This is a genomic window from Rathayibacter sp. AY1A4, assembly GCF_002930955.1.
In the GTDB taxonomy this organism is placed as follows: domain Bacteria; phylum Actinomycetota; class Actinomycetes; order Actinomycetales; family Microbacteriaceae; genus Rathayibacter.
The window spans coordinates 1-56038 of the sequence record NZ_PSTN01000005.1 but is presented as its reverse complement, the minus strand read 5'-3'; the positions used below and the strand labels follow the sequence as shown (position 1 = coordinate 56038).

Below are 56038 nucleotides of genomic sequence, written 5' to 3'. Positions count from 1 at the left end.
CGGGGACGAGGCCCGGGCCGATCCCGACGATCAGCTCGTCGACGATGCGGATGCTCGCCGTGATCGGGACGGCGCCCGAGACCGGGTCCATGGTGATCACGGCGGCGTCGGAGAGGAAGAGGGGCATGGCGGTTCCGTTCGTGGTGCGGGGTGGGACGGGGCGGGCCGGCTCGCGAGGGGGCCGGCCCGCGGAGGGGCTCGGGCTCAGCCGCGGACGGGCTCGGGCTCCGCGGCGACCGGCGCGGCCGACTCCCGGCGCTCGACCCAGGCGGGAGCGTCCCGGCCGAGCAGGAGGTAGGCGATGCCGGCCGAGACTCCGCCCGCGAGCCACGAGACGTCGACGCCGCCGAGGGCGGTCGCGGCCGAACCCTGCAGGGCGGGCACCGAGCCGTTCATGAACAGCCAGGTCAGGGTCGCGCCGATCGCGAAGGAGAGCAGCGCCCGCCAGCGGACGTCCGGCAGCAGCGGCGAGCCGACCGGGGCGAACAGGTGCCCGAAGGAGCGGACGCGCGGCTCGAACACGGTGTAGTGCACCAGCACGATCGCACCCCACGGGGCGACCCAGCCGACGAGGCCGACCAGCCACGCGTCGAGCGTGGTGGCGAGGTCGTACTGGAAGACGAAGAACACCGCGGCCGCGAAGGCCAGCACGCCGACGATGAGGCTGAGCGCGCGGCGCCCGAGCCTGATGTCGAGGGCCTGGGTCGCCATGCCGAACGAGTAGATGTTCAGGACGTTGGTCGCGATCGGACCGTGCACCACCAGGAGCAGCACGGGGATCGCGAGGGCACCGAAGTTCTCGACGATCAGCTCCCCGGGATCCACGGAGCCGTTCTTCGTCGCGAGGGTCGCGCCGAGGACGCCGAGCCAGACCACCGGGATGAACTGGCCGAGGACGCTGGCGAGGTAGAGCCCCCGCTTCGAGGAGCGGGGTCCGACGAAGCGGGAGTAGTCGCCGGCGTAGGCGAGCCAGGTGAGGCCCCAGCCGATGCCGATGGCGGTCATCACGATGGACATGGCCGCGATGCGGTCGCCTCCGGTGAGCGCGCCCTCCGCGGGGCCGGCGTAGGACCAGTCGATGTCGAGGAAGAACCAGGCGACGACCGACATGATCGCCAGCACCAGGAGGGTCGGCGGCACGGTCCAGCGCTCGAAGGCGGCGATCGCGCGGTAGCCGAGGAAGGAGATCGCGACCTGCACCGCCATGATCACCGCCGCCACCGCGATCTTCCAGCCGACGTTCGCCTGCTCCGGGTCGACGACGCCGACGGAGCCGAGGAGCGCGATGACGAGGTCGAGGACGATCCAGGTGTTGATGGCGCACCAGCCGATCACGACCACGGCCTGGATCGCGGCCGGGACGTAGTTGCCGCGCCGGCCGAAGATCGCCCGTCCCACGAGCATCCCGGTCGCCCCCGTCCGCTGGCCGAGGAGGACGAAGAAGCCGAACACCGCCATCCCGACCACGTTGCCGAGCACGAGGACGGTGACGGTGTCCGCCAGGCCGAGGCCCATGTTCACGCCGAGGGCGCCGAGCACCCAGTTGATGGGGGCGATGTTGGCGCCGGCCCAGATCCAGAACTGCCCGTCGAGCCGGGCGGTGCGTCGGGAGTCGGGCAGGGGACTCAGCGCGTCCTCGGCGTCGGCGGTGCCGTGCAGGGTGTCGGTGCTCATGGCGGATCCTCTCGGGGAGGGGGATGAAGGGGAGGGCGGGGCGCCCGGTGAGGCTCCACTCTCGTGCGGACCCGTTTCGGGCGGCGCGTCCGCGTGTAAATTCGCCGTGACGCGAGAGGACGTTCTGTATGGCCTACCTGCTGTCGGACGCGATGCGGGATCCGCGCCTCGCCGCCATGCTCCCGGTGGTGGCCGCCGGGCACGCGGCCGCCGAGCGCGCCGTGATCCGCTGGGCCCACACGAGCGAGCAGCTCGACATCGCCCCCCTCCTCCTCGGGGGCGAGCTGCTCCTGATGGAGGGCGCGCTCCTCTCGACCGACCAGGACCCGGCGGAGTGCCGCGAGTACGTGCGGTCTCTGGTCGACGCGGGAGTCGGCGCCCTCGCTCTCGAGCTCTCGCCGCGCCTGCCCGCGGTGCCGCCGCCGATCGTCGCGGCGGCCGACGAGCTCGGCCTCCCCGTGCTCGCCCTGCCCCGGCGCGTCCCCTTCGTGCAGGTCTGCGAGAGCATCAACACCCACCTCACCGAGCAGAAGTTCCGGAGCATCCGACTGGCGGACAGAGTGTCCGGTCTTCTGGCCGACGCGGCCTCCGGGGACGCCGGCGTCGACGAGCTCCTGCAGGTCGTCGCCTCCGCGACGGGCGCCTCCGCCTCGCTCGTCTCGCTCACGGGCGACGAGATCGCCCGCGCCTCGCCCGGGCCGGGCGTCGACACGGAGCCGACGGCCGGGACGTTCTCGAACGTGCTGCACGCGGGCGACTCCCTCCTGGGCACCCTGCATCTGCGAGCCCACGCCGACGCCGACCTCCACGCCGTCGCCGTCGCGCTCGACCGGGCGCCGGACGTCCTCGCGATCGCCGTGCTCCGGCACCGCCCGCCGTCGGTCACCGAGCGGCTGACCGCCCAGCTCTTCGCGATCGCGTCTGTCGAGCGCGCGGACCCGGCGGCCGACCTCCAGATCGACGCCTTCCTCGGCCGCCTCGGCGCCGGATCCCGGGAGCGCTACCTCGGCGTCCGGGCCGACACCGGTCACGACGACCGGCGGCTCCGCGCTCTGCTCCGCCTCCTGACGGGCGCGGGAGCGGATCCCGGTCCGGTGCTCTGCGTGGTCGGCTCCGAGCTGCTGGCGCTGCTGCCGTTCGCCACCGCCGCCGCGATGGAGGAGGGCCGGACGGAGCTCCTGCGCCTCGGCGCCGCCCTCGACTCGGACGCTCTGCTCTGCGTCGGAAGCGGGCTCGGCGGGCAGGAGCGGGTGCCCCGGGAGCTGGCGGAGGTGCGCGGCGCGCGCGAGTGGGCGCCCGCAGGCGGAGTCGTCGACTCGCGCCAGTACCGCCTGGAGCGGTTCGCGAGCTCCCTGCAGGACGATCCGGAGGCGGACGACCTCGTCGAGGAGGTGCTCGGGCCCCTGCGCGCCCAGCGCGGCGAGCTGCTCGCCACCCTCGAGGCCTTCGCGTCGCTGTGGGGGAGCAAGACGGCGACGGCGGCCGCGCTCGGCATCGGCCGGCAGACCCTCTACGACCGGCTCGCGCGGATCGAGGAGCTGATCGGCCCGCTCGACTCGTCGCCGGCCCGCGCCCGGGCCGTCATGACCGCCGTCTTCCTGCACCGGGCGCGCGCGGCGCTCCCGGCGGGCTCGCCTCCGGTCGGGCGGACGTTCCCGCCTCCCGCCGAACGCTGACGCGACCGGACGGGATCGAACGGCTCAGGCGGGCAGCAGCTCCGCGACGAGCGCCTGCACGCGGGCCCTGATGTCGTCGCGGATCGAGCGGACCTCCTCGAGCGGTCGGCCCTTCGGGTCGGCGAGGTCCCAGTCCTCGTAGCGCTTGCCGGGGAAGACGGGGCAGACGTCGCCGCAGCCCATCGTGATCACGACGTCGGAGGCCTGGACCTGCTCGGTGGTCATCAGCTGCGGGACGGCCTGCGAGATGTCGATGCCCTCCTCCGCCATCGCCTCGATCGCGATCGGGTTGATGCTGTCGCCGGGCTCGGAGCCGCCGGAGCGGACCTCGACGGCGCCGCCGGAGAGGGCGCGGAGGTAGCCGGCGGCCATCTGCGAGCGGCCGGCGTTGTGGATGCAGACGAAGAGGACGGTGGGGGCGGCCATCGGGGCTCCTGGTGTCGAGGGGCGGTGCTCGGAGGAGCACGGGGCGAGGATAGCGCGCCCGGGCGAACGGCTCGCGCGCCTGCGGAGCCGGAGGAGACTCCGACGGCCGGGTCGGGAATATACCCCCCGGGGGTATGTTGCACTCCCCTGGACCGAACCGGAGGAGACACCATGACCGACCACGCCCACCACCACCCGACCACCTGGCGCGCCGCCGCCCTCGCGACCCTGCACTGCCTGACCGGCTGCGCGATCGGCGAGGTCCTCGGCATGGTGATCGGCTCCGCCCTGGGGCTGCCCGCCCTGGCGACGGTCGCCCTCTCGATCGTCCTCGCGTTCGTGTTCGGCTACGCGCTCACGCTGCGGGGAGTGCTCCGCTCCGGAGTGACGTGGCGCGCCGCCGTCGGCATCGCGCTGGCGGCCGACACCGTCTCGATCGCCGTGATGGAGGTCGTCGACAACACGGTGGTGCTCGCGATCCCCGGAGCGATGGACGCGGGCCTCTCGTCCGGCCTCTTCTGGGGCTCGCTCGCCGGCGCCCTGGCCCTGGCCTTCGTCGTCACGACCCCGGTGAACCGCCTGCTCATCTCCCGCGGCCGCGGCCACGCGGTCGTCCACGGCCTGCACGGCTGAGCCGCGCGGGTCTCGACAGGGCGCCTGCGGCGGCTGCTCGACCAGCAGGAGGCGCCTGCTGATCGGGCAGCGGGCGCCGCGAGATCCCGCCGGGCGTCAGCCCTGCAGGCGGCGGTAGTGGCGGTTGCGGACCGAGAGGATCGCGCCTCCGATCACCGCCGCGAGGAACGAGCCGGCCAGGACGCCGACCTTCACGTGGTCGTCGGACTCGCTGCCCGCGCCGAACGAGAGCTCGCCGACCAGCAGCGACACCGTGAATCCGATGCCGGCCACGAACGCCATGCCGATCACGTCCACCCAGCGCAGCGACGGATCCAGGCCGATGCCGCGGAACCGGGTCAGGAGGAAAGTGCTCCCGGCGATGCCGAGCGGCTTGCCGAGCACGAGGCCTGCGATGATGCCCACGGCGATCGAGTCCTGGAACGAGTCGACCAGACCCGCGACTCCGCCGACCGTCACTCCGGCCGAGAAGAACGCGAAGACCGGCACCGCGACCGCGGTCGAGAGGACGCTCCAGCGATCGGCGAAGTGCGCGGCGAGGCCGTCGTAGACCGGGCGCCCCTCCGCGTCCGACCCCACCCGCACCCGGGCGCGCTTCGTCGCGACGACCGGCACGGTGAAGCCGAGCAGCACGCCCGCGACCGTCGCGTGGATGCCCGAGGCGTGCACGAGCGCCCACGTCGCCACTCCGAGCGGGATCAGCACCCACCAGGCGCGCACGCCGCGCTGCACGCAGACCGCGAAGACCGCCAGCGGCACCAGCGCGAGCAGGAGCATCAGCACGTCGATGCCGGCGGTGTAGAAGACGGCGATGATCGTGATCGCGATGAGGTCGTCCACCACGGCGAGCGTGAGGAGGAACGTCCGCAGCGCCGGCGGGAGGAAGCGGCCGACCACGGCGATCACCGCGACGGCGAAGGCGATGTCGGTGGCGGCGGGGATCGCCCAGCCGTCCAGCGCGGCTCCTCCGCGGGGCAGGTTCACCGCGGTGAAGATCAGGGCGGGGACGGCCACGCCGCCGACGGCCGCGACGATCGGCACGAGCGCCGTCTTGGGGTCGCGGAGCTTGCCGGCGACGAACTCCTCCTTGAGCTCGAGCCCGACGACGAAGAAGAAGATCGCGAGCAGGCCGTCGGCCGCCCACGACCCGACGCTCAGCTCGAGGTGCAGGGCCTCGGGGCCGAAGCGGAAGTCGCGGACCGCGGTGTAGAGCGCGGACGCGGGGCTGTTGGCGACGATCAGGGCGAGGAGGGTCGCGGTGAGCAGGAACGCTCCGCCGACCGTGTCCTTCTGGAGGGTCTGGCGGAGTCCCCGCCAGATCGAGTGGGGGGCCTGATCGGCGGGCAGGGGCTGGTGCGGCATGAGGGGTTCCGTCCGGAGGGGTGGGTGAGCGCGGGAACGCGGCCGCGGGCTCCGGAGGAGGGGCGGTCGCGGGTCAGCCGCGCGGCGGCGGGCAGCCGGCGATCTCGCCGTGCGCGTTCGTCCCCCACGAGCTGAGCCATCCGTTCGTGCCCGAGGCGCGCTTGGTCAGCAGCAGCCGGGTCGGGTACGCCGCGGCAGCGCGCGCGCGGGCGCGGCTCAGCGGAGGGAGGGTCAGGGGCACCGGACCAGGGTACCGGTGGCACCCGCGAGGGGGCCGGGTGTGCACGAGCGCTCGGAGGAGGAGCCGTCTCTCCCGCTGCCGAGCCTCACCGCCCCGTCCGCTCAGGGGACCTCGTGCCCCGGGCCCGGCTGCCCGCCGAGCAGCGGGCGCAGCGCGGTCGCGACGGCGTCGGCGCGCTCCTCGCCGCCGAACCACGCGTTGCCGGCCCGCACGAGCGGGTAGGCGGCCGCGAGGAGGTCGCGCCCCGCCGGGGTCAGGGCGATCCGGGAGTGACGGCCGCGGCCGCGCTCGGCGCCCCGGTCGAGCAGGCCCCGCTCCGCCAGCCCGGCGACCAGGGCGGTCATGCTCTGCGGGCGGACGCCGACGGCGCGGGCGAGGTCGGCCTGCGTCAGCCCGTCGGCCGCCGAGAGCTGCGCCAGCACGCCGAACTCGACCGGGCTGAGCCCGACCGGCGCGAGCGCGTCGCCGACCCGCCTCGCCAGGTCGCGGGCGGCGCGGATGACCGTCCAGGCGGCGATCGCGTCGACGTCGTCGCGGGTCAGGGAGAACTCCGAGGACATGGACCGAGCGTAGCGGCGTAGTCTTCGAGTATCAGTTAGTTGATACCTAGGAGGAATCATGAGCGACGTGATCGCGATCACCGGAGTCACCGGTGACGTCGGCGGCAAGACCTTCGAGCGGCTCGTGGCGGCCGGCGCGCCCGTCCGCGCGATCGTCCGCCGGCCCGAGCAGGCGGCGGCCCTCGCGGCCCGCGGCCTCGACGCGCGGATCGCCGACCTCGGCGACGGGGCCGCACTGACCGCCGCCCTCCGGGGCGCCGACCAGCTCTTCCTGGTCACCGCCGCCACCCCGCGCCAGGCCGAGCACGGCGCCACCGCCGTCCGCGCCGCCCAGGAGGCGGGCGTCCGCGCGCTCGTGCAGCTCTCCGGCGGCGATGCGGCCGAGCACTCGCCGCTCCCCTGGGGCCGCGCGATCTGGCGGACCGACGAGCGGGTGCGCGCCTCCGGGCTGCCCGCGACGATCCTCCACGCCTCGGGCTTCCTGACGAACCTCGAGCCCTCGGCGCCCGCGATCTCGCGCGGTCTGCTCCCGCAGACGATGGGGCGCGGCGTCATCCCGTGGATCGACACCGCCGACATCGCCCGGGTCGCCGCGCACGTCCTCGAGGCGGGAGGGCACACCGGCGCCGAGCCCGTCCTCACCGGACCGGCCCTGCTCGACGGGCCCGGCGCCGCCCGCGAGCTGACCGCGGGCCTGGGGCGGCGCGTCCGCTACCTGCACCTGCCCAGCCGCGTGTTCGCCGGAGTCCTGCGCCTCACCGGCATGTCCGCGTGGCAGGCGGAGGGGCTCCGCCGGCAGTTCGGAGTCGTCGCCCGCCGCGGCCTGGACGGCGTCGACGTGCTCACCGACGAGGTCGAGCGGATCACGGGGACGCCGGCCCGCTCGACGGCCGACTGGGCGCGGTCCCGCCGCTCCGTGCTCCTCGGACGGGAGCAGCCGCGACCCCTGCACGCTCCACCCGGCACCGGTACCCCTACCCGTGGATCCGCCGCAGGCGCATCGTAGGGCTGTGAAGCAGATCCAGTACGCCGGCGCGACCTTCCAGGTGGGGGACGCGGTCGCCGACGCACTCGTCTCCTACGCCTCCGGGCTCGCCGCCCACGGCCGCACCGACAGTGTCGAGCTCCCCGTGCTCGGCGGCGACGGCCACGCGACGGTCGTGACGCTGCTGCTCAACTCCGCGACGAGCCTCTTCGTCTCCGGCGCCGCAGGCCTCCTGCCCGGGCTCGACGAGAAGGCCGTCGCCGCCGACCTCCGCCAGCGGACGCAGTGGCTGGACGCGGTCCCGGCGGTCACCGCCGTGGAGCCGAGCGCTCCGGAGGACCTGATCTGGCTCGAGTTCCCGGAGGTCGCGGCCCTGATGGACCCCGAGACCGGCGCCCGCTCCCCCGCGACGCTCCACCTCGTCGAGCACTCGCCGCGGCGCGACTCCCTCGTCTTCACCGTCGTCTACGTCAGCACCCTCGACCGCGACCTGGGCTCGGGGGAGATCCGCCGGCTGCTCGAGACGAGCCGCCGCAACAACGTCGAGCACGGCGTCTCGGGGATGCTCGTCTTCCGCGGCCGCCGCGTGATGCAGCTGCTCGAGGGCGAGGAGTCCGACGTGCGCTCGCTCTACGCGCGGATCCTCGCCGACCCGCGGCACGAGGGCGTGGTCACCGTCTGGACCAGCGTGCACGAGCAGCGCCGCTTCCCGGACTGGTCGATGGGCTTCGACGAGCTCGACCTGCCCGTCGAGCGGCCCGCCTCCTGGCCCGAGCCGGACCTCCCCGAGCAGTCGATCGACGCCGTGGCGGACGACTACCTCCGCCGCCGGTCGGAGGCGCTGCGGAGCGCGCTGGTGAGCAGCGACCCCCTCGTCGCGAGCCTCGCCGTCATCCTGCACGGGCACCGCCCCGAGCGCGTCCTCGAGGGCGGCGCCGGAGTGCGGCTGCGCTGCGCCGAGTGCCGCGCCTTCGACGCCCACGACGGGTACGACTCCTACCCCTGCGCGACCGCGAGGACCGCGATCCAGGCGCTCGAGGCGGCCTGACGCGAGCCGGGCGGCCGTGCGGGATCACCGTCCCGGGGCACTCCGAGCGCACCCCCCTTCCGCGGGTCTGCGCAAGCCCGTCCGCTCGCCCCGGCGCGCCCCTAGGGTGAGGCCATGACCGATCCCGGCGCGGCCCGCCACGACGTCCTCATCATCGGCGGCGGCAACGCCGGACTCTCGACCGCGGGGCGGCTGCGGCGCTCCGGAGTGGACGACGTCGCGGTGATCGAGCCCCGGTCGACCCACGTCTACCAGCCGATGCTCTCCCACGTCGCGGGCGGCACAGCACCCGCCTCCGCGGCGACCCGGCCCCAGGGCTCGGTGACGCCGAAGGGGGTCGTCTGGATCCAGGACCGCGTCGAGACGATCGACCCGGTCGCGCACACGGTCACCCTCCTCTCCGGCCGCACCGTCGGCTACGGGCAGCTCGTCGTCTGCCCCGGGATCCAGAAGGACTGGGCCGCGGTCCCCGGGCTCCAGGAGGCGATGGACTCGCCGTTCGGAGTGTCCAACTACGAGTACGAGTACGCCCGCAAGGCGTCGCAGGTGCTCCGCGATGTCCGCTCCGGCACCGTCGTCTTCACGCAGCCCGGCGGCCCCGGCACCTGCTCCGGCGCCTCGCAGAAGCCGATGTACCTCGCCTGCGACTACTGGCGCGCGACCGGCGTCCTCGACCGCATCCGCGTCGTGCTCGTCGTGCCGACCCCCACCCTGTTCGGGATGCCGCTGATCGACTCCGAGCTCGAGCGGAAGGTGGCGGAGTACGGGATCGAGGTCCGCTACGGCCGCGAGCTGGTCGAGGTCGACGCGGCCGAGCGGCGGGTCGTCCTCGCCGTCGACGAGCGCGCGACCGCCCTCCCCGGCCCCGACCGCGTGCGGCGCTCGACCGACGGCCCGCGCGAGACGCTGTCGTACGACGTGCTGCACGCCGTGCCCCCGCAGTCGGCCCCCGACTGGCTGGCCGGCACCGGACTGGCCGCCGAGGGCGACGAGGGCGGCTTCGTCGAGGTCGACCCACTGACCCTGCGGCACCCGCGGTTCCCCGACGTGTGGGCGCTCGGCGACGCGGCGGCCACGGTCAACTCGAAGTCCGGAGGAGCACTGCGCCAGCAGACCACCACGCTCGCGAAGAACCTCGTCGCCGCGCAGAAGGGGCGCCCGCTCCCCCGCGTCTACAACGGCTACTCCGTCTGCCCCTTCGTGGTCTCGCGGTCGAGCGTCGTGTTCGCCGAGTTCGACGACCGCTACCGCCCGAAGCCGACCGTCCCCTTCTGGACGGGCCTGGCGAAGGAGCGGCGCCTCACCTACCTCGCCGACCGCCGCGTCCTGCCGTGGGTGTACTGGAACCTGATCCTGCAGGGACGGGCCTGAGCGTCCTCTTCCGGACATGTCCGGAAGAGGCGCTTGCCGCTGCCGGAGGCGCTCCCGAGACTGAGGGGTCGGCACCACCGTCCGACGTGCCCCCTCGTCTCCTGGAGGACCCGATGCGGCCCAGCCCGACTCCCGACCGCTCCGGCACCGCGCGATGACGACCGCGCAGGACTGGGGGCCCTCGACCGACGCGGACTCCGCCGGCGGTCCGCCCGCGTCGCGGAGGCAGCGCGTGCGCGCCTGGATGCGCGGCGGCTCCTTCGGGCCGACCGGCCTCACCCGGCGCGGCTGCCTCCTGGTGCTGGCGTCGGTGCTCGTGGTGGCGGTGCCGGTCGTCGCGCTGACGCTCGCGCATGTCGATCCGCACGCGTCGCTCAAGGTCTGGATCCTGGCGATCACGCTGATCGCGCTGGTCGGAGCGCTGCTCCGGGTCGTCGCCGACGCCGGTCCGGACCCGCAGGCCGACCTCGACCGCGCGGGCAAGGCGGTCGGAGCAGTGGCCGCGGCCTACACGGCGCTGGCCGTGATCATCGACTGGGGGATGCTGCACCTCTGAGGCGCGGTCAGCGGGCCTCGTCGCGCGGGTCGTCCGTGCCGTCGGGAGCGCTGCCGATCACGTCCGGTGTGCCGCCGGTGCCGCCCTGCGCGCTCCCGGTCCCGCCCTGCGCCGCTCGCTCGTCCTCGCGCCGGCTGAGCCAGCCCGGGCCCTCGCGCCGCAGCCGCTCCGCCTCCGGACTCGGGACGGGCGGCGCCGCCGGCCGCCGCAGGAGCCGCACCTGCCGGACCGCGCCGAGCACCACTCCGGCGCCGAACAGCGGCAGGCCGAGCAGGAGCACCAGCCACAGCGGCGCGTGCCGGCGTCCGCCGCCAACGACCGCGCCGAGATCCCAGCCCGCGTCCGCCGCCAGCCAGAGCATCCCCGCCACGAAGACGGCGCTCACCAGCGAGAGCGCCCAGGGCTGCGCGAGGAGGAGCGCCTGCGCGCGCTCCGTGCGGAAACCCTTCGCCATGCGCCGATCCTAGGCGGGCGTCAGCCGGCGAGGATCCGGTCGACCAGCCCCTGCGCGTCGCCCTCCGCGGGAACGATCTGCACGGTGTCGCCCTCGATCGGCTGCATCACGGAGAGCGCAGACTCGACCCGGTCGCCCACGCGGAGGAGGAGCCGGGCGTCGGCCCCCTCGTCGATGGCCGCCTGCGAGCCGCGGCGCAGGAGGGCGGCGCCCGCCTCGTCGAACCGGACGTCGACGACCCCCGTGCTCGGATCCGCCTCGACCGCGGCGACGCCCCCGCGGGTGAAGTCCTCGGGATCGACGAGGACGTCCTGCCCGCCGACCGGGACGCACTGCGGATCGGAGCCGGCCTCGCAGAGCGCCGAGACGGCGACCCCCAGGCCGCCGACCGGCTCCGGAGTGGCGGACGGGGACGCCGCGGGCGACGACCCTGCGGAGCAGCCGGTCAGGGCGAGCAGGAGGAGCGCGGCGGCTCCGGGGGCGGTGCGGCGGATCACGGGGTCTCCTCGGGTCGCGTCGGAGCGCGCCACGATACCGAGGCTCCGGCGCTGCGGCCACTCGGCGGCACGGCTCGGGCGGAGCGGCTGCGGCGGTCGCCGGAGGGCCGGAGGAACCGGCCTGATTCTCGGGCTGGTCGCTCGGCGCCGGACCCCGCCCGATCCCTCCGCACGGGGCCGGTCCGGAGCCCGGCCTGCCGGAGCCCGCCCCTCAGAGCCGGACGACCAGCTTCACCGCCGACACACCCTCGTGCAGCCGGTCGAGGGCGGGCTGCAGCGCGGCGAGCCCCTCCCCCACCACCTCGGGCGCCGGGGCGCAGACGTGACGGCCCTCGGCGAGCGCCGCCGGCAGGTGGTCGCGCCACAGCATCGGCCCCACCTCGTTCGTCATCAGCGAGCCGCCCCAGACGAAGCGGGCGCGGATGCCGCGTCGACGGGCCGCGATCTGCAGCGCCGCGGTGCCGCCGACCAGGCGCAGCATCGTCCGCACGAAGGCGGCGCTGACACCGCGCCGACGCGGGAGCGAGCCGAACGAGACGGAGGGGCTGGCCAGGGCGACGCGTCGCGCTCCGGTGGCCGCGGCCACCGCCACCGACGGAGCACCGGAGCCCGTCCCGATCGCGAGCACCCCCGCGACCTCGTGGCCCGCGAGCGCCGCCACCAGGTCGGCGACGACGGTGGGGCTGCGGTAGTCGAGCACGATCTCGGCGCCCAGCTCGCGCATCCGCTCGTGGTTGCGGGGGGACGCGGTCGTCGCCACGCGGTGCCCGGAGGCGACGGCGAGCTGGATCGCGTTGCTCCCCACGCTCGTCGTCCCGCCCCAGACCACGACCGTCCTGCCCGTCGGCCGGACCGGGACGCTCGGGTGCGGCAGGGCGAGGTGGTCCCGCTGGAACAGCGCCGTCGCCGCCGTCGAGACCGCGAGCGGCAGCACCGCCGCCTCCTCGAAGCCCAGCCGGTCGGGGATCGGCGCCGCCAGGTCCTCGCGCACGACCGTGTACTCCTGGAAGGCGCCCTCGTCGCGGTTCCGCCGCCCGCGCTCCATCCCGACCGCGTACGCGACGACCCGGTCGCCGACGGCGAAGCGCGTGACTCCAGGGCCGACCGCCTCGACCACTCCGGCCACGTCCTCCCCGAGCACCGCCGGGTACGGCACCCACCGGAACATCAGATCGCCCGTCCACTGCTTCATCTCGTCGACCGGATTCACGGCCAGGGCGCGGTTGCGCAGCAGGACCTCCCCCGGACCGGGGACGGGCATCGGAGCGGGGCGGACGACGAGGCCGGCCCGCGGGGCGGTCAGCAGGGCGGCGGCGTTCTCGGGCACGGGCGGCTCCAGTCGGAAGTGATGGCAGGACGTGTCGTCACACTACTCCTGATGACACGTCGTGTCGTCAGCTATCCTGGGCGGATGTCACGCTGGGCCCCCGACGCCGCCCTCCGCCTCGAGCAGGCGGCGATGGAGCTCTTCGCCGAGCACGGCTACGCGGGCACCACCGTCCCCGCGATCGCGGAGCGCGCCGGGCTCACCACCCGCACCTTCTTCCGCCACTTCGCCGACAAGCGCGACGTCCTCTTCCTCCGCGAGCGCGAGTTCCCCGAGATCGTCGGCCGCCTGCTCGCCGGCGCCCCCGCCGGCCTCGCGCCGATGGACCTCGTGATGCACGGCCTCGAGGCGGCCGCCTCGGGCGACCTCCAGACCTGGCGCGCTCCGATCGCCGCCCGCCATGCCGTCGTGCGCTCCGAGCCGCAGCTGCGCGAGCGCGAGCTCCTGAAGTCGGCCGCCCTCGCCGAGAGCATGCGCGCCGCCCTCGTCGACGCCGGAGTCGCGCCGGAGGACGCGGCCCTCGCCGCCCTCGCGGCCTCCGCCCTCTTCGACCTCGCCCTGGAGCGCTGGCTCGCCGCACCCGACGGGTCCCTCCTGGTCGACGTCCTCCGCGCCAAGCGCGCACGCCTCGGCGCGCTGCTCGCGCGCTGACCCGCACGACGCTGTCGAGGCGTCACGAACGGTCGTCCTCCGCGGCGGGAGGCGGCCGTTCGCGACGCCTCGGACCGGCGAGCGGGGGACGATCCGCTCAGAGCGCCCAGGGGAAGGCGGGGGCGTTCGAGCGGGCGCCCTGCGCGGCCTTCGAGCGGCCGGGCTCGCCGAGCTCGGCGAGCAGCGCCTCCGACTCGCCGACGAGGACCGCGAGCGCGCCGGGCGTGAACCAGTCGGGGCGCAGGGCGAACAGGAGGTCCTCGGTCGCCGTGTTGCCGCTGGCGCCCGGTGCGAAGGGGCAGCCGCCGAGGCCGCCGAGCGCGCCGTCGACCACCGCGGCCCCGGCCTGCACGGCGGCGATCGCGTTCGCGACGCCCGAGCCCCAGGTGTCGTGCCCGTGGAACACGATCTCGCGAGGCGGGGTCTCCGCCGCCACGCGCGAGACGAGCGACGCCACCTGGCCGGCGTGCGCCTGCCCGAGCGTGTCGCAGACGACCACGTCGGCCGCTCCCTCCGCTCGCGGGTCGCGCGCGATCGCGAGCACGCGCTCCGGGTCGACCGGGCCCTCGAACGGGCAGGTGAAGGAGGTGGCGATGCACAGCTGGATCCGCCCGCCGACGCTCTCGGCGAGCGCGACCGCCTCCGGCATCGCGGCCATGCTCGCCTCGGTCGGCCTGCCGACGTTGGCGAGGTTGTGCGAGTCGGACGCCGAGAAGCAGTACTGGAAGCGGCGCGCCCCCGCGGCGGCCGCACGCTCGACGTGGCGCGGAGTCGCGACCCACACCCAGCACCGCTCCAGCTCCTCGGGAGTGAGCGCGGCGATCACGTCGAGGGTGTCGGCCATCGGAGGGACGAGGTCGCTGCGCGCGAGCGAGCCGATCTCGAGCTCGGGCACTCCCGCGGCGAGCAGCGTGCGCGCGAGGTCGACCTTGCGCTCGGTCGTCAGGAGCTTGCCGGTGAGCTGCAGGCCGTCGCGGAGGGTGACGTCGCGCAGGCGCGCGGAGGCGAGCGCGGTCACCGGCCGGCCTCCTCGGCAGCGGCGGCGGAGGGAGCAGCAGCAGCGGCCGGAGCTGCAGCAGCAGCCCCGCCGGCGGAGGGAGCAGCGGGACCGGTGCGCCGGAGCATCCCCAGCACCTCCTCGGTGTCCTGGCCCAGGTCGGGCGCGAGCGAGCGGATGGGGAGGGAGCGGCCGCCGAGCACCGGCACGATCCCCGGGAAGCCCACGCCGCGCAGGGTGCCGCCGGCGTCCTCGACGTCGAAGACCTGGATCATGTCGCGCGCCGCGTACTGCTCGCTCGCGCTGATGTCGGCGGCCGTGTAGATCGGGCCGGAGGGGACGCCCTCGTCGTCGAGGACCGCGAGCGCCTCGGCGGCGGTGCGGCGCGCCGTCCACACGCCGATCGCCGCGTCCAGCTCGTCGCGCCGGGCCCAGCGCTGCTCGTTCGAGGCGAGCGCCGGGTCCTCGCCCAGGTCGGCGCGGCCGATCACCGCCATCAGCCGCTGGAAGATCGCGTCCGCGTTCCCCGCGATCACGATGCTCGCCCCGTCGGCGCAGGTGTAGGCGTTGGTCGGGGCGATGCCCTCCATCCGCCCGCCGACGCGCTCCCGGACGATGCCGTGCGCCTGGAAATCGGGGATCAGCGACTCCGTCATCGAGAACATCGCCTCGTGCAGCGCCACGTCGACGACCCGCTCCGCCAGCGGTGCCGGATCCAGCCCCGCGGAGCGGCGGGTCTCGCGCTGGAACAGCGCCATCATCACTCCGTAGCCCGCGTACAGCCCGGCGATCGAGTCGCCGATCGAGACGCCCACGCGCACGGGCGGCCGGTCCGGGTCGCCGACCAGCTCGCGGAACCCGCCCATCGCCTCCGCGACCGCCGCGAACCCGGGCCGGGCCGACAGCGGGCCGGTCTGCCCGAAGGCGGAGATGCGGCCGATCACGATGCCGGGCCGGGCCTCGTCGAGCACGGCCGGCCCGATCCCCCAGCGCTCGAGCGTGCCCGGCCGGAAGTTCTCGAGCACCACGTCGCACTCGGCGACCAGGCGGCGGACGGCGTCCCGCCCCTCGTCCGTGCGCAGGTCGAGCGCGATCGAGCGCTTGTTGCGGTTGATCGTGTGGAAGAGGAGCGAGGTCTCGGACCCCTCGTGCAGCCGCCAGCGGCGCAGCTCGTCCCCCGTGCCGGGCCGCTCCACCTTGATCACCTCGGCGCCGAAGTCGGCGAGCAGCCGGCCCGCGGTGGGCGCCGCGATGAAGTTGCCGAGCTCGAGGACGCGGACGCCCGCGAGCGGGAGGGGTGCGGTCATGGCACGGCCTTTCGCTCCCGTCGAGGCTAGCGCGGAGGACGGCGCCACCCCCTGCCCTCACGCGGACGCCCGACCTACACTTGCCGGACATCATGCGCAGACACACCCTCACTCCGCGACCGGACTGGCGAGCCCGCTGCGACGAGATCGGCTTCAGCTTCTACGACCTCCCCTCCGAGGGCGGCCGCCCCTACTGGAACGAGTCCGCGGCCTACTCCTTCGAGCCCGCCGAGATCGACCTGCTCGAGCGCACGACCTCGGAGCTCTTCGACCTCTGCATGGAGGCGTGCGAGCTCGTGGTGCGGAAGGGCCGCTTCGCCGAGTTCGGCATCCCGCCCCGCTTCCACGACCTGGTGCGCACCTCGTGGGATGAGGACGACCCCACGGTCTACGGCCGCTTCGATCTCGCCTACGACGGCGCGGGCGCGGTGAGGCTACTCGAGTTCAACGCCGACACCCCGACCTCGCTGGTCGAGACGGCCGCGGCCCAGTGGCAGTGGCTCGTCGAGACGAAGGGTCCCGACGCCGACCAGTTCAACAGCCTGCACGAGCAGCTCGTCGAGCAGTGGCGCCACCTCCGCCTCGAGCGCTGGAGCCTCGACGAGGGCGCCCGGCTGCACCTCGCGTCGCTGCACGACTCCGGAGACGGCGAGCTGATCGTCGAGGACGCCGACACCGTCGCCTACATGGCCGAGACCGCGGCGCAGGCCGGCTTCGACCCCAAGCTGATCTTCGTCGAGGACATCCGCTACGAGCTCGACGGCGCCGGCTTCCTCGACGGCGACGGCGAGCCGATCCGCCACGTCTTCAAGCTGTACCCGTGGGAGTGGATGCTCGGCGAGCAGTTCGGCGGCCTCCTCCTCGACCGGCGCGAGCGCACCCGCTGGGTCGAGCCGGCGTGGAAGCTCCTGCTCAGCAACAAGCAGCTGCTGGTGGTGCTGTGGGAGATGTTCCGCGGCCACCCGAACCTGCTGCCCGCCTCCGTGCATCCGCTGCCCGGCACCGCGCAGGTGCGCAAGCCGCGCCTGGGCCGGGAGGGCGCTAACGTGACGGTCCTCGACGCCGACGGCTCGGTCGTCGCCGAGAACGGCGGGAGCTACGGCGCCGAGGGCTTCATCCACCAGGAGCGCGCCGAGCTGGCCCGGGTCGACGGGAAGACCGTCGTCATCGGCAGCTGGATCGTCGGCGAGACCCCGGCCGGCATCGACGTGCGCGAGACGAGCGGCCTGATCACCGGCGACCTGGCGGAGTTCGTCCCCCACTACATCGAGGGCGGACGGAGCGACGGGGTCGCGACGGCCGCGGACGGCGCGTCGGCCGCCTCCCGCCCCGGGCACGGCGCCACCCCCGCCTACGGCGCTCCCGCGCCCGGCACCCCCGCGCCCGAGTACGGCGCCCCCGAGCACGACCGGCCGCAGGACACCCGCGCGGCCCGCCCGCAGGACGAGGAGACCCGATGACGGACGACGACCGCACCCCCGGCGATTCGGGGACGCCGAGCTCCGGGAACGACTGGGGCAGCCGCGAGCCCGGGGCGGGCTCCGGCACGCCGAGCGGCGGAACGAGCAGCGGGTCCGGCGACGGCTCCACCCGCACCGCTCCCCACCGCTCCCGGAGCGTCGGCATCAGCGGCATCGCGAAGAACCGCCGCGGCCTGCTCATCGGCGGCGCGGTCGCGGTCGGCGCGGTCGGACTCGCCGTCGCCCTCGCGAACGGCGGCCCCTCGACCGACGGCGTCGTCGCCACGGGAGCCGACGGCCAGGACTACGTCATCCCCGAGAACGCCGAGCGCCCCGTCTACGCGAGCCGCGAGGACTGCCTCGCCGACGTGCGGGAGCAGATCGCCCAGCTCCAGGCGCAGGGCGAGGAGGTCGGCGACGACCCCGAGCAGCTGTGCGAGGCGACCGACGAGTACCGCGGGCACTACGCCGGCGGCTTCTGGCTCGGCCCGCTGATCTTCGCGTCCTCGCGCTGGAACTCGACGCGGGCGACCAGCTGGGCGCCCGTCGCGTCCGGCGGCTTCGCGGCCCGCGGAGCGACCCAGCCCGACGTCGTGCAGCGTGCACCGGCCGGCTCGACCGTCGGCTCGAAGGCGACCCTCTCCGGCGGCTTCGGCTCCTCCGGCAAGTCCGGCTTCGGCTCCACCGTCGGCGGCTGACCGCAGCGCACCTCCGCCCTCGCGCCCGGGACGCGCGGCGAGGCGTCCGCCTGCCGCCGGGACACCGCTCGCCGGCCGTCTCGACGATCGCGGGGACGGCTCGCCGCCGCTCCCTCTCTCAGGAGGAGGGCGTCGCGCTCGGGAAGAAGTGCCGCTCGACAGGATCGCCGTCGGCGTGGGTCAGCGCCGCCGCGCGGATCTCGCGGTCGCGGCCGGTGAGCCGCTGGGTCTCCTGCCGCCGGAACTCGCCCCACGAGGGCACCATGAACGTCTCCAGCTGCACGTCGGCCTCCTCCCCGCTCCGGTAGAGCGCCCACCGCGAGGCGCCGGTCCGGCGGCGGGAGCTCTCCAGCAGCCGCATGGCCGATCGGAAGTCCGCGAGGGAGCCGGGGCGGACCGTCCACGAGATCTGCACCATCACCGGCCCGTCCGTCGGCTCCGGCTCGAACACCAGCGTGGGCGTGGGCCACGACATCGAGATGCTGCGGTCGACGGTGCCCGTCCCCGGCAGCAGGGGCAGCACCCGCACGCTGGCCGCCACGAGGAGGAGCAGAGCGGCCGCCGCGGCGTACGCGGGCGCGGTGCCGAGCACCTGCGCGGCCAGACCCCAGCCGATCGAGCCGACCGCCATGGTCCCCATGAAGACCAGGATGTAGATCGAGGCTCCGCGGGACCGCACCCACTGCGGCAGCGTGAGCTGCAGCGCCGCGTTCAGCACGGTGAGGGTGCCGATCCAGGCCAGCCCCGCGAGGACCAGCAGCAGCAGCGCCGGGACGAGGGGCAGGAAGGCCGCCGCGAGCGTCCCCGCCGCGAACAGCACGGCGCTCGCCCCGATCACGACGTCGTCCGAGAGCTTCCGGCGGGCGAGCGGCAGGGCGAAGACGCCGAGCACGGCGCCGGCACCGAGGGCCCCGAGGAGGAAGCCGTAGCCGCTGGAGTCGAGCTGGAGGCGCTTCGCGGTGAGCGGCAGCAGCGCCCAGAGCGCACTGGCGGGCAGGGCGAAGAGCGCGGAGCGGAGGAGGATCCGGCGGACGAGGTGCGCGGAGGCGACGTACCGGATCCCTCCCTTCAGCGCGGCGCCGAACTGCTCGCGGTCGTCGAGGCCGGTCTGCGCCGGCCGCTTCCACCAGAGCAGGGCGAGCACGGCGCCGATGAAGCTCAGGGCGTTGATGCCGAAGACCACCGGAGCGCCGAACGCCGAGAGGACGACTCCCGCCAGGGCCGGGCCGACCGCGCGGGCGCCGTTCACGGTCACGCCGCCGAGGGCCGACGACGCCGCGATCAGGTTCCGGGGCACGAGCTCCGGCTGGATCGCCTGCCAGGCCGGCGAGGTCAGGGTGGAGGTGATGCCGAGCAGGAAGGTGAAGGCCAGGATCGTCCACGGCGTCAGCGCGCCGACCGCCGCCACGACCGTCAGAGCGGCCGCCAGCAGCGCGCTGGCCGACGACCCCCAGATGAGCAGCCGCCGCCGGTCGAGCGAGTCGGCCAGCACGCCCGCGGGGAGGGCGACGAGGATCGAGGGCGCCAGGCTCGCTGTCTGCACGAGCGCGACGACCGCCGCGCCCGCGGCCGCCTCGACCAGGTACCACTGGGCTCCGACGGTCTGCATCCAGGTGCCGATGTTGCTGCCCAGCTGGGCGAACCACAGCACGCGGAAGGCGGTGATCGCCATGGGCGCCCAGGCCGACGGCTGCGTCGGCGCGGACGTCTGCGCCGGGGCGGCGGGAGCCGGAGCGACGTCCTCAGTCACGGGGCACGGCCTGCCGCACCGAGAAGAGGTTGCCGAACGGGTCCAGCAGCTGGCACAGCCGCTCCCCCGTGAACACCGTCTTCGGACCGCGGTGGGCGACGGCGCCGTTCGCCGTCCAGTCGGCGACGACGGCGTCGACGTCGGGGACCGTCCAGTACGGGCTCGTGCCGTCGGGTCCGGGCCGGTTCAGCTCGTCCCGCTCGTGCAGCGTCAGGCGGGTGCCGTCCAGGTCGTAGGCCACGAGCGCCCCGCCGCGGACGACGGGCTCGCGCCCGAGCCGCGCCGAGTACCAGGCGATCGCGGCGTCGAGGTCGTCGACGAAGTAGAAGACGTTTCCGACTCCGGCGAACTCCGTCGTCGTCATGCTCGGGCCGACGGGAGGGCGTCGCGGAGGAAGGCGAGCGAGGGGCCGATGGCCGCCTCCGTGTACCCCTCGGCGTGACGGGTGCCCGGGATCAGCTGCAGCGTGCTGGCGACTCCGACCGCGGAGAGCGCCGCCTGCATGGCCTGCGCGTCGCTCACGGGGACGAACTCGCCGAGCGAGTTGGCCAGGAACACCGGCCCGCCGTCCGGGGAGGCGTGGCGCGTCGTGGAGGCGGCGGTGAGCAGCCCGCGGTCGCCCCCGACCTCGTTGAGGATCGTCCAGCGCAGGAAGGCGTCGTTCCGGCCGGTCTGGTTGATGTCGGCGCTCTTCATGGCGTCGAGGTCCTGCGTCGTCGGCGTGGCCGGGAGGTCGTCGGTCGCCTCGACGATGCCGAGGAGGTCGAACATCCCCGACCAGCTGACGGCGGGCCGACCGGTGGCGATCGCGGCCTCCACGACCAGGTTCCCGCCCGCCGATCCGCCGAAGAACGCCAGCCTGCTCCGGTCGAACGCCCACTCGGACGCGACCGCCCACCGCTCCGCGGCGAGCACGTCGTCCCTGCTGGCCGGGAAGACCGAGTCCGGAGCCTCGCGGTAGTCCGCCGCGAACACGAGGTAGCCGGCGTCGACCAGCATCGTCGCGAGCGCCCGCTCCTTGCTCTTGTCCCCCCGGAACCACCCGCCGCCGTGGATCAGCACGACGGCCGGCCGAGCAGCGTCCTCGGCCGGGGACACCGACCTGCTGTACACGTCCAGCACCTGCGGCGACGACCCCCCTTCGACGTACGGAACCCCGATGCTCACTGACGGCTCGTCCGACACGGTGACCCCCTCCGGTCCAGATTCTCGACTGCAGTCAGACCGTAGGAGCCGGGGGCGGCGCGAGCCAGGCCCTGCCGGGGTCACCCAGGAGGGCGCCCGCAGGCCCGCCCGCCGCGGCTGGGCGGATCGCGACTAGCCTCGGAGGGTGTTCCTGACCGAGCCGTACGGCTTCCGCGACCGCTCCGCCCTCGACGAGCGCCGGGCCCTGCTCGAGGACGAGCCCTCGGTGCAGCCCCTCCGGGCGTTCCGCGAGGAGCTCCTCGCCCGGCGCACCCGCAGGCATCCGGGTGCCGTGGTGCCCGACTTCGACCCGGCCGAGGCCGGCGTCGAGGCGCGTGCGCTCATCGTGCTGGAGGCCCCGGGACCGATGTCGACCGGCCCCGACGGCTCCGGCTTCGTCTCGGTCGACAACGACGACGCGACCGCCGCCTCGACCTGGACCCTCCGCGACGAGGTCGGACTGCACGCCCGCACCCTGGTCTGGAACATCGTGCCGTGGCAGCTCGACGGCGCCCCCGACGCGGACGAGGTGCGGCAGGGCGCGATGGAGCTGCGTCGGCTCCTGCCGCTGCTCCCCGACCTGCGGGTCGTCGTCAACGCCGGGACCGCGCCGACCAGCGGCTGGAAGAAGAACATCGAGCCGTACCTGGTCGACGGCCCGACGGTCATCGACTCGTGGAGCCCCGGCCAGCGGGCGATGAGCCAGCCCCGCAAGCGCGACGAGCTGAAGCGCGCCTTCGAGCGCGCGACGCACCTGGTCGGCTGAGCCCCCGGGGCTCCGAGGCGTCACGAACGGTCGTCATCCGAGCCGGGAGGCGGCCCTTCGCGACGCCTCGACCGCCGGCGGACGGTCCGCTCAGGCTGAGCGGGCGTCCCGCAGCGCGTCGGCCGACTGCTGCGCGGCGCGGCGGACGTCGCGGTCCGGGTCGCGGAGCATGCCCGTCAGGACGGCCTCGACGCTCGCCGCGAACTCGCCCTTCGCGTCGCGACCGGAGGAGATCCCCGCCAGAGCGGCCGCCACGAGAGCGCGCGCTCCGGCCGCGCGGACCCGGGGGTGCTCGTCGGTGGTCAGGCGGGACAGCTTCTTCTGCCCGCCCAGCACGCGCTCGGCGCAGACGCGGGCGCACATCTCGCGGACGCGCCAGGAGGGGTTCGCGAGTCCGGCGGTCACCGCGTCGGCGGCGTCGTCGTCCCAGACGTAGAGGAGCGCGCGGGCGCCCCAGAGCTCGGGCCAGTAGAGGGAGGGCGCTCCCTTGAGGATCCCGTCGGCGTGCTCGCCGCCCACGGTGAGGAGGAAGGACTCGCCCTCGTAGCCGCCGGTGAGCAGGGCCGCTGATCGCAGGGCGACGCTGCGCTCCCCCTCGCGGGCGACCTGCGCGCGCAGGCGCTCCTCGAGCGGATCGGTGAGGGTGACGGTCGGTTCGTTGTCGCGTGCCATGAGGCTCCCGAGAGTACTCGCCCGCCCCGCGCCTTCGAAGACCCGCAGCGTTCGGCGCCGCGGCGGTCGGCCCTCTCCGTCCTGCGGCGATGGTCCGATCAGCACTCGTGCCACCTGCTGGTCGAGTGGCGCCGCAGGGACCACGGCTGAGGGACGCCTGGTAGATTCGATCCGATCGACCCCCTCCCAAGCCTCTCCGCGATGCTCACATGGGAGGGGCCTTTTTCTTCGGCACCGAGGTACTGCGATGGCACGGAGACCGAGCCTGTCGTGGAAGCAGCAGGTCCAGCTCCTCCGTGACCGCGGGCTCGGCATCGCCGACGGGGAGGCCTGCACGAGCTACCTGGCCGCGCAGAACTACTACCGCTTCTCCGGGTACGCCCGCTACTTCCAGCGGGCTCCGCACGACGGGGACGACTCGTTCGCGGACGGAGTCTCGTTCGAGGACGTCCGAGCGGTCTGCGACGCAGATGAAGCGCTGCGGCAGAGCCTGTGTGCTCGACTGGCCCGTGCCGAGATCCTTCTCCGCAGCCGTACGGCTCATGTCATCGCTCGTGAGCACGGCCCGTACGAGTGCTCTCTCGAGAAGAGCTTCTACTCCGAGTCTCCGAACGCGGAGTCGACAGTCGATTCGTGCCTCCGCGACATCGAGCGCAGCAGGGAACGGCATGTCCTCCGCTTCACGGGGCTCCCCGGCGGCAGGGGCGCCGGAGCCCCCTCGATCATCGAGGACCGCAGTGAGAGCGACGCGACCGGGACGGTCCCGCCCGTCCTGCGCCACCGCGGATGCCGCAGCGGATCGGACGATGCCCGCCCGCTCAGGAGGCGCCCACCGGGAGGTCGGCCCCGCCTGACTATGCTGGTGCCACCCCCGGCAGCCGAGCCCTCTGAGCCTCGTCCGCGCCGGGGTGGCGCGGCTCACCCGCCCGGGGAGCGGAGGAGGTCCTCTCATGGCCGATCGGCCGAACCTCCGCCATGTCGCGGCGGTCGCGGGCGTCTCGCACATGACCGTGTCGCGCGTGCTCAGCGGGCACCCCAACATCAAGGAGTCGACCCGCCAGAAGGTCCTCGAGGCGGTCGACGAGCTCAACTACAGGCCGAACATCGCCGCCCGCTCCCTCGTCACGCAGCGCACCGACCGCATCGGCGTGATGATCGAGAGCGGCGCCGAGTACGGGCCGTCGAGCACCCTCCGCGCGATCGAGCGCGCCGCCCGCGAGAAGGGGTACTCGATCACCTCCGTCGCGCTGCGGCCGGACCTCGAGATGACCCCCACCGACGCGATCGACCACCTGATGGGCCTCGGGATCGACGCGCTCTGCGTGATCGCGCCGCGCTCCTCCTCCGTGGCGACCCTCCGCACCGTCGAGATCGGCGTGCCGACGCTCGTGGTGAAGAGCGACAAGGATCCGAGCTTCCTCACCGTCTCGGTCGACCAGCAGGCCGGCATGTTCCAGGCCGTCGACCACCTGGGCAACCTCGGCCACCGCGACGTGCTGCACCTCTCCGGCCCCCTCGACTGGCTCGACGCGCGCGCCCGCGAGCGCGCCTTCCACAGCCGCGCGAAGTCGTGGGGGATGCACGAGCGCCCCATCGTCATCGGCGACTGGACCCCGGACTCCGGGTACGACTTCGCCGCGAGCCTGCAGTCGGTGCCCGACTTCACCGCGATGGTCGTCGCGAACGACGAGATGGCGCTCGGAGTGATCCACGGCCTCGTCGAGCGCGGGATCCGCGTGCCCGAGGACATGAGCATCGTCGGCTTCGACGACCTGCCCACCGCCCGCCACTTCCTCCCGCCGCTGACGACGGTCCGCCAGGACTTCGACAAGCTGGGGACGACGGTCGCCGAGGTGATCCACGGGAGGATCCGCGGCCAGGAGATCCCGCAGCGCACCCGGATCCCCACGGAGCTGGTGATCCGCTCCTCCACGGCCGCTCCCCGATCGTGACCCTCCTGTTCCCGTCCCGCCGCATGCGCTCGCGTATCATCGGCGGCAGCCCCTGGCACGCCGGACCCTGACGGCGCGCCGCACACGAACCGAGGACGGCACGTGGCGATCTCATCGAGGACGACCCGGAGCTCCGCGGCACCCGTCGTCGAGATGACCGGCATCCGCGTCTCCTTCGCCTCCGGACCCGCTCTGAAGGACGGGAACCTGCGGCTGGTGCCGGGCGAGATCCACGGACTGATGGGCGAGAACGGCGCGGGCAAGTCCACGCTGATCAAGACGCTCACCGGCATCCACCAGCCCGACGCGGGCGAGATCCTCGTCGACGGCGTCGCCCGGCGCTTCAGCGGCCCGGCGGAGGCGAAGGCAGCGGGCATCACGGCCGTGTTCCAGGACGAGCGCCTCACCGACAACCTCAGCATCGGCGAGAACGTGATGCTCGGCCACGAGGTCCGCGGCCGCTTCGGCATCTCCTGGTCGCGCACCCACCACCGCGCGGCCGAGATGCTCGCCGAGCTGGGCCTGGAGGACCTCGATCCGCACCTGCCGCTGCGCTCGCTCTCGCCGGCGATCCGCCAGCTGGTCGCGATCAGCCGCGCGATGGTCGACCGTCCACGCGTGCTCGTGCTCGACGAGCCCACCTCCAGCCTCGACCTCAGCGACGTGGCCCGCCTCTTCACGGTGCTGCGGAGGCTGCGCGACCAGGGCGTCGCGATCCTGTTCGTCTCGCACTTCCTCGAGCAGGTCCTCACCCTCAGCGACCGGCTGACGGTGCTCCGCGACGGCGGCACCGTCGGCGAGTACCCGGCGCACACCATGGACCGCGCCGAGCTGATCGCGAAGATGATCGGCAAGGACATCGACGCGCTGCGGCAGATCGGCTCCGACCGCCGCGAGCACCGCCGCCAGCCGGTCGGCCCGGCGATCTACCGCGCGCACGGGATCGGTCGCCGCGGCGCCGTGGGCCCGACCGATCTGGAGCTGCACCGCGGCGAGATCGTGGGCTTCGCGGGCCTGCGCGGCTCGGGGCGCACCGAGCTGGCGTCGCTGGTGAGCGGGGTCGAGAAGCCGGACACCGGCGAGGTGCTGATCGACGGCGAGCCCGCCCGCATCTCCGACCCGGTGTCGGGCCTGCGCCACCGCATCGCCCACTCGAGCGAGAACCGCCGCGAGGACGGGATCATCGGCGACCTCTCCCTCCGCGAGAACCTCGTGCTGGGCCTGCAGGCTCTGCGCGGCTGGGCGCACCCGCTGTCGGCCGCCGAGACCGACACCCTGGTGCGCACCTACGTCGAGGCGCTGAACATCTCGCCGGCCGACCCGGACATCCCGGTGAAGTACCTCTCCGGAGGCAACCAGCAGAAGGTGGTCCTCGCGCGGTGGCTCGCGACCCGTCCGCGGCTGCTCGTGCTCGACGAGCCGGCGCGCGGGATCGACGTGGCGTCGAAGGTCGAGATCCAGGCGCACATCGCGCAGCTCGCGAAGGAGGGGGTGACCGTCGTCTACATCTCGTCCGAGCTGGAGGAGGTGGTGCGCCTCAGCGACCGCATCGTCGTGTTCAAGGACCGCGAGAAGATCGGCGAGGTCAGCAACGGCCCCTGGCTCACCGTCGACACGATCGTCGAGATGATCGCCGCCGACCGCGACGACGACCTCGACGACGACGACGACTGACCTCCCCCGCCAGCCGAGCGGCCGCACCGTCCACCGGGTCTCGATGAGCCGTCCGGGCTGCTCGACCGCCAGGACCTCGACGCGCCGGCGGGTCCCGCTCGGGCGCCGGGCCTGCGAGGATCCGGGGGTGGACGATCAGCGACCGGACGAGCTCGCGGAGCTGCAGCGGCGCGCCTACGGCCGAGGCTCCGACATCGAGCGGGACCCCGGCGCGCTCGCCCGGCTCTCCGCGCTCGAGGCCCGCGTCCGTCCCGCCCTCGGCACCGCACTGCCGGACGCGGTGGTTCCCGCGGTCTCCCGGGACGCGGCGCCGGAGGACGCGGCACCTCCCGCGGACGCCTCCGCCGACGAGGCGTCCGACCCCCGCGGCCACGTCCCGCCCCGCCGCTCCCGTCGGCGCGGCCTCCTCCTCCCCGCCGCGCTGGCCGCGACGGCCGCCGTCGCCGCGGGGGCCACCCTCCTCGCCACCGCCGAGGACGCACCGCCCGGCCGCGAGGTCGCCGTGCTGCCGCTGTCGAACGGCACCGACCTCCCCGGCTGGGAGGGACTGGGGTTCGACGGATCGGTCACCACCGAGGACTTCGGCGGGCTCACCGTCGTGCGGCAGAGCCTGCCCGCCGACACGGGGCTCACCGTCGTCCGGCAGCGCCGCTCCTCGAGCGCCGGCTCGTGCCTCTCCATCGTGCGGACCGCCGAGCCGCAGGACGGCCTGTTCTTCCAGGGCTGCACGGCCGGAGCGTTCCCCGCGGTCGCGCAGTTCACCGTGACGTCGGCGGCGCCGGAGGCCCTGCGCGAGCGGTTCCCGATCGGCACGTCCCTGCGGTTCGCCCTCGAGGGCGACGAGATCCGCGTCCGATCCGACGCACCCTGACCACTCAGATCCCCGTCCGTCCGTGCGGATCGCCCACCTTCTTCGACTCGCTCGACCCGCGCTCGCGCAGGAACACGGCGAGCGCCGCCATGCTGCCCACCGCGAGGAACTCCGACTGCCAGTTCTGGAGCGTCCGGTTCCAGAAGTCGGCGGAGGAGACGTAGCCGAGCCAGTCGACGGGCGCCTCCAGGCTCGTCAGCTGCTCCTCGTTGTAGGCCACGACGCCCGTCACCGACTGCGCCGCCCAGGACAGCAGGAACACCGCCCCCATCACCAGCAGCAGCGAGTGCGAGAACAGCGCCTGCCGCAGGCCGCCGGCGGACGCCGAGGGCGGCGAGTCGTCCTCCGCGGACGCCCCCGCCTTCTGCTGCTCGTCGGTCTCGAGGCCCTCCTCGCCCACCCGCTTCGACTCGGGCGAGCCGCGCTGCACGAGCCAGACGGTCGCGCCGATGTAGAGGAAGAACTGGAGGTACTCCGACTGCCAGTTCTCGGCGACGTCGATCGCGAAGTCGGAGGAGGTGACGAAGCGCCAGTAGCCGACCTCCCGCAGCCCCTCCGCGACCTGGGTGTCGTTGTACGCGGCGAGCCCGGCGAACGACTGCCCGAGGAGAGCGAGCAGGAAGATCGCGAGGAAGAACAGCGAGAGTCCGTTCTCGCGCAGGAAGCGGCGCATCCGGCTCACCTCCCGAGGATCCCGACGGCGAAGAACCCGATCAGGCCGAGCACGATCACGGCGTAGTACAGGGCGGAAGCGGTGCGCACGTCAGCTCCCGTCCAGGACGCAGTCGAAGGGCGCGTCCGCCACCGGCGTGCACCCCGCCGCGCGCACCAGCCAGCCGTCGTCGCCCGGGGTGAGGAACACCGCGGTGCCGCCGGAGCGCACGATCGCCGCCCGGCCGTCGACCTCGGCGTCCCCTGCTCCGTCTTCCGCGATCCCGAGCTCCAGCACGCCGCCGGGGCAGTCGCCCTCCCGGTCCTCCACGGCCTCGCGGGCGGAGCCGGTGAGCAGCGCGCACGCCGCGGCGCCGTCGCCGTCGGCGAGCGCGGAGAGGAAGGCGTCGGCCGCGCGGCGGGCCGCCGTGCCGTCCGCGGAGCATCCGCAGAGCGCGAGCACGAGGGCCGCCGTCGCGGCCGTCGCGGGGACGGAGCGCGATCGAGGGAGCATCATGGCCAGGGAAGCTACTCCCGGGCCCGACCACCGGGCAGAGGGTTGCCATCGGGCCCTGCGGGCCCCGCGACCGGATCGTTACCGAAGCGCACCGCCGTGCTGTTGCGTCACAAGAATTGTTCACGGTAACATTTCGACGTGGCGCTGCTTCGGCCGGCGCCCACTGCACATCCTGCACTCACCGCACCTCGGGCCGCTAGGCCCGCATTCGAGGCCCTTTCGGGGTCCACCATCTCGGGCGCGCTCTTCGTGCCCGCGATCTCAAGGAGGAGATCTATGTCCAAGACGAGGCGTATCGGCCAGTTCCTGGGTTTCGCAGCAGTCGGCGCACTCGCGTTCGGACTCGCGGGCTGCTCGGGCGGTTCCGGCACCGATTCGGGCTCCGGCTCGAGCGGTGACCTCACCACCGTCGGCTTCGTGGCCGTCGGCCCCGAGGGCGCGTGGCGCCAGGCGAACGAGACCAACATCGAGGACACGTTCACCAAGGACGCCGGCTTCGACCTGAAGTACGCACCCGCCACCAACGGAGACCAGAAGTCGCAGATCGACTCCTTCACCTCCTTCGTGGACGAGGGCGTCGACATCATCCTGCTCTCCGCCACGGAGGGCTCCGGCTGGGAGGACTCGCTCGAGCGCGCCCAGGAGGCCGAGATCCCGGTCATCCTGATCGACCGCGGCATCGAGCCGGACAACACCGACCTCTACGTGACCCGCATCGCGCCCGACAACATCGCGGTCAGCACCTCGGTCGCCGACTGGGCCAAGACCACCTTCCCGAGCGGCGCGAAGTACTTCACGCTCGAGGGCCCCGCGGGCGTCTCGGTCGTCAACGAGCGCAACGAGGGCTGGGACGAGGTCATCGGCGCCGACTCGAAGTTCACCAAGATCGGCGCGCAGACCGCGAACTGGTCCACCGAAGAGGCCAAGAGCGTCTTCGAGACCGTCCTGAAGTCGAACAACAACGACGTCCAGCTGGTCTTCGCACAGAACGACGAGATGGGTCTCGGCGCCGTCCAGGCCGTCCAGGAGGCCGGCCTCACCCCCGGCACCGACGTCAAGATCGCCACGATCGACGGCACCAAGAACGCCCTGCAGGCGCTGGCCGACGGCGAGCTGAGCTTCGTCGCCGAGTACAACCCGCTGTTCGGCGAGACCGCCCTCGACGCGGTCGAGAAGACCCTGGCCGGCGAGACGGTCGAGTCCTCGATCGTCGTCCCGAGCGAGACCTTCGACTCGCCCGAGGCCGCCACCACCGCGCTGCCCGACCGCAAGTTCTAGTCGCTCAGCACCACCGGTCGCCCGGCGTCGTCCTCGACGCGGCACCACTCCCCCGGAGCGACCGGGGCCGGCTCTCCGCCGGCCCCGGTCGCTCCGACCCTTCGGCGCACCTGTTCGGCTGCGCCCCGCTCGAGAACGGAACGACGCGACATGACAGGTTCGCCTCCGATCGTCGAGATGAAGAACATCTCGATCAGCTTCCCCGGCGTGAAAGCCCTCGACGGCGTCGACTTCCGCCTGTTCCCGGGCGAGGTCCACACCCTCATGGGTGAGAACGGCGCCGGCAAGTCCACGCTCATCAAGGCCCTCACCGGCGTCTACCGCATCGACAGCGGAGACATCGTGATCGACGGGGAGACCCGTCGCCTGACCGGCACCGCCGACTCGCAGGCCGCGGGCATCTCCACCGTGTACCAGGAGGTCAACCTGGTCACGAACCTCTCCATCGGAGAGAACGTGATGCTCGGCTACGAGGTCCGCGGACCCTTCGGCATCAACTGGAAGGCCACGCACCAGGCCGCGAAGGTCGCGCTCGAGAAGCTCGGCCTCGGCCACCTCAACACGCGCCAGTCGCTCGCCTCGCTCTCGATCGCGATGCAGCAGCTGGTCGCGATCAGCCGCTCGACGGTGAGCGACTCCAAGGTGCTCATCCTCGACGAGCCGACCTCGAGCCTGGACGCGAACGAGGTCGAGAACCTCTTCGTGGTCATCCGCCGCCTCCGCGCGGAGGGCGTCGCGATCCTCTTCGTCTCGCACTTCCTCGACCAGGTCTACGCGATCAGCGACCGCCTGACGGTGCTGCGCAACGGCACCTTCGTCGGCGAGTACCTGACCCACGAGCTCGACCGCACCTCGCTGATCTCGAAGATGATCGGCAAGGACATCGCGGCGCTGCGCTCCCTCGACTCCGAGCGCGAGAGCCAGGACCACCTCTACCGCGACGCCCCGCTCTACACCGCGAAGGGCATCGGCAAGAAGGGCTCCATCGAGAGCACCGACCTGACGCTGCACCGCGGCGAGGTCGTCGGCTTCGCCGGGCTCCTCGGCTCCGGCCGCACCGAGCTCGCGCGCCTGATCTACGGCGTCGACAAGCCCGACACCGGCGAGATCACGATGCACGGCAAGAAGATCGACGTCCCGACGCCGACCGCCGGCCTCGCCCACAAGATCGCGTTCTCGAGCGAGAACCGCCGCGACGAGGGCATCATCCGCGACCTCTCGGTCCGCGAGAACCTCATCCTCGGCGTGCAGGCCAAGCGCGGCTGGGCCCGCCCCCTCTCCAAGAAGGAGAAGGACGAGATCGTCGGCAAGTACCTCGTCGAGCTCAACGTGCGCCCGGCCGACCCCGACCGCCCGATCAGCAAGCTCTCCGGCGGCAACCAGCAGAAGGTCCTCCTCGGCCGCTGGCTCGCCACCGCCCCCGAGATCCTCATCCTCGACGAGCCAACCCGCGGCATCGACGTCGGAGCGAAGGCCGAGATCCAGGAGAAGGTCGTCGCCCTCGCCGGCGAGGGCGTCGCCGTGGTCTTCATCTCGTCCGAGCTCGACGAGGTCGTCCGCCTCAGCGACCGCATCATCGTCCTGAAGGACCACCGCGTGATCGCGGAGATCCTCAACGGTCCCGCTGTCACTGCGGAGTCGATCGTCACTACCATCGCCGCAGAGGGAGTCGTCGACGAGGACGTCGTCGTCCTCGAGAGCGCCACGCAGGAGGCCGCATCATGAGCAGCGACACCCGACCCGCCCGGGGATCCGTCCTCGGCGGGATCATCCGCCGCCAGTACTTCTGGGGAGTCGTGGCGATCGCCCTGCTCCTCCTCGTCAACGTCGTCAAGGACCCGGGCTACCTGGCCGTCTCGGTCAGCCCCACCACCGGCTACCTCGTCGGCAACGTCATCGACATCGCCCGCGCCGCCGCTCCGATCCTGATGATCGCCGTCGGCATGTGCCTGGTCGTCGCGACCGGGGGCATCGACCTCTCGGTCGGCTCGATCATGGTCGTCGCCGGCGCCGTCTCGATGGAGTTCCTCAACTCCGCGGGAGCGCCCGACTCGCTCGGCGCGGCAGCGGGAGCCTTCGCGGTCGCCCTCCTGGTGGCCGCCGTGCTCGGAGCCGTGAACGGCGTCCTCGTCTCGGTGGTGGGCCTCCAGCCCTTCATCAGCACGCTCGTCGTGATGCTCGCGGGCCGCGGCCTGGCGAAGGTCATTACCGGCGGCCAGAACACCGCCGCCACCAACGAGCCCTTCCGCTGGCTCGCGAACGGGTACGTCTTCGGGCTCCCGGTCGTGTTCCTCCTCGCCATCGCGATCGTCGTGGTCGTCGGAGTCCTGGTGCGCCGCAGCGCGCTCGGCCTGATGATCGAGGCCATCGGCATGGACCCGAAGGCGGCCCGCCTCGCGGGCATCAACCGCCGGGGCCTGCTGATGACCGCCTACATCGGCAGCGGGATCCTCGCCGGAGTCGCGGGCGTGTTCGCCACGGCGAGCGTGATGACGGTCGACGTCTCGCGCACCGGCTACCAGCTCGAGCTCGACGCGATCCTCGCGGTCGTCATCGGCGGCACCTCGCTCGCCGGCGGCAAGTTCAACATCACCGGTGCCGCCGTGGGCGCGATCCTGATCGCCACCCTCGACAAGACCGTCGTGTTCCTCGGAGTCTCGTCCTCCGCGACGCCCGCCTTCAAGGCGATCGTCATCGTCGCGCTCTGCCTCCTGCAGTCCGAGCGCGTCCGCTCCGCCTTCAAGTCCCGTCGCGAGGCGCGCCGCAGCGTCCCGCAGAAAGAGGCGATCCCCGCATGAGTGCCGTGATGACCCGCTCCGCCCCTCCGGCGAGCACCAAGCGCACCTCCGGGGCGCGCGGCTGGCTGAGCCAGCACCTGGACAAGCTGCCCACCCTGGCCGCGCTGATCATCTTCTTCGGGATGATCGTCTACGGCGAGGCCGCCTACGGCCGGATCCTGCAGGCGAGCACGATCTCGAACCTGCTGGTCAACAACGCGCACCTGATCATCCTCGCCGTGGGCCTCACCTTCGTGATCCTCACCGGCGGCATCGACCTCTCGGTCGGCGCGGTGATCGCGTTCAGCAGCGTGAGCGGCGTGCTCCTGATCAACGCCGGCTGGAACCCCTGGCTCGTGATGGTCCTGATGGTCGTGATCGGCGCACTGTTCGGCGTGATCTCCGGCGTCCTGATCCAGTACTTCAACGTGCAGCCGTTCATCGCGACGCTCGCGATGATGTTCCTGGCCCGCGGTCTCGCCTCCATGCTGAGCACCGTCCCGGAGCGCCTCCCCGAGGACTCGGCCGTGCTGAGCCTGGCCACGCCGATCAAGCTGATCGACGGCCCCAAGGTCAACGACTTCGTCATCAGCCCCGGCGTGATCATCGCGATCCTCGTCGTGGCCGGCGCGTTCTTCGTGCTCCACCGCACCCGCCTGGGCCGCACGGTCTACGCGATGGGCGGCTCCGAGCAGTCGGCGGCCCTGATGGGCCTCCCGGTGGTGCGGACCAAGCTGTTCATCTACATCATCAGCGGCACCCTCGCCGGTCTCGCCGGTGTGGTCTACACCGCCCGCCTCGGCAGCGCGCAGAACATCACCGGCACCGGCTGGGAGCTCGACGCCATCGCGGCGACCGTCATCGGCGGCACGCTGCTCACCGGCGGCGTCGGCTTCGTGCTCGGCTCGGTGGTCGGCGCCCTGGTGCTCGGACTGATGAACGTCCTGATCACCCGCGACGGCGGCATCCCGCCGGAGGCGACCACGATCATCACCGGAGGCATCCTCCTGGTCTTCGTCCTCCTCCAGCGCGCCGTCATGGCCCGCAGCAAGACCTGACCGGGCTCCCGCCCGATCTCCCCCGGCGCCCCCTCGTCCCTCCGCGGACGAGGGGGCGCCGTCGTGTCCGGGGCGCTCCGTCGGCCTCAGGAGGCGGAGCGGCTGAGCGTCAGCGCGGCCTGCTCGCGGGTGGCGTAGCCGCACTCCTCGGCGAGGCGGGCGAAGTCGGCAGGGCCCCGCCGCCGCAGGCCGATCCGGCGCCGGAGGGTGCCCGCCCGGCGCGTCTCGATCTCCTCCGCCGGCGTGCGGCCGAGGAACGCGAAAGCCTGCGCGAGCATGCGGGGGCAGACGAGCAGCTCCCGGGCGAGCACCGCGGCGGAGAACGCCGGGTCGCGGTGGCGCGCCTCGATCACCGGGATCGCCTCCGCGTAGACCTGGTCGGCGCTCCGGGTCCGGACCCGCGGAGCGCTGTGCTCGACGATCCCCTCCAGGAGCAGTTCGCTCGCCCGCCTCACGCCGGCGGCCCCGAGCACGGCCGGATCGCCCTCGATCAGACTGTTGGCGAGGGCACGGGCAGGCGTCCAGACCGACTCGCGCACCGGCACGACCTCGTTGATCCGCTCGCGGACCCACCGGTGCTCGAGCACGGCGGCGTCGAAGCTCCAGGTGTACGAGAGGGTGGGCCGCCGGTAGTCGATGCGTGCCGCGGTCCTCGCCTCGAGGACGAGGACGCTGTTCGGCACCGCCTCGAGCGAGCCCTCCTCGAGGATCATGTCTCCCCCGCCCTCCACGATCAGGGACACGTGCACCTCCTCGGACTCGGCAGCCCGGTCGAACGCCGGCGGACGGTCGACCCTGATCCCCTCCGGCGCCCAGACCCGCGTCACCCGGAGGCCCGGCCCGTACGCAGCATCCCAGCGGAGTCCCCGGGCGCCCGCCTGCGGCTCGTCCCACGCGCCGATGAACTCCTGCATCCGCTCCTCTGCGGCCCCCATCTCCCGCCTCCTCCGCGTCGAAGGAACAGAATCCCTCATCTGTCGATCACCGCCGGACGTTCGCACGGATCTCCCAGGCCTCCGCGCCTCGCGCTCGGAATCCGGCCGCACGCCGCCGCCGGACCGGGAGGACGGCCACGGGGACCGTCCCGGTCAGCGGCGCTGGGAGAGCCGCCACAGCGCGCGGCGAGCGCTCCCCTCGGAGGCGAAGCCCGCCTCCTCGGCCGCGCGCGCGAAGTCGGCCGTCGCCAGGGACCGCCCGCCGATCAGGAGCAGGAGGGTGCCCGCCCGGCGCCGCTCGAGCTCGTCGTCGGCCGTCCGCCCGAGGAAGGAGAACGCGCGAGCCAGCGTCAGCTCCGACACCAGGAGCTCGCGGGCGAGCCGGGCGGCGGTGAAGGCGGGATCGCGGTGGCGCTCCTCGATCAGGGCCATGGCCTCCCCGTAGACGTCCTCGGCGCGGGGACGCCTGCGCGGTGCGGAGCCCTCGACCAGCTCCTTCAGGAAGGCCTCGCCCGCCCGGGCGACGGCGGGCTGCTCCGCCAGAGCGGGGTCGCCGTCGAGGAGACCGTTCATCAGCGCCCGCGCCGGGGCCAGGAAGCAGCCGGCGACGGGCAGGACCTCGCCGAAGCGCTCCGTGATCCAGCGCTGCTCCAGCGCCCGCTCGCCGAGCACCCAGGCGTAGATCACGGTCGAGCGGGGGAAGCGCGCCCCGGTCCGCGGCTCCGCGTCGATGACCACCAGATCACCACTGCCGCACTCGAGCATCCGTCCGTCCTGTCGGATGCGTCCTCCGCCCTCGACGACCAGCAGCAGATGCGCGCCCGGCGGGCAGCGCGACTGCGGCTTCTGCTCGAGAACGCAGCCACCGGGGATCCACAGTCTGGCGATCTCGAAGCCGAGCGAGCCCGTCGCCTCGACCCGCAGTCCAGAACGGGCCTCCACGCCGTTCCAGTGCTCGGCCATCCGCCGGTACATCTCGGCCGATCTCGACCTCATCGGGCGCCCCCTCCTCGCGGGCACGCTGACGCCTCACCACGGGAGTGATTCGCAGCCCGCGCGTGCTCCGTTTGTCACCGGACCGGTCACAGCGGACGGCTGCGCTCCCGCTCATCGCACCGGCGGCGCCCCGGCGGCGACGGGCGACCGACGGGAGCACCCGGTCGGGAGGGCTGTCGCGACTCGGAGCGGCGCCGGAGCTCACCACTCCCTCCTCACGGCAGCGCCACTTCCTCCTCACCTGCCCCCGAGCGCTTGGGCCGACCGCCCGCCCGCGGGAAGACTCCCCAGCGGTACGGCGCCCGTCGTACCCGCCGAAGCGGCCGAGCGGACGACGACCGTCCTCCGAGCAGGCCGCCGGCGAGAAGACAGACCGAGGAGCTTCACTGTGACTTCCGACAACTCTCCCGCTGAGCAGGGTCCGCTGAGGCGACGCACCGTCGTCGCCGGCGCCACCTGGTCCCTGCCCGTGATCGCCGCAGCGACGGCCACCCCGGCCGCCGCCGCCTCTGCCACGCAGACCCTCGTGTTCAGCTCCATCCCGACCATGATCGCGTGCACGCCCAACACGGCGCCGATCACGCTGACCCTCACCGGCGGCAACGTCGCGAACGTCCCTGTGCGGGTGAACACCCCGCCCGGCTTCCGCTTCGGAGGGAGCGGGACCGACACCTTCGTGACCGACGCGAACGGAGTCGCCACCATCCCGGTCGGCGGCGTCATCGCGGGCCCCTCGACCGGCTCGGCCCTCGCCTTCGGCGGCTCGGCGAAGACGAACGCCCCGTTCCCGGTCCGCCAGACCGGCGACCTGCAGTACAGCACGGGCCTCGCCACTGTTCCCGAGAACTCCGGATTCATCCACACCTCCTCGCAGGGTGTGAACGGCAATGTCTCCGTCAAGGCGAACGGCGACATCTGGCAGTACCGGCGGTCGGACGGCTGGCAGAAGCTCGGCACGGGCGCCTCCATGGAGCCCAGCACGTCCGGGCTCACGCAGCAGCCGGACGGAACCTACAACGCGCACTGGATCAAGGACGGAGTCCTCCAGTACGGCAAGGCGCTCGCGACCGTTCCGAACAACTCCGGATTCGTCCGCACCTACGGTCAGGGCGCGGACGGGAACGTCTCCATCAAGGCGAACGGCGACGTCTGGCGGTACAACCGCCAGGCCAACGAGTGGACCCTTCTGGGCACCGGCGCCAGCACCGAGCCGAGCGCGGCCGGCATCTCCGCGAACGTGGCCGGGACCCTGAACGTCCACTGGATCAAGAACGGAGTCCTGCAGTACGGCACCGCGACGGCCACGGTGCCGACCAACTCCGGATTCGTCCGCGTCTACGGCCTCGGCACCCGCGGCACGATCGCCGTGAAGTCGAACGGCGACATCTGGCGGTACAACCCGCAGGGGAACGTCTGGGACCTGATCGGCACCGGAGCCAGCACCGAGCCGAGCGCCGCCGGGCTGACCCAGCGGCCGGGCGGGACGTTCGAGATCCACTGGATCAAGGACGGGGTCCTGCAGTACGGCACCCGGCTCGCGACCGTCCCGGAGAACTCCGGGTTCGTCCGCACCTACGGTCAGGGAGCGGATGGGAACGTCTCCGTGAAGGCGAACGGCGACATCTGGTACTACAGCCCGGCGCAGAACACGTGGACCAAGATCGGCTCCGGTGCCAGCACCGGGCCCGATGCGGCCGGGATCACCGCCCAGGGAGACAACACGCTGAACCCCCACTGGATCAAGGCGAGAACCGACTGCCGCTGATCCGCGCCCGGCGGCCCTCTCCGCCCGCGTCCTGCCGGACCGCGGGCGAGGAGGGCCGCCTCCGCCCTCCCGCCGAGGACGGGCGCCTCGTCCGAGGAGGAACGCGCCACGCCGTCTCGGCGCCCCTCCCCCGGCCTAGCGTGGTCACCGCCCGCGCACCCCGTCCCCGCTGCGAAGGAGCCCGGTGACCGCTTCCGAGCAGCCGGCCGCCCCGCGCGGTCTCGTCGAGACGCTGCAGCTGAGCGGTCCCCGCGTGGAGGCGTGGCTGAGGAGCCTCGGCTGGGCGAGCGACGGAGCTCCGCCCCTGCATCTCGCCGGGGACGTGCTCGCCGTCGACGGCTTCCGGCTGAGCCGCCTCTGGCACACACCCGGCACCGTCCGGACGGACCCGCCCCTCCCTGCCCTCGACCGGGCCGAGGTCGACCTGATCGTCCCGGTCGCCGGCGAGATCGTCGTCGACGGCCCTCTCGAGGCCGCTCGTCTGCGGCCCGGCGGGCTCGCCCTCCTCCGGGGCGACGACTCCGCTCGGTTCCGGGCGGAGGAGGACTCCGCCTGGCTGGCGCTGAGGACGTCCTGGGGCAGGCTCGGCCTCACGAGCGCACAGTCCGGCGGGCCGTCCTGCACGCTGCTCGCCGCCGACAGCTACAGCGGCGCCTTCGTCTCCCTCGTCAACGCGACCCTCAACGCGGACCTCTCGGCGGGCGATCCCGGCTTCAGCGAGCTGCGCCGTGCGCTCGAGGCGACCGCGTCGGCTCTCATCAAGCAGAGCCTCCCGCCCGCCCGTCCGGAGGACGGACTCGAGGGCGTCCTCCTCCGCGCGATCGCCGTCATCGACGCGGAGGCGGGCGATGCGGACTTCACCGCCGGCGCTCTCGCGATGCGTCTCGGCGTCTCACGGGCGACGCTGGACCGCGCCTTCCACCGCCGGGGCACGACCGTGGCGGCGACCCTCCGCGAGCGGCGCGTGCACCTCGCCGCGTCGCTCCTCGCCGCGAGCCCCTCGCTCTCGCCGTCGGCTCGCGCGGCTGTGGCCGACCGGGCCGGCTTCCGGACGCTGAGGGCGATGGACCGTGCGCTGAGCCGCTCGCGCGACGACGACCGCGGCTGATCCGGCCGGACATCGGCGGCTGCATCGCTCCTGGATGCTCTCGGAATTCGTCGAACCGGTTCGCCTCTTCTCCGGATGTCGAGGAATTGATCCGGATAGGCTCTTCACGTTGACGTCAACATAGTGTTACCGTGAACATTGCCGCGTACGAAGCCGGCACACTCCCTCCCCTCAGCAAAGATGCCGACCCTGGAGCAAAGCGCGATGAAGCCTTTCCTGCGACCACTCGTCCTCGTGACGGCCGTGGCCCTCACCGTCCCTCTTCTGACGGCCCAATCCGCGAGCGCCGCTCCCTCAGACAGCCTCGTCCTGCGCTACGCGCTCGACGAGACGAGCGGCACGACCGTCGCCGACAGCTCGGGCAAGGGCCGCACGGGCACGCTCGTCAACGGAGCCGCTCCCCGCGGGGCCGCGGGCGTCGCGCTCGACGGGACCGACGACTACGTCAAGCTGCCCGACAACCTGCTCGCGGGTCTGAACTCGATCACGGTCAGCACCGAGGTCCTGGTGAACGCGAACCAGGGCACGCCCTACTTCATCTGGGGCCTCGGCAACACGACGAACGGCGCTGGGAACGGCTACCTCTACACGACGGGCAACGGCTACAAGGCCTCGATCGCCACCGGCAACTGGACCACCGAGCAGACCGTCAACTCCAACGCGAACCTCGCGCGCAGCGTCTGGAAGACCCTCACCTACACGCTCGACGACGCGAGCGACACCGCACGCCTCTACCTCGACGGCACCCAGGTCGCACAGCAGACCGGAGTGACCATCACTCCCGCCGCGATCGGCAACGGCACCACCACCGCGAACGCGATCGGCCGCTCCGTCTACACGGCGGACAAGACCCTCGCCGGCTCGGTCCGCGACTTCCGCGTCTACAGCACGGCGCTCAGCGCGGCCGACGTCGCGACGCTCCAGGCCCCGGACAGCACGCGCGTCTCCCGCGACTCCGCCGCCCTGGACCTCGGGAGCCTCTCCTCGGTCTCCGCGAACCTCACCCTCCCGACGACCGGCCCCAACGGCTCCGCCATCGCCTGGGCCTCGAGCAACTCCGCGGTCGTCTCGACCAGCGGAGTGGTCACGCCGCCCGCGAACGGGGTCGCCTCGGTCGAGCTGACCGCCACGACGACCCGCGGCTCGGCCACGGCCATCCGCACCTTCACCGCCACCGTGCCCGCCAAGGACGTTAACGCCGACGCCCAGAAGGCGCTGGACGCCCTCTCGATCGTCAACTCCGGCGACGTCCGCGGCAACGTGACGCTGCCCGCGAAGGTCGGCTCCTACGATGTCGCCTGGGCCTCCTCGAACACGGCCGTGCTCAGCACGACCGGCGTCGTGAAGCGCCAGTCCGCCGCCACGCCCGTCACGCTCACCGCGACGATCGCCGGCACGACCGCGACCCGGCAGCTGCCCGTCACGGTGACCGCGGCTCCCGCGAACCTCGACACCGAGTACGACGCGGGCTACCTCTGGACCCACTTCGCCTCGACCGACTACGAGAAGATCTACTTCGGGTCCAGCACCGACGGCCTGCACTGGTCGAAGCTCAACAACGACAAGGCCGTGCTCGCCAACCTCGGCGGCACCCTCGGCGTCCGCGACCCGCACCTCGTGCGCTCCCCCACCGGCGACGAGTACTGGATCATCGGCACCGACCTGCACGCGGAGGGCACCGCTCCCGGCGGCACCTGGGATCAGGTCAACGCGAGCCAGAAGCTCGTCGTCTGGCGCTCGACCGACCTCGTGAACTGGAGCGACCAGAGCCTCGTCTTCGCCGGAGCGGCGAACGCGGGCAACGTCTGGGCACCCGAGGCGATCTGGGACGAGACCACCGGCCAGTACTACGTCTACTGGTCGGGCCGCGACAAGACGCAGGTGAACACCGACGACTGGGCGCTGCGCGTCTACGTCAGCACCACCCGCGACTTCGTGAACTTCTCGACCCCGACGGTCTGGCTCGACGAGAACTCCTCGACCAACAACGCCGACGGCCCGAACATCATCGACACGACCATCGCGAAGGAGGGGAGCACCTACTACCGCTTCTCCACCTCCGACTGGCGCACCGTCGTCGACAAGGCGACCAGCCTGGCCGGCCCCTGGACCCGCGTCATCGCTCGTGGCGAGGAGAAGTCCCGCGGCCTCTCCGACCACCTCGAGGGCCTCACCGTCTACCAGCTGCCCGACGGCCGCTGGGTCGTCATGGGCGACTCGTTCGGCTACTCCGCCTACGTCACCGACACCCTCGCGGACATGCGGTTCACGGCGCTTCCCGTCGGCACCACCGGCGCGAACACGTACTCGTTCTCGAAGCCCTTCCGCCACGGCTCGGTGCTCCGCCTCTCGAGCGCCGAGGAGGCGCGCCTGACGGCCGCCTACGGCACCAGCAGCACCGGCCCCGCCGCGAAGCCGGTCAACGCGGCCGGCGAGATCCTCCGCTACACCTTCGACGGCGGCTCGGGCACCACGGTGCGCGACAGCTCGGGCAACAACCAGAACGGCACGCTGCCCTCGGGCGGCACCTGGAAGGACGGCGCCCTGCAGCTCGACGGCACCGACGACTACGTCAAGCTGCCGAACGACCTGCTCGCCGGCGTGACGGACCTCACCATCCAGTCCGACGTCTGGATCGACCCCGCGCAGGGCGGCAACTACTTCCTCTACGGCCTGGGCAACACCACGAACGGGGCCGGCGACGGCTACCTCTTCACCTCGGGCAACAACTACCGCACCAGCATCGCGACCGGGAACTACACCACCGAGCAGACCGTCGCCGGCGGCTCGGCCCTCCCCCGCGGCACCTGGGCGCACCTGACGTACACGCTCTCCGGCACCACCGGCACGATCTACCTCGACGGAGTGAAGGTCGCCAGCGGCACCGTCACGACCGACCCGAAGGACATCGGCGGCGGCTCCACGGCGGCGAACTACATCGGTCGCTCGAACTACGACGCCGACAACCGCTTCCGCGGCCAGATCCGCGAGTTCTCGGTCTACAACCGGGCTCTCAGCGCCTCCGAGGTGCTCGCCGCCTCCGGCAACACGTCGGCCCTGGTCGACCTGTCGCTCAGCGGCGACGTCATGAAGACGGCCCCGATCGTCGACTCGGCGAGCAGGACGGTCACCTTCCCGGTGAAGCCGGGGACCGACCTGACGAAGCTCACCCCGACCTTCTCCACCGCGGCGGGAGTCACGGCGAGCCCCGCCTCCGGCTCCGTCCGCGACCTCTCCACCCCGCAGACGGTCGTGCTCACGCCCGCCGCCGGCGGCACCGCGACCACCTGGACCCTCAAGGCCGTCGTCATGAAGTCCCCGGTCCTCGCGGGCCTGAACGCCGACCCGAACATCGCGGTCTTCGGCGACACCTACTACCTGTACGCGACCTCGGACGGCTTCGCCGGCTGGGGCGGCAAGACCTTCTACGCCTGGTCCTCGAAGAACCTCATCGACTGGACCCGGTCGGAGCAGCCCTTCCTGACGCTGGACGGCGCGAACGGCAATGTGCCGTGGGCGACCGGCAACGCCTGGGCGCCGACGATCACCGAGAAGAACGGGAAGTACTACTTCTACTTCTCCGGCGAGAACTCCTCGCTCAACCGCAAGACGATCGGAGTCGCGGTCGCGGACAGCCCGATGGGCCCGTTCACGGCGCAGCCGACCGCGATGATCACCAACGGCGAGTCCGTGCGGTCCGGCCAGGCGATCGACCCCGCCGCGTTCACCGACCCGAAGACCGGCAAGAGCTACCTCTTCTGGGGCAACGGCGACCCGCTCTACGGCGAGCTGTCCGACGACATGCTCTCGATCAAGACCGGCACGATCAAGAAGATCAGCGGCCTGACCGACTTCCGCGAGGGTGCGTTCCTGAACTACCGCGACGGTCTGTACCACCTCACCTACTCGATCGACGACACCGGCTCCGAGAACTACAAGGTCGGCTACGCGACCTCGACCAGTGTCGACGGACCGTGGACCTACCGCGGCGTGGTCCTCGAGAAGGACCCGTCGCAGGGCATCCTCGCCACGGGCCACAACTCGATCGTCAACGTGCCCGGCACGGACGACTGGTACATCGCCTACCACCGCTTCGCCATCCCCGGCGGAGACGGCCAGCACCGCGAGACGACGATCGACCGGGTGACCTTCGACAAGACGACCGGTCTCATGCAGAAGGTCGTCCCGACCCTCACCAGCGTCGCGGCGCAGACGATCGTCGACACCGCGCCGCTCGCGGCCTCGATCACGGGGAAGGCGACGGTGGGCAGCACGCTGACCGCCTCCGCCTCCTCCCCGTGGACGGCGACCGGCTTCCAGTGGAAGCGCGGCGGGACCGCGATCAGCGGGGCGACGGCGTCGAGCTACACGCTCACCGCCGCCGACCGCGGAGCGACGATCTCGGTGGCCGTGACCGCCGCGAAGCCGCAGTGGACGCCGGCGACGGCCTCCGCCTCCGTCGGTCCCGTGACCGACTCGGCACCCGCGATCGCCGTGACCACGACCTCCACGACGCGCTGCGTCGCCGGGAGGATCGTCGTCACCGCGACCGCCACGAACCCGAACGCCTTCGCTGCGAAGATCGTGATCGGCACGACGTGGGGCTCCAAGAGCTTCGCCGACGTCGCTCCCGGCGCCACCGTCTCGGCCGCCTTCACCACCCGGGCGACGAGCGTGACCGACGGATCCGCGACCGCCACGGCGACCGCGTTCGTCAACGGGAAGCCGGCCACGGCCTCCTCGACCGCCCCCTACTCCGCGGCCGGCTGCAGCTGACCCGCGGGCACGACCCACACCCACTGAGATCGAGCCGGCGACGACGCCGGCCGGAGAACGGAGAACACCCGACATGAACACCCGATCCCTTCTGATCCGCGGAGCCGCCGGACTGGCCGGAGGCGTCCTCCTGCTCGGAGTCGCCGGAACGGCCTTCGCCGCCGACACCAACTACGGCAGCGACGACGTCGACGTCAACGTCGACATCGCCGACCTCCCCGGGACCGGCGCCCTCTCGATGACCGTCGCCGGCGACTCGACGACCCTGGCCGAGGACGGCTCGGACAACGTCCGCCGCCAGTTCACCGGCACCCTGCCGACCGTCACGGTCACCGACACCCGTGACGCCGAGGACGTCTCCCCCGACTCCGCCTGGTACGTCCTCGGCACCGCCGACGCCTTCACCTCGGCCGACGGCTCCATCATCGGCGCCGAGAACCTGGGCTGGGCCCCGGCTCTCGTCGACGGCGGCGACCTCGGCGAGGTCGCCGCGGGCCAGGTCGTCGACACCGCCATCGACGGCGGCGCCAACGGCCAGGGCCTGAAGAACGAGGAGCTGCTCGCGATCGTCGCCAGCAACTCCCAGCAGGTCAACCCCGAGGGCTCCTGGAGCGCCGACGCCGACCTCTTCCTCCGCACCCCCGTGAACGTGGACGCCGGCGCGTACTCGTCCACCATCACCCTGTCGCTCTTCGAGTGACCCGTCGCGGCCGGGGGACGCACTCCCCCGGCCGCGATCCCACCACGGCCGACGCGGCCGGGCCCGCCCGCCCGGCCGCGTCGTGCTTCCCCCGTGCGACCATGAGGTTCTGATGACTGCTCCGCGCCGCTCCGCCGCTCCCCGCCGCCCGCTCCTCCCCGCGCTGCTCGCGCTGATCGTCGCCCTCCTCGGCGCGGGCGTCGCTCCGGCGGCCGTCGCGGCCGACGGAGCGATCACCTGGGCGGTCAGCCCCTCCACCGACGGCGTCCCCGACAAGCGCGCGTGGGTCGAGCTCGAGCTCGCCCCCGGCGCGAGCGCCTCGGACGAGGCGGTCGTGCGGAACCTCAGCGACCAGCCCGTGACCTTCAGCATCACCAGCGCCGACGGCTACTTCACCGACACCGGCCGCTTCAACATGCTGAACTCCGACCAGGAGTCGGTCGACGCCGGGCTGTGGATCTCCGCCCCCGAGACCGTGACCGTCGATCCGGGCAGCAGCGGCGTGGTGCCGTTCACCGTGACGGTCCCCGACAACGCCACCCCCGGCGACCACGCCGCCGGCATCGCCGCCTCCGTGCTCTCGCAGGGCACCGAGGCAGGAGGCGCGAACGTCGGAGTGGAGAGCCGCATCGGCTTCCGCGTGATGACCCGCGTGACCGGCGAGGTGACCCCCTCCTTCTCCGTCGAGGACCTGGCCAGCGACTACCGCCTCTCCTGGAACCCGTTCCAGCCCGGCTCCCTCTCGCTCGTCGCCGACGTGGTGAACACCGGCAACGTGCGCCTGCTGCTCGACGGCACGGCGAGCGCCCAGGGCGCCACCGCCCCCGTCGTCGCGGCCGACGCGCCCCAGCAGGAGCTGCTGCCCGGCGACCGGCGCAGCGTCTCGGTGCAGCTCGACGGCATCTGGCCCCTCTTCGGAGTCGGCGCCGACCTGACCATCGCACCGACCGTCGCCGCCGCCGATCAGGAGCCGGTCGCCACCGCTCCCGTGACGGAGTCGATCACGGTCGCCGCCGTGCCGGTCCCGCAGCTGCTCGTGATCCTCGGCGTCGCCCTCATCCTCGCGGCGCTGCTCGCCGGGCGCTCGCGCTCGCGCCGCCGCATCGCCGCCCTGGTGCAGCAGGCCAAGGAGGAGGGCCTGCGCGAGGGCGCGCGCGTCTCCTCCTGAGCGCCCCCTCCGCTCGCTCCCTCCCCCTCCGTGCCGCCGAGGGGACGCCGGGCCGTCGAGAGGACCCGCTACACCGGGTTCCCTCGGCGGTCCAGGGTTCCCTCACCGCGCGGCCATGCGTCAGAGTGAGCGGATGACCACCACCTCCCTGGAGGCGCCGACTCGGCGTCTCGGCCTCATCGCGCTCATCGCGACCCTCGGCGGCCTCCTCTTCGGCTACGACACCGGCGTCATCAACGGCGCCCTCGAGCCGATGTCGGCCGAGCTGGGCCTCACCGCGCTGACCGAGGGGGTCGTCACCAGCTCGCTCCTCTTCGCCGCCGCGATCGGCGCGATCTCGGGCGGACGCCTCGCCGACGCCCTCGGGAGGCGGACCACGATCCGCCTGCTCGCCGTGCTCTTCCTCGTCGGCGCCCTGGTCTGCGTCGTGGCGCCGGGCTTCGGCGTGATGGTCCTCGGGCGGGCGGTCCTCGGACTGGCCGTCGGCGGCGCCTCGGTGGTCGTGCCGATCTACCTCTCCGAGATCTCCCCCTCCGAGATCCGCGGATCGCTCGCCGGCCGCAACGAGCTGATGATCGTGATCGGCCAGCTCGCCGCCTTCGTGGCCAACGCCGTCATCGGCACCGTCTGGGGCGAGCTGCCCGGCGTCTGGCGGATCATGCTCGCCGTCGCCGCGCTCCCCGCCGCAGCGCTCCTGCTGGGCATGACCCGGGTCCCGGAGTCGCCGCGCTGGCTGATCGCGCACGGCCGCCGCGACGAGGCGCTCGGCGTGCTCACCACCATCCGCACGCCCGACCGGGCCCACGCGGAGGCGGAGACCATCGCCCGCTCGATCGGCGCGAAGGACGGCCCGAGGATCCCCCTGCTGCAGGCGCTGCGCGAGCGCTGGGCGGTGCGCATCCTGCTGGTCGGCATCGGGATCGGAGTCGCCCAGCAGCTCACCGGCATCAACTCGATCATGTACTACGGCCAGTCGGTGCTGAAGGAGGCGGGCTTCGACCACGACGGCGCGCTCGTCGCCAACATCGCACCCGGGGCGATCGCCGTGATCGGCGGCCTGATCGGGCTGCGGCTCATGCAGACGATGAACCGCCGCACGACCCTCCTGCTCGGCTACTCCCTGACCACCGCGATGCACTTCCTGATCGGCATCGCCTCCGTCGCGCTCCCCGTGGGGAACCCGGCGCGACCGTACGTGATCCTGGTGCTGGTCGTCGCGTTCGTGGGGAGCATGCAGACGTTCCTCAACATCGTCACCTGGGTGATGCTGTCCGAGATCTTCCCGCTGCGGATCCGCGGCGTCGGCGTCGGCATCGCGATCTTCTGCCACTGGATCACGAACGCGGTGCTCGGCCTGTTCTTCCCCACCCTCGTCTCCGGCGTCGGCATCACCGGAACGTTCTTCCTGTTCGGCGCCGTCGGCCTGCTCGCGCTCGTCTTCATCTGGAAGCGCGTGCCCGAGACCCGCGGCCGTGCCCTCGAGGAGGTCGAGGCGGGCGTCGTCTCCGGCGAGCTCCTGCGCCGCTGACGCCCGTCCCCGGGATCCGCCTACTGGTAGGTGACGAGGTCGGGGAGGGGGCGGACCTCGGCCATGGTCTCGGCGGGGGTGAGCATGGGCGTGTCCTCGTCGTAGAAGTTCTTCCAGCCCCAGCCGATGCCCTCGGGGGCGCCCTCGTGCAGCGCGTCCCAGGTCGCCTGCTTGTCGGGCTGCGAGCCCTGGCCGTCGACGTGGATGAGGAACTCCAGCTCGGGCCGGTCGCGACGGATGCTGTCGCGGTCCTGCAGCATCGACAGCCGGAACTGGTGCAGCACGAACATCTTCGGCGGCAGCCCCTCGCTCTGCACCAGGTCGGCAAGCCACTCCGACACGCTGTCGACCTCGGCGGCCGAGACGCGCCCGATCTGCTCCAGCGGCTTCTGGCCGGGCAGCAGGCGCCACTCCGGGTCGAGCGCGAGGCCGACGTTGGGCAGCGTCAGCAGATCCGCGTACTGCTTCGCCTGGGTGAGGAAGTCGGTGAGCCCCGACTGCAGGTCGAGCACCACGTACATCCCGGCCGCCTGCGCCGCGTCGATGTAGGGGCGGATGTCGGCGGCGTCGAGCTCGTTGGAGTAGTCGCCGTCCTTGCCGGGATCGCCCGCCGCGACCGTGGTGATGATCTCGAGGCTCGGCACGACCTGCTTGTCGGTGAGTGCCCGGTACGGCTCGGCCACCGCCTCCGCCCGCGCGATCGTGGGCTCGAGGCCCTGCTCCCCCAGCACGCCGAGAACGGGAGCGCCCGGAGTGCCGTAGATCGCGACGAAGAGGTGCCCGCCGAACATCCGCTGGCCGCCGCCCGGCAGCTGCCAGCCGCTCGCGGCTGCGCGCACGGCCCACTCGGGCTCGGGCTGGGCGGCGAGCACGGGGCCGAGCAGCAGCGTGCAGGAGGCGTCGGCCTCGGCGATCGCGGTCACGGCTCCGCCCGAGGCGAGCAGGTCGTCGCCGTCGACCACGGTGACGGGCACGCCGGCCGCGCGGGCGGTCGCCAGCGCGGCGATGTCGGCGTCCTGCGCGCGGGCGAGGGCGTGCAGGCCGGTCAGGGCGTCGGCCCGGGCCGGGAGGGCGCCGAACGGAGCGTCGGAGGCGGTGGACGGCGCGGCGGCGGCGAGGTCGGCGAGCGCCAGGTCGGTCACGGTCAGGCCGGACGCGGTGCTGAGGGCGGCCGCGTCGGAGGCGGAGGCGACGACGTCGACGCCCTCGGGCGCGGTGACGTCGCCGATCGCGAGCACGCGGGTCACGCCGAGGCGGGCGAACTCGGCGGCGAGGGCGTCGGAGGTCGGAGCGGTGGAGGACGGAGCGGCGGACGGGGTCGCGGAGTCGGACGGGCCCCCCGGATCGGACGGCGTCTCGGAAGCCGTGGATCCCGCGGCCGCGGCGTCCGCGGACGGGGCAGCCGTCGCTCCGGATCCCGCCGAGCCGACCAGCAGCGGCACGCCCCAGGCGATGCTCACCTGGGCGGCGCGCAGGCGGGACTCGGCGACGTCCTCGACCAGGACGACCAGCGGAGCCGCGGCGAACAGGGCCGCGCTCGCGGCGAGCGCGTGCGGGGCGAGCGCCACCGGCCCGCTCGGAGCCGCGGTGCGGGTGCGGGGCGCCTCCTGCTGGGCGTCGTCCGGAGCGGAGGAGTCGGGCGTGCAGGCGCTGAGCAGCGGGAGCACCGCGAGACCGCCGATCACGACGCTGCGGCGCGAGAGCCCGGAGCGGGAGGGGACGGAACGGGGTGTCGAGGGCATGGCAGGCCTCTCCTCTCGGAGCCCGATCGGGGCTCTCTGGTGCGTGGCTGGTCCTCTCGACTATCGCAGGCTCGGCGGCGGTGAGCGCCGAGCGGGCCGTCCCGGGCGCGCCTCCGAGGCCGTCCGGACAGGCAGAAGGGGAGCGGCGCCGCAGCACCGCTCCCCTTGGAGAGGCTGGATCAGACCGTGCGGGGAGCCTTCGCGAGGTTGGCCTCGAGCTCCTCGCGGTTCTGCCGCACCACGTAGGCGGGGCGGTCGCGCTCGACGCGCCACGACTCGCTCAGCGGCGTGATCGCGACGGTGTCGAAGCCGATCCGGTCGTAGAGGTCGGTCACGAAGTGGATCGCCTCGGGGTAGTCGCTCGACGTCGCGAGAGCGCGGCGGTCGGGCGTTCCGGCCGGGGTGCCGTCGGTGGTGATGTCGGCGGCCATGATGTGGTTGAACGCCTTGACGACCTTCGACTCCGGGAGGTGCTGCTGGAGCATCTCGCTGGTCGTGGTCTCGCCCTTGTCGAGCGCCTCGATGCGGCCGTCGCGCTCGAAGTAGTAGTTGTTCGTGTCGAGGACGATCTTGCCGGCGAGCGGGGCGACCGGCACCTCCTCGAGGTTCTTCAGCGGCACCGTCACCACGGCGATCTCGGCGGCCTCGGCCGCCTCCTGAGCCGTGGCGGCGCGGGCCTTCGGGCCGAGCTCCGCGATGAGGTCGGCGAGGGTCTCGGGGCCGCGCGAGTTCGCGATGACCACCTCGTCCCCGAGGGCGATGACCGCCCGTGCGACCTGGCTGCCGATGTTGCCTGCTCCGATGATTCCGTACGTCGTCATGCTGAGGAGAACGCGGAGGGTGCCCCGGCATTCCGCTCCGCGGCGTTCTCCCACGCCGCACCCAGGTGAGCCCGTGCCTCCAGTAGCCTCGGTCCTCGGGCGCCGCTGCCCGAGAAGGAGTCCGTGATGCCGCAGTACGACCTCCCGCTCGACCTCCTCGAGCAGTACGCCCCCGAGATCGCCGAGCCCGCCGGGTTCGCCGAGTTCTGGCGCGACACGATCGCCGAGGCGAGGGCCGTCACGACCGAGCCGCGCCTCGAGCGGGTCGACGCCGGCTTCGGACTGCTCGACACCTTCGACGTCACCTACTCCGGCTTCGGCGGCCACCCGATCCGCGCGTGGCTGATCCTCCCCCGCGGCGTCGAGGGCCCCCTCCCCGGGCTCGTGACCTACATCGGCTACGGAGGCGGCCGCGGGCAGCTCGCGGAGTGGACCGCGATGTCGGCCGCCGGCTACGCGCACCTGGTCATGGACACCCGCGGCCAGGGGTCCGGGCACCGCTCCGGAGCGACGCCCGACCCGGTGGGCAGCGGGCCGCACGTCTCCGGCTTCATGACGCAGGGCATCGAGTCGCCCGCGGAGCACTTCTACCGCCGCGTCTTCACGGACGCCGTCCGAGCGCTCGACGTGCTGCGTGCGCACCCCGCGGTCGACGCCTCCCGCGTGGCCGTCTCGGGCGGCAGCCAGGGAGGCGGGATCGCCCTGGCCGTCACGGGGATCCTGGGCCTGCTCGGCGAGTCGGAGTCGGCGCGCGCCGCGATCGTCGACGTGCCGTTCCTCTCCCACATCCCGCACGCCGTGCGGCTCGTCGACACGATGCCGTACGGCGAGATCGTGCAGTACCTGCACACCCACCGCGGCGCCGAGGCGCGCGTGTTCGACACCCTCTCGTACTTCGACGGCACCTCCTTCGCCCCCTACGCGCAGTCCCCCGCGCTGTTCTCAGTCGCACTCCGCGACGACATCTGCCCGCCGTCCACCGTCTACGCCTCCTACAACCGCTACGCCGGACCCCGCGAGATCCGGGTCTACCCCTTCAACGGCCACGAGGGCGGCGAGGCGTTCCAGATCGGCGAGCACGTGCGCTTCCTGGGGCGCGAGCTGGCGTAGGAGGAGGCGCCGGCCGGTCGGCGGACGGGGGCGGTGCGCCCCGGCGCATCACCCGTTCCGGCTCTCGATCATCGCGCTGCCGATGCGGTCCTCGAGGTCGGCCAGCTCGTCGAGGACGTCGCCGACCACCCAGACCTGCCGGGCGCCTCGACGGGCGTCGCATTGTGACGCCGTGCGTCGCGCTCGGTACCCGTTCGCGGCTCCGCTGGGCACTATCGACTCCATGACCCGCCAGATCCGCTTCAACGCCTTCGACATGAACTGCGTCGCCCACCAGTCCTCGGGCATGTGGCGCCACCCCCAGGACCAGTCCTGGCGGTACAAGGACCTCTCGTACTGGACCGACCTGGCGAAGCTGCTCGAGCGCGGCACGTTCGACGGCATCTTCATCGCCGACGTGCTCGGCACCTACGACGTCTACGGCGGCTCGAACGAGGCGGCGATCCGCCACGGCGCGCAGGTCCCCGTCAACGACCCGATCCTCCTCGTCTCGGCGATGGCCGCCGCGACCGAGCACCTCGGCTTCGGCATCACCGCGGGCACCGCCTACGAGCACCCGTACCCGTTCGCGCGGCGCATGTCGACGCTCGACCACCTGACGAAGGGCCGCGTGGGCTGGAACGTCGTCACCGGCTACCTCCCCAGCGCCGCCCGCAACATGGGCCACGAGGACCAGCTCGAGCACGACGACCGCTACGACGTCGCCGACGAGTACCTCGAGGTGCTCTACAAGCTGTGGGAGGGGTCGTGGGAGGACGACGCCGTCGTCCGCGACCGCGAGTCCGGCGTGTTCACCGACCCGGCGAAGGTGCACGAGATCGGGCACCGCGGCAAGAACTTCACCGTCCCCGGCATCCACCTCTCTGAGCCGTCGGTGCAGCGGACCCCCGTCATCTACCAGGCGGGAGCGTCACCGCGCGGCATCCGCTTCGCGGCGGGCAATGCGGAGGCGATCTTCGTCGCGTCCTCGACGAAGGCCGGCCTGAAGGCGACCGTCTCGCGCATCCGCGACGCACTCGAGGCGGCCGGCCGCGACCGCTACTCCGCGAAGATCTACACGCTGCTCACGATCATCACCGCCGAGACCAGCGAGGCCGCGCACGAGAAGCACCGCGACTACCTCTCCTACGGGAGCGAGGAGGGGGCGCTGGTCTTCATGTCGGGCTGGATGGGCATCGACCTGTCGCAGTACGACCTCGACGAGCCGATCGGCAACGTGAAGAGCAACGCGATCCAGTCGGCCGTCGCCAACTTCCAGGAGGCGAACGAGGACGGCTCGGAGTGGAAGGTCCGTGACATCGCCAAGCTCAGCGTGATCGGCGGGCTCGGCCCGTTCGTCGTCGGCTCGCCCGCGGAGGTGGCCGACCACCTGCAGGAGTGGGTCGAGGAGACCGACGTGGACGGGTTCAACCTCGCCTACGCGATCACGCCCGGCACCTTCGAGGACGTGGTGGAGTTCATCGTGCCGGAGCTGCGCCGCCGCGGTGCGTACCCGGAGGAGTACGTCGAGGGCAGCCTCCGCCAGAAGCTGCACGGCCGCGGCGACCGGCTGCCGGAGGAGCACCTCGGCGCCGGCTTCCGCTACGCGCCGGCGGCGGTCTGACGACAGGGGGCGCCGGGCGGCCGGTGGGGGCGGGGGTCTCCACAGGCCGGTCCGCGGCCACGCCGGACGCACGAGCACCCCGCCGCGATGCGCGACGGGGTGCTCGGGAGTGCGGAGGGGCTCAGCCCTCGAAGGTGGCGTCGAGCGTGATGTCGACTCCGGTGAGCGCCTTGCTGACGGGGCAGGTCTCCTTGGCCTCGTCGGCGGCCTTGAGGAAGGCGGCCTCGTCGATGCCGGAGACCTCGCCGCTCACGATGAGCTTGATGCCGGTGAGCTTGAATCCGCCGGCCGAGTCCGGGCCGAGCGAGACGTCGGCGCGGACGTCGAGCGCCTCGACGGTGCCGCCGGCCTGGCCGAGGACGGCCGAGAACTGCATCGCGTAGCAGGCGGAGTGGGCGGCCGCGAGGAGCTCCTCGGGGCTGGTCGAGCCGTTGGCGTCGTCGGCGGCGCGCTTGGGGAACGAGACGTCGTAGGTGCCGATCTTCGAGCTCGAGAGCTCGACCTGGCCCTCGCCGGTCTCGAGCGAGCCGTTCCAGGCGGTGCGTGCGGTACGAGTGGGCATGAGTCCTCCTTGGGGGGCGGGGAGAACCGTAGAACGATCGTTCTCCCCTGATGCGCCGAGCCTAGGTGGAACGCGCGGCGTCCTGCAACCACCGGCCTCGGACCCTCGGCGAGATGCCAGTCCGGCGCGCCTCCGTCGGCGTGTCGCGTACGGGAGCGGCCTGTCGCGGAGGAGAGGACGGCCGCCAGGTCAGTGCACGAGCTTCAGGCCGACGACGCAGCCGACGATCCCGAGGACCAGCAGCGTGCGCACGAGCGAGAAGCCCTCGCCGCCGAAGAACATGCCGTAGAGGACGGTCAGCGAAGCGCCGATCCCGACCCAGACCGCGTACGCGGTGCCGGTGGGCAGCTCGCGCATCGCGTAGGCGAGGCCGGCCATGCTCGCGACGACGCCGACTCCGAAGACGACCGACGGGCCGAGCCGCGTGAACCCCTCCGACCTGCCGAGGGCGGTGGCCCACACGGCCTCGAGGACACCGGAGAGGATGAGGACGATCCAGGACATGACAGCTCCTACGAGTCAGTCTTGTCGCGTTCCGGGTACTGCTCCCTCGTCCGGTCGCCGTCATCGGCTCCGCACAGTCTGCCCGTGCGCGCTGGGCAGGCCCTGGGCAGCACGCGACGGGGGCGGAGCCGCCGCGACCGCGACTCCGCCCGCCGCCGTCAGCGCGGCTGAGCCGGGTTCGTCGGCACTCCGTGCGAGGGCGGGTTGATCGGCGGACCGGACGTCGCCGGTGAGACCGGCGATCCGGACGACGAGCGGGACACCTCGGGCAGCGACTCCGGCACGCTGCCTGCCGGCTCCGCTCCCCCGCGCAGCTGCTCGAGGCGCGAGTGCAGGATCGTCGTCACCGGCAGGCGGTGCCCGTGCGCCTCCTCGTAGGCGAGCAGCACGCCGAGGCCGGCCTCGTCGAGCGGGCGGATGCGCTCCGCGAGCGTGCCGAGCGGGATGTCGTTCCAGTCGGGGAGCGGCAGCTCCTCGCGGGAGGGTGTGTCGGTCATTCGTGCTCCTTCCGTTCCCTCCATCCCACGCCCCGGACGGCCGTCCGCCCAGGGGCTTGACCGGTCGCGGGGCGAGCGGGGCGGTCGGGAGGGACGGTCCGGCGGAGCGGCGGCCCCGCCGGGACCGTCAGCGGATCAGGCGGTGCGGCGGGACGAGCGGCGGGTCGCCAGGTGCACGAGGACTCCGACCACGAGGAGGATCCCGGCGTAGAGCCAGACGATCGGGTCCTGCTGACTGAGGAGCAGCACGCACGAGGCGATGCCGAGCACGGGGATCACCGTCCACACGCGGAAGTGGTCGTGCTCGACCTTGTCGCGCCGCAGCACGAGCACCGAGACGTTCGTGCTGATGAACACCAGCAGGAGGAGCAGCACCACGGTCTCGGCGAGGGTCGCCAGATCGCCGACCAGGGTCAGGAGGCACGCCGCCAGCGTGGTCACCGCGATGGCCACCCACGGCGTCCGGCGCTTCGGCAGCACGCGGCCGAGCACGTCCGGGAGGAGGCCGTCCTTCGCCATGCCGTAGGTGACGCGGCTCGCCATGATCATCGTCAGCAGTGCTCCGTTGGCGACCGCGACGAGCGCGATCAGGCTGAACAGCCACGCCGGCACCCCGGCTCCGCTCGCCGTCACGACGTCGAGCAGCGGGGCGGAGGATCCGGACAGCTCGTCGGCGGGCAGCGCGATCGAGCTCGCGAGGCCGACCAGGACGTACACCGCGCCGGCCGTCAGCAGCGAGCCGAACAGCGCGCGCGGGTAGACGCGGCTGGGGTCGCGGATCTCCTCGGCGATGTTGGCCGAGGTCTCGAAGCCGACGAAGGAGTAGTAGGCGATGATCGCCGCGCCGAGCACCGCCAGCGCCGGTGCCTGCTCGGAGCTGAGCTCGACCGTGCGGGCGAGGTCGCCGCCTCCGCCCGCCACGAGCAGCGCGACGCATCCGATCACGATCAGCAGGCCGCCGACCTCGATCACGGTCATCACCGTGTTGCTGAGCAGCGACTCCGCGACGCCCCGCGCGTTGAGGCACGCGACGAGGATCAGGAAGACGATGGCCGTCGGCACGGTCGGCACGTCGAGGAAGGTGCCGAGGTAGTCGCCGGCGAACGCGAGCGACAGGCCGGCCGCGCTGGTCACTCCGGCCGCGAGCATGGCGAAGCCGACCAGGAACGAGACGATCGGGCGCTTGAACGCCCGCTGCGCGAACACCGCCGCGCCTCCCGCCTTCGGGTACTTCGTCACCAGCTCGGCGTAGGAGCCGGCGGTCAGCAGCGCGAGGCCGAGCGCGAGCAGGAGGGGCATCCAGACGGCGCCGCCGACCTCCGCCGAGAGCGTGCCCATGAGGGCGTAGATGCCTGCGCCGAGGACGTCGCCGAGGATGAAGAAGTAGAGCAGCGGGCCGGTGATGCGGCGGCGCAGGGAGGTGCCGCCGGCCTCTCCGGTCGCGGGGGCGTCGCTCGTGGTGGCCATGTCGTCCTCTCGTCGCGCGCTCGGGAGCGAGCACGACGGGCCACGCTAGGGAGGAGGGGGCCGGGAGGTCGAGAAGGTTGACCGGGCGGGGTCGAGGGCGCTACACGCGCGGGACGGGGCGTCTGCGGAGCGGGCGCCTGCGGGCCGGGCGCGTCCCCGGCCGGGCACCGCATGCCGCGCCCCGCGCCGGCCGCTAGCCGAGGACGACGTGCTCCCCGCCGCGCTGCTCGGCGATCTCCTCGCCGACCTCCTCCGCCTCCTGGCGCGACTCGTGGTGGCTCAGCGGGACCCGGGCGTGGGCGATGCGATTGTGCCAGCCCTGCTCGTCGGAGTAGGTCTCGATGGGGAGGACGGTCGTGGTGCTCATGGTGCTCCTTCGTGGTGGTCCCTCCATGGCACCTCGCGCCCCCCGCCGCTCGGGAGAGGGTTGACGCGAGCCCGTGTCTCGAGCAGGACGGAGGCGTCTCGGCGGTCCAGCAGCGAGCGCCGGCGGCGCGGCGGGTCAGGGCGAGGCCATGCCGCCGTTCACGTTGAGGGTCTCGCCGGCGACGAAGCTCGACTCGGCGGACGCGAGGAACACGTAGGCCGGGGCCTGCTCGGCAGGCTGCGCGGCACGGCCCATCGGCGACTCGCTGGAGCCGAAGTCGGGCAGGCTCTCGGGGTCGACGCCGCCGCTCACCTGCAGGGCGGTCCACGTCGGGCCGGGCGCCACGATGTTCACGCGGATGCCCTTCGCGGCGAGCTGCTGCGCGAGGCCCTTCGAGAGGTTGTTGATCGCGCCCTTCGTCATCGCGTAGTCGAGGCGGTCGGGGGCGGGCTTGTGCGCCTCCGCCGACGCCGTGTTGATGATGGTGGCGCCCGCGGGCAGGTGCGGGAGGGCCGCGCGGATGATCCGGAACGGAGCGAAGACGTTGACCGCGAAGGTCGCCTCGAACTGCTCGTCGGTGATGTCGAGCAGGTCCTCCTTCCATATCTGCTTCCCGGCCACGTTGACCACCGCGTCGAGCCCGCCGAGGCCCTCGACCGCCTCCGCCACGAGCCGCGTGCAGTACTCGGCACTCGTGAGATCGCCGGGGATCGGCACGGCGGTGCGCCCCTCCGCGCGGATCAGCCCGATCACGTGCTGCGCGTCCTCCTCCTCGCTCGGGAGGTAGGCGAGGGCGACGTCGGCCCCCTCGCGGGCGAAGGCGATGGCCACGGCTGCGCCGATCCCGGAGTCGGCTCCCGTGATGAGCGCGCGGCGGCCCGCGAGCCTGCCGGTGCCGCGGTAGCTCTCCTCGCCGAGGTCCGGCACCGGGGTCATCCGCGACTGCAGCCCGGGCTCGGGCTGCTGCTGGACCGGCGGAGTCACGTCCGGGTACTGGGTGGCGGGGTTCGTGAACGTGTACTGGTCGGGCATTGCTCCTCCGTCCGCGGCACCCGGATCGGGCCGCTCCCCTCCATCCCAGGCGAGCCGCGCCTCCGGGGCCACCCCGTGCACGGGCGGGCGGCGCTGTGGTAGCCGGCGCCGCGCCTGCTCGGAGGACCGGCACGGCGACCCGGACGTGCCGGTGCTCTGCTCCGCGGATGAACACCGGACGACAGTGGGCTCCCCCGCGCGCCGACGCCGCGCGGGCGTGCGAGGCTTGATGGTCGTCCCCCTCCCGACCACCACGAAGGAGCACCATGAGCACCACGACCGT

The 56038-nt window shown here is 73.0% G+C and carries 53 protein-coding genes, 1 pseudogene and 1 riboswitch (1 of these 55 cut by a window edge); of the genes and pseudogenes, 26 read left to right on the top strand and 28 right to left on the bottom strand.

Annotation, left to right across the window (positions count from 1 at the left end; genetic code table 11):
* Nucleotides 1–127: the start of an amidohydrolase family protein gene (locus C5B92_RS04740; protein WP_104326984.1), read on the bottom strand. It extends 1385 nt beyond the left edge of the window; the window shows 127 of its 1512 coding nt (coding positions 1–127); the start codon lies at nt 125–127; the stop codon falls past the left edge of the window.
* A gap of 77 nt (nt 128–204) precedes the next feature.
* Nucleotides 205–1674 carry a cytosine permease gene (locus C5B92_RS04735; protein WP_104350114.1) on the bottom strand — a complete coding sequence of 490 codons (1470 nt, stop codon included), beginning with the start codon at nt 1672–1674 and terminating at the stop codon, nt 205–207.
* 128 nt (nt 1675–1802) lie between these two features.
* On the opposite strand from C5B92_RS04735, the gene C5B92_RS04730 reads away from it, so the two are divergent.
* Nucleotides 1803–3350, top strand: a complete 1548-nt coding sequence (locus C5B92_RS04730; RefSeq protein ID WP_104255613.1) for a PucR family transcriptional regulator — start codon at nt 1803–1805, stop codon at nt 3348–3350.
* 24 nt (nt 3351–3374) lie between these two features.
* On the opposite strand, the gene C5B92_RS04725 is transcribed toward C5B92_RS04730, so the two are convergent.
* Nucleotides 3375–3776, bottom strand: coding sequence for an arsenate reductase ArsC (locus C5B92_RS04725; RefSeq protein WP_104222419.1), 402 nt, complete (start codon nt 3774–3776; stop codon nt 3375–3377).
* 171 nt (nt 3777–3947) lie between these two features.
* Between C5B92_RS04725 and C5B92_RS04720 the strand changes: the two genes are divergently transcribed.
* On the top strand, nt 3948–4409 hold the full coding sequence (locus tag C5B92_RS04720) for a DUF4396 domain-containing protein (RefSeq protein WP_104234357.1): 462 nt from the start codon (nt 3948–3950) through the stop codon (nt 4407–4409).
* Nucleotides 4410–4505: 96 nt separating this feature from the next.
* Here C5B92_RS04720 and nhaA read toward each other — a convergent pair whose 3' ends face one another.
* From nhaA to C5B92_RS04710, 3 genes are all read right to left on the bottom strand, one after another.
* The gene (nhaA, locus tag C5B92_RS04715) at nt 4506–5771 is read right to left on the bottom strand and encodes a Na+/H+ antiporter NhaA (protein ID WP_104255612.1); all 1266 of its coding nucleotides are present in this window, start codon (nt 5769–5771) and stop codon (nt 4506–4508) included.
* 73 nt (nt 5772–5844) lie between these two features.
* Nucleotides 5845–6012: a hypothetical protein gene (locus C5B92_RS17185; protein WP_159940701.1), complete on the bottom strand. Its 168-nt coding sequence runs from the start codon at nt 6010–6012 to the stop codon at nt 5845–5847.
* A 101-nt stretch (nt 6013–6113) separates the two neighbouring features.
* Nucleotides 6114–6572: a MarR family winged helix-turn-helix transcriptional regulator gene (locus tag C5B92_RS04710; RefSeq protein WP_160035578.1), complete on the bottom strand. Its 459-nt coding sequence runs from the start codon at nt 6570–6572 to the stop codon at nt 6114–6116.
* 58 nt (nt 6573–6630) lie between these two features.
* On the opposite strand from C5B92_RS04710, the gene C5B92_RS04705 reads away from it, so the two are divergent.
* The 4 genes from C5B92_RS04705 (at nt 6631) to C5B92_RS04690 (ending at nt 10532) form a co-directional block, all read left to right on the top strand.
* A complete protein-coding gene (locus C5B92_RS04705; RefSeq protein WP_104255610.1) occupies nt 6631–7578 on the top strand; it encodes an NAD(P)H-binding protein in 948 nt (315 codons plus the stop codon).
* Between the two features lie 4 nt (nt 7579–7582).
* Nucleotides 7583–8605 (top strand): BLUF domain-containing protein, encoded by a 1023-nt coding sequence (locus tag C5B92_RS04700; RefSeq protein WP_104234353.1) that lies wholly within the window; start codon nt 7583–7585, stop codon nt 8603–8605.
* 114 nt (nt 8606–8719) lie between these two features.
* A complete protein-coding gene (locus C5B92_RS04695; RefSeq protein ID WP_104255609.1) occupies nt 8720–9976 on the top strand; it encodes an NAD(P)/FAD-dependent oxidoreductase in 1257 nt (418 codons plus the stop codon).
* A 154-nt stretch (nt 9977–10130) separates the two neighbouring features.
* Nucleotides 10131–10532: a hypothetical protein gene (locus tag C5B92_RS04690; RefSeq protein ID WP_104226999.1), complete on the top strand. Its 402-nt coding sequence runs from the start codon at nt 10131–10133 to the stop codon at nt 10530–10532.
* Nucleotides 10533–10539: 7 nt separating this feature from the next.
* Here C5B92_RS04690 and C5B92_RS04685 read toward each other — a convergent pair whose 3' ends face one another.
* The 3 genes from C5B92_RS04685 to C5B92_RS04675 all read right to left on the bottom strand — a co-directional run bounded on the left by C5B92_RS04685 (nt 10540) and on the right by C5B92_RS04675 (nt 12810).
* On the bottom strand, nt 10540–10986 hold the full coding sequence (locus C5B92_RS04685) for a hypothetical protein (protein WP_104255608.1): 447 nt from the start codon (nt 10984–10986) through the stop codon (nt 10540–10542).
* 20 nt (nt 10987–11006) lie between these two features.
* Nucleotides 11007–11483, bottom strand: coding sequence for a hypothetical protein (locus C5B92_RS04680; protein ID WP_104255607.1), 477 nt, complete (start codon nt 11481–11483; stop codon nt 11007–11009).
* 211 nt (nt 11484–11694) lie between these two features.
* A complete protein-coding gene (locus C5B92_RS04675; RefSeq protein ID WP_104255606.1) occupies nt 11695–12810 on the bottom strand; it encodes a zinc-binding alcohol dehydrogenase family protein in 1116 nt (371 codons plus the stop codon).
* A gap of 84 nt (nt 12811–12894) precedes the next feature.
* Between C5B92_RS04675 and C5B92_RS04670 the strand changes: the two genes are divergently transcribed.
* Nucleotides 12895–13461: a TetR/AcrR family transcriptional regulator gene (locus C5B92_RS04670; RefSeq protein WP_181028736.1), complete on the top strand. Its 567-nt coding sequence runs from the start codon at nt 12895–12897 to the stop codon at nt 13459–13461.
* A gap of 97 nt (nt 13462–13558) precedes the next feature.
* Here C5B92_RS04670 and C5B92_RS04665 read toward each other — a convergent pair whose 3' ends face one another.
* Both C5B92_RS04665 and C5B92_RS04660 read right to left on the bottom strand, forming a co-directional pair.
* Nucleotides 13559–14479, bottom strand: coding sequence for a hydroxymethylglutaryl-CoA lyase (locus C5B92_RS04665; protein WP_181028735.1), 921 nt, complete (start codon nt 14477–14479; stop codon nt 13559–13561).
* On the bottom strand, nt 14476–15765 hold the full coding sequence (locus C5B92_RS04660; RefSeq protein WP_104350112.1) for a CaiB/BaiF CoA-transferase family protein: 1290 nt from the start codon (nt 15763–15765) through the stop codon (nt 14476–14478). Before C5B92_RS04660 ends, C5B92_RS04665 begins: the two co-directional genes overlap by 4 nt.
* 92 nt (nt 15766–15857) lie before the next feature.
* On the opposite strand from C5B92_RS04660, the gene C5B92_RS04655 reads away from it, so the two are divergent.
* Both C5B92_RS04655 and C5B92_RS04650 read left to right on the top strand, forming a co-directional pair.
* Nucleotides 15858–17225 (top strand): glutathionylspermidine synthase family protein, encoded by a 1368-nt coding sequence (locus C5B92_RS04655; protein ID WP_146079255.1) that lies wholly within the window; start codon nt 15858–15860, stop codon nt 17223–17225.
* On the top strand, nt 17222–17923 hold the full coding sequence (locus C5B92_RS04650; RefSeq protein WP_104255603.1) for a hypothetical protein: 702 nt from the start codon (nt 17222–17224) through the stop codon (nt 17921–17923). Before C5B92_RS04655 ends, C5B92_RS04650 begins: the two co-directional genes overlap by 4 nt.
* 118 nt (nt 17924–18041) lie before the next feature.
* Here C5B92_RS04650 and C5B92_RS04645 read toward each other — a convergent pair whose 3' ends face one another.
* From C5B92_RS04645 to C5B92_RS04635, 3 genes are read right to left on the bottom strand one after another with little or no spacing between them, the layout of a single operon-like run.
* Nucleotides 18042–19673: an MFS transporter gene (locus C5B92_RS04645; protein WP_258061260.1), complete on the bottom strand. Its 1632-nt coding sequence runs from the start codon at nt 19671–19673 to the stop codon at nt 18042–18044.
* Nucleotides 19666–20037 carry a VOC family protein gene (locus C5B92_RS04640; RefSeq protein WP_104250023.1) on the bottom strand — a complete coding sequence of 124 codons (372 nt, stop codon included), beginning with the start codon at nt 20035–20037 and terminating at the stop codon, nt 19666–19668. The genes C5B92_RS04645 and C5B92_RS04640 overlap by 8 nt, the downstream gene beginning before the upstream one ends.
* The gene (locus C5B92_RS04635) at nt 20034–20840 is read right to left on the bottom strand and encodes an alpha/beta hydrolase (protein WP_181028734.1); all 807 of its coding nucleotides are present in this window, start codon (nt 20838–20840) and stop codon (nt 20034–20036) included. The genes C5B92_RS04640 and C5B92_RS04635 overlap by 4 nt, the downstream gene beginning before the upstream one ends.
* A 163-nt stretch (nt 20841–21003) precedes the next feature.
* Between C5B92_RS04635 and C5B92_RS04630 the strand changes: the two genes are divergently transcribed.
* Entirely contained in the window at nt 21004–21624 is a 621-nt protein-coding gene (locus C5B92_RS04630) for a hypothetical protein (RefSeq protein WP_104255600.1), read from the top strand.
* 90 nt (nt 21625–21714) lie between these two features.
* Here the strand turns inward: C5B92_RS04630 and C5B92_RS04625 are convergent, their stop codons facing one another.
* Nucleotides 21715–22296, bottom strand: coding sequence for a HEAT repeat domain-containing protein (locus C5B92_RS04625; RefSeq protein ID WP_258061259.1), 582 nt, complete (start codon nt 22294–22296; stop codon nt 21715–21717).
* Here C5B92_RS04625 and C5B92_RS17805 point away from each other — a divergent pair.
* The 4 genes and pseudogenes from C5B92_RS17805 to C5B92_RS04605 all read left to right on the top strand — a co-directional run.
* A pseudogene (locus C5B92_RS17805) lies at nt 22295–22945 on the top strand (Abi family protein); the annotation flags it as partial. The gene C5B92_RS04625 and the pseudogene C5B92_RS17805 sit on opposite strands and share 2 nt — an antisense overlap.
* 301 nt (nt 22946–23246) lie before the next feature.
* Nucleotides 23247–24248, top strand: coding sequence for a LacI family DNA-binding transcriptional regulator (locus tag C5B92_RS04615; RefSeq protein WP_104255599.1), 1002 nt, complete (start codon nt 23247–23249; stop codon nt 24246–24248).
* Nucleotides 24249–24401: 153 nt separating this feature from the next.
* Nucleotides 24402–25922 carry a sugar ABC transporter ATP-binding protein gene (locus tag C5B92_RS04610; RefSeq protein WP_104255631.1) on the top strand — a complete coding sequence of 507 codons (1521 nt, stop codon included), beginning with the start codon at nt 24402–24404 and terminating at the stop codon, nt 25920–25922.
* Nucleotides 25923–26049: 127 nt separating this feature from the next.
* The gene (locus C5B92_RS04605; protein ID WP_104255598.1) at nt 26050–26793 is read left to right on the top strand and encodes a hypothetical protein; all 744 of its coding nucleotides are present in this window, start codon (nt 26050–26052) and stop codon (nt 26791–26793) included.
* Nucleotides 26794–26797: 4 nt separating this feature from the next.
* Here the strand turns inward: C5B92_RS04605 and C5B92_RS04600 are convergent, their stop codons facing one another.
* Together C5B92_RS04600 and C5B92_RS04595 are read right to left on the bottom strand one after the other, a co-directional pair.
* Nucleotides 26798–27466 (bottom strand): DUF6766 family protein, encoded by a 669-nt coding sequence (locus C5B92_RS04600; protein WP_104227010.1) that lies wholly within the window; start codon nt 27464–27466, stop codon nt 26798–26800.
* Between the two features lie 90 nt (nt 27467–27556).
* A complete protein-coding gene (locus C5B92_RS04595; protein ID WP_104255597.1) occupies nt 27557–27961 on the bottom strand; it encodes a hypothetical protein in 405 nt (134 codons plus the stop codon).
* Between the two features lie 276 nt (nt 27962–28237).
* Between C5B92_RS04595 and C5B92_RS04590 the strand changes: the two genes are divergently transcribed.
* The 4 genes from C5B92_RS04590 to C5B92_RS04575 all read left to right on the top strand — a co-directional run bounded on the left by C5B92_RS04590 (nt 28238) and on the right by C5B92_RS04575 (nt 33074).
* Nucleotides 28238–29239: an ABC transporter substrate-binding protein gene (locus C5B92_RS04590; protein ID WP_104222394.1), complete on the top strand. Its 1002-nt coding sequence runs from the start codon at nt 28238–28240 to the stop codon at nt 29237–29239.
* A 150-nt stretch (nt 29240–29389) separates the two neighbouring features.
* Complete coding sequence (locus tag C5B92_RS04585; RefSeq protein WP_104222393.1) at nt 29390–30964, top strand: sugar ABC transporter ATP-binding protein; 1575 nt, start codon at nt 29390–29392, stop codon at nt 30962–30964.
* Complete coding sequence (locus tag C5B92_RS04580; RefSeq protein ID WP_104238658.1) at nt 30961–32037, top strand: ABC transporter permease; 1077 nt, start codon at nt 30961–30963, stop codon at nt 32035–32037. The genes C5B92_RS04585 and C5B92_RS04580 overlap by 4 nt, the downstream gene beginning before the upstream one ends.
* Complete coding sequence (locus tag C5B92_RS04575) at nt 32034–33074, top strand: sugar ABC transporter permease (protein WP_104222391.1); 1041 nt, start codon at nt 32034–32036, stop codon at nt 33072–33074. The genes C5B92_RS04580 and C5B92_RS04575 overlap by 4 nt, the downstream gene beginning before the upstream one ends.
* An 86-nt stretch (nt 33075–33160) precedes the next feature.
* Here C5B92_RS04575 and C5B92_RS04570 read toward each other — a convergent pair whose 3' ends face one another.
* Together C5B92_RS04570 and C5B92_RS04565 are read right to left on the bottom strand one after the other, a co-directional pair.
* Nucleotides 33161–34009: a hypothetical protein gene (locus tag C5B92_RS04570; protein ID WP_104255596.1), complete on the bottom strand. Its 849-nt coding sequence runs from the start codon at nt 34007–34009 to the stop codon at nt 33161–33163.
* Nucleotides 34010–34162: 153 nt separating this feature from the next.
* Entirely contained in the window at nt 34163–35005 is an 843-nt protein-coding gene (locus C5B92_RS04565) for a hypothetical protein (protein WP_104274335.1), read from the bottom strand.
* 388 nt (nt 35006–35393) lie between these two features.
* Between C5B92_RS04565 and C5B92_RS04560 the strand changes: the two genes are divergently transcribed.
* The 6 genes from C5B92_RS04560 (at nt 35394) to C5B92_RS04535 (ending at nt 46050) form a co-directional block, all read left to right on the top strand.
* The gene (locus tag C5B92_RS04560) at nt 35394–36770 is read left to right on the top strand and encodes a hypothetical protein (protein WP_104255594.1); all 1377 of its coding nucleotides are present in this window, start codon (nt 35394–35396) and stop codon (nt 36768–36770) included.
* Between the two features lie 184 nt (nt 36771–36954).
* The gene (locus tag C5B92_RS04555; RefSeq protein WP_104255593.1) at nt 36955–37878 is read left to right on the top strand and encodes a helix-turn-helix domain-containing protein; all 924 of its coding nucleotides are present in this window, start codon (nt 36955–36957) and stop codon (nt 37876–37878) included.
* Nucleotides 37879–38082: 204 nt separating this feature from the next.
* Nucleotides 38083–42654 carry a family 43 glycosylhydrolase gene (locus C5B92_RS04550; RefSeq protein ID WP_181028733.1) on the top strand — a complete coding sequence of 1524 codons (4572 nt, stop codon included), beginning with the start codon at nt 38083–38085 and terminating at the stop codon, nt 42652–42654.
* A 73-nt stretch (nt 42655–42727) separates the two neighbouring features.
* Complete coding sequence (locus C5B92_RS04545) at nt 42728–43354, top strand: hypothetical protein (RefSeq protein WP_104255591.1); 627 nt, start codon at nt 42728–42730, stop codon at nt 43352–43354.
* 112 nt (nt 43355–43466) lie between these two features.
* Nucleotides 43467–44522 (top strand): WxL protein peptidoglycan domain-containing protein, encoded by a 1056-nt coding sequence (locus C5B92_RS04540; protein ID WP_104222384.1) that lies wholly within the window; start codon nt 43467–43469, stop codon nt 44520–44522.
* 133 nt (nt 44523–44655) lie between these two features.
* A complete protein-coding gene (locus C5B92_RS04535) occupies nt 44656–46050 on the top strand; it encodes a sugar porter family MFS transporter (protein WP_244229508.1) in 1395 nt (464 codons plus the stop codon).
* Between the two features lie 20 nt (nt 46051–46070).
* Here C5B92_RS04535 and C5B92_RS04530 read toward each other — a convergent pair whose 3' ends face one another.
* Both C5B92_RS04530 and C5B92_RS04525 read right to left on the bottom strand, forming a co-directional pair.
* A complete protein-coding gene (locus C5B92_RS04530; RefSeq protein ID WP_104255590.1) occupies nt 46071–47792 on the bottom strand; it encodes a hypothetical protein in 1722 nt (573 codons plus the stop codon).
* Between the two features lie 179 nt (nt 47793–47971).
* Nucleotides 47972–48613: an NADPH-dependent F420 reductase gene (locus C5B92_RS04525; protein ID WP_104227021.1), complete on the bottom strand. Its 642-nt coding sequence runs from the start codon at nt 48611–48613 to the stop codon at nt 47972–47974.
* A gap of 126 nt (nt 48614–48739) precedes the next feature.
* Between C5B92_RS04525 and C5B92_RS04520 the strand changes: the two genes are divergently transcribed.
* On the top strand, nt 48740–49723 hold the full coding sequence (locus C5B92_RS04520; RefSeq protein ID WP_104255589.1) for an acetylxylan esterase: 984 nt from the start codon (nt 48740–48742) through the stop codon (nt 49721–49723).
* 48 nt (nt 49724–49771) lie between these two features.
* On the opposite strand, the gene C5B92_RS17180 is transcribed toward C5B92_RS04520, so the two are convergent.
* The gene (locus C5B92_RS17180; protein WP_159940663.1) at nt 49772–49936 is read right to left on the bottom strand and encodes a hypothetical protein; all 165 of its coding nucleotides are present in this window, start codon (nt 49934–49936) and stop codon (nt 49772–49774) included.
* A gap of 10 nt (nt 49937–49946) precedes the next feature.
* Here C5B92_RS17180 and C5B92_RS04515 point away from each other — a divergent pair, with 10 nt between their 5' ends.
* Nucleotides 49947–51326 carry an LLM class flavin-dependent oxidoreductase gene (locus C5B92_RS04515; RefSeq protein WP_104247810.1) on the top strand — a complete coding sequence of 460 codons (1380 nt, stop codon included), beginning with the start codon at nt 49947–49949 and terminating at the stop codon, nt 51324–51326.
* Between the two features lie 121 nt (nt 51327–51447).
* Here C5B92_RS04515 and C5B92_RS04510 read toward each other — a convergent pair whose 3' ends face one another.
* The 6 genes from C5B92_RS04510 to C5B92_RS04485 all read right to left on the bottom strand — a co-directional run bounded on the left by C5B92_RS04510 (nt 51448) and on the right by C5B92_RS04485 (nt 55755).
* Nucleotides 51448–51888: an OsmC family peroxiredoxin gene (locus C5B92_RS04510; protein ID WP_104222378.1), complete on the bottom strand. Its 441-nt coding sequence runs from the start codon at nt 51886–51888 to the stop codon at nt 51448–51450.
* A 189-nt stretch (nt 51889–52077) separates the two neighbouring features.
* Entirely contained in the window at nt 52078–52392 is a 315-nt protein-coding gene (locus C5B92_RS04505; protein ID WP_104255588.1) for a multidrug efflux SMR transporter, read from the bottom strand.
* 9 nt (nt 52393–52401) lie between these two features.
* Nucleotides 52402–52465: riboswitch (guanidine-III (ykkC-III) riboswitch) on the bottom strand.
* Nucleotides 52466–52550: 85 nt separating this feature from the next.
* Nucleotides 52551–52889 (bottom strand): hypothetical protein, encoded by a 339-nt coding sequence (locus tag C5B92_RS04500; protein ID WP_104255587.1) that lies wholly within the window; start codon nt 52887–52889, stop codon nt 52551–52553.
* Nucleotides 52890–53024: 135 nt separating this feature from the next.
* The gene (locus tag C5B92_RS04495) at nt 53025–54356 is read right to left on the bottom strand and encodes an APC family permease (RefSeq protein ID WP_104255586.1); all 1332 of its coding nucleotides are present in this window, start codon (nt 54354–54356) and stop codon (nt 53025–53027) included.
* A gap of 193 nt (nt 54357–54549) precedes the next feature.
* Nucleotides 54550–54723, bottom strand: coding sequence for a DUF2188 domain-containing protein (locus C5B92_RS04490; RefSeq protein ID WP_159940661.1), 174 nt, complete (start codon nt 54721–54723; stop codon nt 54550–54552).
* 135 nt (nt 54724–54858) lie between these two features.
* Entirely contained in the window at nt 54859–55755 is an 897-nt protein-coding gene (locus C5B92_RS04485) for an SDR family oxidoreductase (protein WP_104255585.1), read from the bottom strand.
* Nucleotides 55756–56038 lie beyond the last annotated feature (283 nt).

Bases quoted from the DNA above. Each gene is read 5' to 3' on its own strand.
- C5B92_RS04640 (WP_104250023.1), bottom strand. From the start codon at position 20,037: ATGACGACGACGGAGTTCGCCGGAGTCGGAAACGTCTTCTACTTCGTC.
- C5B92_RS04505 (WP_104255588.1), bottom strand. From the start codon at position 52,392: ATGTCCTGGATCGTCCTCATCCTCTCCGGTGTCCTCGAGGCCGTGTGG.
- C5B92_RS04705 (WP_104255610.1), top strand. From the start codon at position 6,631: ATGAGCGACGTGATCGCGATCACCGGAGTCACCGGTGACGTCGGCGGC.
- C5B92_RS04730 (WP_104255613.1), top strand. From the start codon at position 1,803: ATGGCCTACCTGCTGTCGGACGCGATGCGGGATCCGCGCCTCGCCGCC.
- C5B92_RS04580 (WP_104238658.1), top strand. From the start codon at position 30,961: ATGAGCAGCGACACCCGACCCGCCCGGGGATCCGTCCTCGGCGGGATC.
- nhaA (WP_104255612.1), bottom strand. From the start codon at position 5,771: ATGCCGCACCAGCCCCTGCCCGCCGATCAGGCCCCCCACTCGATCTGG.
- C5B92_RS04685 (WP_104255608.1), bottom strand. From the start codon at position 10,986: ATGGCGAAGGGTTTCCGCACGGAGCGCGCGCAGGCGCTCCTCCTCGCG.
- C5B92_RS04625 (WP_258061259.1), bottom strand. From the start codon at position 22,296: ATGGCACGCGACAACGAACCGACCGTCACCCTCACCGATCCGCTCGAG.
- C5B92_RS04545 (WP_104255591.1), top strand. From the start codon at position 42,728: ATGAACACCCGATCCCTTCTGATCCGCGGAGCCGCCGGACTGGCCGGA.
- C5B92_RS04660 (WP_104350112.1), bottom strand. From the start codon at position 15,765: ATGACCGCACCCCTCCCGCTCGCGGGCGTCCGCGTCCTCGAGCTCGGC.
- C5B92_RS04570 (WP_104255596.1), bottom strand. From the start codon at position 34,009: ATGGGGGCCGCAGAGGAGCGGATGCAGGAGTTCATCGGCGCGTGGGAC.
- C5B92_RS04495 (WP_104255586.1), bottom strand. From the start codon at position 54,356: ATGGCCACCACGAGCGACGCCCCCGCGACCGGAGAGGCCGGCGGCACC.
- C5B92_RS04610 (WP_104255631.1), top strand. From the start codon at position 24,402: ATGACCGGCATCCGCGTCTCCTTCGCCTCCGGACCCGCTCTGAAGGAC.
- C5B92_RS04590 (WP_104222394.1), top strand. From the start codon at position 28,238: ATGTCCAAGACGAGGCGTATCGGCCAGTTCCTGGGTTTCGCAGCAGTC.
- C5B92_RS04585 (WP_104222393.1), top strand. From the start codon at position 29,390: ATGACAGGTTCGCCTCCGATCGTCGAGATGAAGAACATCTCGATCAGC.
- C5B92_RS04565 (WP_104274335.1), bottom strand. From the start codon at position 35,005: ATGAGGTCGAGATCGGCCGAGATGTACCGGCGGATGGCCGAGCACTGG.
- C5B92_RS04515 (WP_104247810.1), top strand. From the start codon at position 49,947: ATGACCCGCCAGATCCGCTTCAACGCCTTCGACATGAACTGCGTCGCC.
- C5B92_RS04695 (WP_104255609.1), top strand. From the start codon at position 8,720: ATGACCGATCCCGGCGCGGCCCGCCACGACGTCCTCATCATCGGCGGC.
- C5B92_RS04550 (WP_181028733.1), top strand. From the start codon at position 38,083: ATGAAGCCTTTCCTGCGACCACTCGTCCTCGTGACGGCCGTGGCCCTC.
- C5B92_RS04485 (WP_104255585.1), bottom strand. From the start codon at position 55,755: ATGCCCGACCAGTACACGTTCACGAACCCCGCCACCCAGTACCCGGAC.
- C5B92_RS04615 (WP_104255599.1), top strand. From the start codon at position 23,247: ATGGCCGATCGGCCGAACCTCCGCCATGTCGCGGCGGTCGCGGGCGTC.
- C5B92_RS04530 (WP_104255590.1), bottom strand. From the start codon at position 47,792: ATGCCCTCGACACCCCGTTCCGTCCCCTCCCGCTCCGGGCTCTCGCGC.
- C5B92_RS04670 (WP_181028736.1), top strand. From the start codon at position 12,895: ATGTCACGCTGGGCCCCCGACGCCGCCCTCCGCCTCGAGCAGGCGGCG.
- C5B92_RS04735 (WP_104350114.1), bottom strand. From the start codon at position 1,674: ATGAGCACCGACACCCTGCACGGCACCGCCGACGCCGAGGACGCGCTG.
- C5B92_RS04525 (WP_104227021.1), bottom strand. From the start codon at position 48,613: ATGACGACGTACGGAATCATCGGAGCAGGCAACATCGGCAGCCAGGTC.
- C5B92_RS04710 (WP_160035578.1), bottom strand. From the start codon at position 6,572: ATGTCCTCGGAGTTCTCCCTGACCCGCGACGACGTCGACGCGATCGCC.
- C5B92_RS04535 (WP_244229508.1), top strand. From the start codon at position 44,656: ATGACCACCACCTCCCTGGAGGCGCCGACTCGGCGTCTCGGCCTCATC.
- C5B92_RS04510 (WP_104222378.1), bottom strand. From the start codon at position 51,888: ATGCCCACTCGTACCGCACGCACCGCCTGGAACGGCTCGCTCGAGACC.
- C5B92_RS04575 (WP_104222391.1), top strand. From the start codon at position 32,034: ATGAGTGCCGTGATGACCCGCTCCGCCCCTCCGGCGAGCACCAAGCGC.
- C5B92_RS04490 (WP_159940661.1), bottom strand. From the start codon at position 54,723: ATGAGCACCACGACCGTCCTCCCCATCGAGACCTACTCCGACGAGCAG.
- C5B92_RS04500 (WP_104255587.1), bottom strand. From the start codon at position 52,889: ATGACCGACACACCCTCCCGCGAGGAGCTGCCGCTCCCCGACTGGAAC.
- C5B92_RS04720 (WP_104234357.1), top strand. From the start codon at position 3,948: ATGACCGACCACGCCCACCACCACCCGACCACCTGGCGCGCCGCCGCC.
- C5B92_RS04650 (WP_104255603.1), top strand. From the start codon at position 17,222: ATGACGGACGACGACCGCACCCCCGGCGATTCGGGGACGCCGAGCTCC.
- C5B92_RS04725 (WP_104222419.1), bottom strand. From the start codon at position 3,776: ATGGCCGCCCCCACCGTCCTCTTCGTCTGCATCCACAACGCCGGCCGC.
- C5B92_RS04690 (WP_104226999.1), top strand. From the start codon at position 10,131: ATGACGACCGCGCAGGACTGGGGGCCCTCGACCGACGCGGACTCCGCC.
- C5B92_RS04595 (WP_104255597.1), bottom strand. From the start codon at position 27,961: ATGATGCTCCCTCGATCGCGCTCCGTCCCCGCGACGGCCGCGACGGCG.
- C5B92_RS04600 (WP_104227010.1), bottom strand. From the start codon at position 27,466: ATGCGCCGCTTCCTGCGCGAGAACGGACTCTCGCTGTTCTTCCTCGCG.
- C5B92_RS04655 (WP_146079255.1), top strand. From the start codon at position 15,858: ATGCGCAGACACACCCTCACTCCGCGACCGGACTGGCGAGCCCGCTGC.
- C5B92_RS04520 (WP_104255589.1), top strand. From the start codon at position 48,740: ATGCCGCAGTACGACCTCCCGCTCGACCTCCTCGAGCAGTACGCCCCC.
- C5B92_RS04540 (WP_104222384.1), top strand. From the start codon at position 43,467: ATGACTGCTCCGCGCCGCTCCGCCGCTCCCCGCCGCCCGCTCCTCCCC.